This window comes from Flavobacterium sp., from assembly GCF_046296355.1.
Taxonomy (GTDB): domain Bacteria; phylum Bacteroidota; class Bacteroidia; order Flavobacteriales; family Flavobacteriaceae; genus Flavobacterium.
This window is the reverse complement of record NZ_JBKBLM010000009.1, coordinates 1-57,671: the sequence shown is the minus strand read 5'-3', so window position 1 is coordinate 57,671 and position 57,671 is coordinate 1. Positions and strand designations below refer to the sequence as shown.

Genomic DNA, 57,671 nt, shown 5'->3' with positions numbered 1-57,671 from the left:
TTACCAAATCCGGATTGCTTCTTTTTTGTATTTTGATATCGACAATCTCTTTGAAAAGTGCTTCTTGGTAATCCCAAGTTGCCTTGTAATCTTTATTGCCTAAATCTTGGAGCTGTATATTTTTATTCATTACTCGAACTCAATTTCAATATCTAATGACTTTGGCTTTTTCATGTAATCTTCAAAAAGATAATCAATTGTTACTGTTTTCTTGTCTTCACTCAACACTGCGTTCGGGATGGAAACCTTTTTTACAGGTTTGGCAAAATTATACACTACCCGATAACTCGATTTCCCCAACAGCTCTTTCATGGCCTCTGCTACCTGATCCAATTCTTGGTTTTCATCTCCCTCAGTCGAAAGCGTTGTATCTTCTTCCTTAACTTGTTCTAAAGTCTCTTTTAATTCCAGCTCAGAAACTGTTTTTCTAAATATTTTTCCATCGTAAAAATAAGACGTTGACGAACTTTCTTGCGCCTCTGCTTTGACCGCATCTGTCATTCCTTTATTAGGAGCAATTCCGGATTCCTTTAGTGTTTTTACCGGAGAAGTCATGTCTTTTAATTCCTCAATGGTTTTGAAATTTGAGAAGAGTGAATACGACATTTGTTTGGCTTTTTCATTCATTAAAATTCTTATGCCAAAGTTTTCCATTTTTCTGAACTTTTCTTGCTCTTCAGGAGAGAGTTTTGCTATACTGTCTTGCTTATCAGCAAACACATCCTTAAAGGTAAAAGTACTGTCAATCATTTTCTTTTCTCGGACTTCAGCGCCTTTTCTTTTTTTCTTTTTTGACTTATTGTCATCAGAAGCACCGAAATCACCTGCGCCCATTTCCATTAACGGAGACGCATCCATTTCATAATTGAATTTTCCCGAACCATCTTCATTGAACAATAAAGTCTCGGTTATTTTACAGCTTTGAAAACAAAAAACTGCCACGCCAACAAGTAAAAGTTTGAAATACTTCATAAAATTAATTTTGCCAAATATACAAATGATTTGCCAATTAGCCCCGATTGTAGCGGAAATCAACTTTGTCAAAGTTTTGAACTTTGACAAAGTTATTGTAGCGGAAAGCGGGAAAATGGATTACAAACAAAGCCCGAAACATTCGCTCCAAAAATAAAACACTTTGCTACTTTGAGACTTTGAAACTTTGCCACTTATCCCTATCTTTGCACGCTTAAATACAATACGATATGCAACTTTCGGAACAAGAAATCATCAGAAGAGAAAAACTAAACGCTTTGCGCGAATTAGGTATTAACCCTTATCCGGCGGATTTATTTCCCGTCGACCACACGTCAAAGCAGGTTAAGGAAAACTTTGAAGAAGGTAAGAAGGTTGTTTTGGCCGGCCGAATGATGAGTGACAGAGACATGGGAAAAGCTTCCTTTGTGGAGTTGCAAGACAGCGAAGGCAGAATTCAGTTGTATTTTAACCGTGACGTTCTTTGTCCGGGTGAAGACAAGACTTTATACACCCAAGTCTTCAGAAAATTAACTGATTTAGGTGATTTCATAGGCATTGAAGGCGAATTGTTTTTAACCAAAGTAGGCGAAAAATCGGTACGTGTAGACAAGTTTACTTTCTTAAGCAAAACTTTGCGTCCGTTACCGTTACCTAAAAAAGATGAAGAAGGAAACGTTCACGATGCTTTTAACGATGCAGAATTGCGATACAGAATGCGTTATGTGGATTTAGTCGTAAATCCGCAAGTGAAAGAAGTGTTTATCAAAAGAACCAAATTATTCACGGCGATGCGAAACTTTTTCAACACTGCCGGTTATATGGAAGTAGAAACTCCGGTATTGCAATCGATTGCCGGTGGTGCTGCGGCGCGTCCGTTTATTACGCATCACAATAGTTTGGACATTCCTTTATATATGAGGATTGCCAACGAATTGTATTTGAAAAGATTAATTGTAGGTGGATTTGACGGTGTTTATGAATTCTCGAAAAACTTCAGAAATGAAGGCATGGACAGAACGCACAATCCGGAATTTACTGCCATGGAAATCTATGTTTCGTATAAAGATTACAATTGGATGATGGAGTTTGCCGAAAACTTATTGGAGTATTGTGCCAATGAAGTCAACGGAACTACAGAAGCCATTTTTGGCGAACACAAAGTTAATTTCAAAGCGCCTTATGCTCGTGTAACGATGACTGATGCTATCAAGCAATTTACCGGTTTTGATATTTCGGGAAAAAGTGAAGCGGAAATTTTTGCGGCAGCCAGAGGAATGGGAATTGAAGTAGATGAAACGATGGGGAAAGGCAAATTAATCGATGAGATTTTTGGTGCCAAATGTGAAGGTAATTTTATCCAACCAACGTTTATTACGGATTATCCAAAAGAAATGTCGCCGCTTTGTAAAGAACACCGCGACAATCCTGAATTAACCGAACGTTTTGAGTTGATGGTTTGCGGAAAAGAAATCGCCAACGCCTATTCGGAATTAAACGATCCGATTGATCAACGCGGCCGTTTTGAAAATCAAATGGCTCTAGCAGAAAAAGGTGATGATGAAGCAAACGGAATTATTGACGAGGACTTTTTAAGAGCATTAGAATATGGAATGCCACCAACTTCAGGAATGGGAATTGGCATGGACCGATTGATCATGTTCTTGACAAATAATGCTTCGATTCAGGAAGTGCTTTTCTTCCCGCAGATGCGTCCGGAGAAAAAACAATTGGATTTAAGTGAAGATGAAAAATTAATTATTGGTTTACTGAAAACTGAAAACAACCAACCACTGGGACAATTAAAAGAGCAATCCCAATTGAGCGGTAAAAAATGGGATGCCGCGATGAAAGGTTTAGCCAAACACGGCATGACCAAAGTAGTCGTTGACGGAGATAACAAAACGGTAGTTTTGAATTAATACTAAAGGAGCTCGAATGAGTTCCTTTTTTTATAAAGTTTTGTTAAGCTTTAAACCTTTTAGATTTGAAGTCGTCCTATGGGTATAAATTTAAAAAATCAAAAAATGAAGAACGTATTTTTAGCCTTATTGTTGTTTGTAAGCATAACAGCTTTGGCACAAGAAAAAAGAGAAAGAAAACCGGAAAGAGAAAAATTGACTAAAGAACAAAAAGTAGATTTTCAAGTAAAAAGAATGACTAAGGATTTGGATTTGAATGAAAAGCAAGCCAAAGAAGTTCGCACCATTGTAACCAAAGAGGTTGAAAAAAGGGAAGCAAAAAAAGCCGAAATGGACAAGAAAAAGGAACAAGTGAAAGCAGAGAGATTGGCTGAAGCCAAAGAACAACAAGCTGCTTTAACTTCTGATATGAAAAAAATTCTGACGCCTGATCAATTTGCCAAATGGGAAAAAAGCCGCGAAGAAAAGAAAGCAAAGGTCAAAGAAAGAATGATCGAACGAAGAGGGAAAGGCAAATTGGAACCAATTAAAGAGGATAAATAAAAATAAATTTTGAGATTACGCCAAAATAAATTAGTTTTGGAGTCATTATCCTTCTAAAAATCTAAAAAATGAAAAAATTAATTGCTGCTTTAACATTAATGTTAGCATTTTCAATAAATGCAAATGCACAAGACCAAAAAGAATTGACTGCTTCTGAAAAAGGAAGAAAAGATGCTACTGAGTTAACCCAGTTTTTAGGATTAAGCGCAACTCAAAGCGAAGATTTTTACAGACTGTTTGAACTAAAATACAAAACACTTGAAGACAAAACTTTATCTACTGAAAGAAAAGCTGAGTTAAATAGAGTGATAGAAGCCAAAATCAGAGCTTCATTGGATGGTGTACAAATGGAAAAATTAGATAAAAATCCTGATTTACTTAAGAAGTTAATTAACTAAGGTTAGTCTCAAAAATAAAAAAGTCCTCTCTAAACGAAAGGACTTTTTTAATTTATAACGTTTGGGCTACTTTGTTGACCGCATTAATTGTAAAGTCTAAATCTTCATAAGAGAGTGCATCTGTTATGAACCAAGTTTCGTAGGCTGAAGGCGCAATATAAACTCCTTCGTTTAACAATCCGTGGAAAAATTTCTTAAACGTTTCGTTGTCACCATTTTTGGCGGTTTGAAAATCGACCACAGGGTTCGCATCAAAATGAACAGAAATCATTGAGCCTACTCTATTAATCGTAAAAACAATATCATTGTCCTTTAAAACTTTGTCTATTCCTTTGTGCAAATAGGCCGTTTTCTCTTCCAGTCTTTTAAAGATATCCGAATCGTTATTTAGTGCTTCCAACATCGCCAATCCGGCAGCCATCGCTAAAGGATTTCCCGATAAAGTTCCGGCTTGGTAAACCGGACCTAGTGGCGCCAAATAATTCATGATTTCGTTTCTTGCTGCAAAAGCGCCAACTGGTAATCCGCCACCAATTACTTTTCCGAAGCAGGCTATATCAGCGGTTACTCCGTATAATTCTTGTGCTCCGCCTTTGGCCAAACGAAATCCGGTCATTACTTCGTCAAAAATCAATAAGGTGCCATTGGCATCACAAACTTCCCGAAGCGATTGCAAGAAACCGTCTTTTGGTGGAACACAACCCATGTTTCCGGCAACAGGTTCTATGATAATGGCGGCAATTTCGTTTTTATTGGCTTCGAATAAAGCCTTTACATTTTCAATATCGTTATAATTGGCTAACAAAGTATCTTTCGCCGTTCCTTGGGTAACTCCGGGACTATTTGGCACGCCAAATGTACTCAAACCGCTTCCTGCTGCAATCAAAAAAGAATCCGAATGACCGTGATAACAACCCGAAAATTTGATGATTTTATCTCTTTTAGTATAACCTCTGGCGAGACGAATAGCGCTCATACAAGCTTCGGTTCCAGAATTCACAAAGCGAATTTTATCTATATTCGGCACCATAGAAATGGCTAGTTGTGCTATATTAGTTTCCAATTCGGTCGGCATTCCAAAGGAAGTTCCCTTTTGGGCTTTTTCAATTACGGCATCCACTACCGGCTGAAAAGCATGCCCTAAAATCATGGGTCCCCAAGAATTGATATAGTCAATCAATCGGTTGTCGTCTTCGTCATAAAGGTAAGCACCTTTGGCGCTTTTGGCAAAAATGGGTGTTCCTCCTACTCCTTTGAATGCTCTTACCGGAGAATTTACTCCACCGGGAATTACTTTTTCAGCTTCAGCAAACAACTGACTGCTTCTTTGATAAATCATGTTTTAAGGTAATTTTATTTTGAATCTACTTAACGATAATCATTTGCCCCAAAGACAAAGAATTATCTGTTAAATTATTTTTTCGTTTTAACTCTTCTATCGAAATATTGAACTTTTTTGACAGTGAATATAGCGTATCTCCTTTGACAACGGTATATTTTTCTGCACCTCCAGTATAGGCAATCTCTTTTTTGGCAATAACAACCGGAACATAGTTTTTCCCCAAAACTTCGGCATCATATTTAGCCAATTGGTAACGTTCAATCAATCCGATTAATTTTTCAGGGTATTTAGGATCGGTTGCATAACCGGCGGCTTTTAAACCGTATGCCCAACTTTTATAATCATCTTTCCCGAACTGAAATAGCTCGGCATATCTCGGACGACTCGTTAAAAAATAAGAATGGTCACGGAAAGAACCACTTGGGTCATCATATTTTCTAAAGCATTCGTTTTCCTCATCATCGGTATATTTAATGCTTGGTCCTGTCCATTCCTTGTGGCATTTGATTCCGAAATGATTATTGGCTTGCATACTAAGCGGACCTGTTCCTGCTCCGGATTCTAAAATGGCTTGCCCCAAAGTTACACTAGCCGGAATTCCGGTTTTGAGCATATTTTCTTTGGCCAGACTTTTATATTTTTCGATATAGGCCAAAACCATTTCAGTTGTAACCTTAACTCGGGTTGTGGCTTCTAAAATCTCACTTGATGAAGCGTTGTTTTGCGTTGAAGAAGTGGTAGTTGCTTGCACAACTGCTTCAGGCTTTTTGGGCTGATTGGGTCTTAAAATGGGCTTTTTGACTCTTTGTGTAACTGGAGTTGTTGTTTTTCTGGGATCGGGTTGAGATGTTCTGACTACTGATTGGTTAGAACCACAAGAAGCCACAAAAATCATAAGCAGCAATAAAAAAAGTTTCTTAATCATAGGTATTTATTTCGATTTGGTTTTTCTGTTTTAACAACTGATTCATTCCAGCAATTCCCTGCAATCCGCCGGTGTGAATGAGCAATATTTTTGACCCTTTGGGAAACCACTCTTTTTTAATCAAATCAAAAACACCATAAACCATTTTTCCGGTATAAATTGGGTCTAATGGAATTTGATATTTTTGATAAAAATCGTTTATAAAGCAAACTAATTCCGGCGTCACTTTAGCATAACCGCCAAAATGATATTCGGTCACCAATTCCCAGTTTTGATTCTGAACAAATTTACAAATATCTTCTTTTAAAAAGTCGCCTTTCAAAGCAGGAAATCCTAAAACTTGTTGACTATGTTTTGAACAATTAATAACGCCCGAAATCGTACCGCCGGTTCCTACAGCACAGCAGATATAATCAAAGCTTTCATCCGCTTTGGTTAAAATTTCTTCACAGCCTTTTATGGCTAAATCATTGGTTCCACCTTCGGGCAGGAGATAGAAATTTCCGTATTGGGCTTCTAACTTCTTTATAAAATGGGCACTGGTTTTATCTCGGTACACCTCTCTTGAAACAAACTCAAAAACCATTCCGAAATCCTGAGCTTTTTGTAAAGTGGGATTTTCTATAATCTTGTCATGCAACTCTTCTCCTCTTATGACACCAATAGTTCGGAAACCGTTTTCTTTTCCGGCGGCTGCTACAGCTAAAATATGATTTGAAAAAGCTCCGCCAAAAGTCAATAAAGTAGTTTTTTTTTCTTCCTTGGCTTTTGCTAAATTGTACTTCAATTTTCTGTACTTATTTCCTGAAATATAAGGATGCAACAAATCTTCGCGCTTGAGATATAGCGTGATATCAGAATTTTCAATTTCGATTTTTTGATTAATGCTTTTCAAAAAAAGGCTTTTGGCAAAGGTACGAAACGCTAAAGTCTTGGGATAAAAAAAAGCGATTTAAAAATCGCTCTTAACTTGTTTCCTAATGGTTAGAAACTATGATTTTCTGTGCCATTTTCCTATTGTCATTGGTTACAACCTCAACTAAATAAACTGCTTCTGCCATACCGCTAGTGGAAAATTCATAGGCGTTTTGCACTCCTAATCTTTGTTTGTCAAAAATTTGTTTTCCGGTGATATCAAAAAGCTTAACCGACTTTAAATCCAATGAATTGGGATTAGAAACAGTAAGCGTTTGCGAAGTATTATTTTGGAAAATAACCAAGTCAGATTTGATATCGGTCTGACTGTTTAAATTGGCATCTTTGAAGGTGATTTCAAATCGATTGTTATAAACTCCGGAGGACAAAGCCACTTCATAAGTACTGTTTTTAATGTCATGATAGCTATTGTCTTGGGCATCATACATAAAGATTGACTGCGATTCATCGAAATTTACAACCATAGAAGCGTCAAATTTAAAAGTGGCGTTATCTGTAGCTTTTATTCCAACCGGAATTCTCTTTTCAATGTCAAAACTCAATCCTTGGATAACATATTTGTCACTATCTAAAAAGAAATAAACATCATTGGGAATAGCATCATCAACCGGTGATTTGGCATCAATTCCCCAGTCAATTCCGTCAGTTGCCGTTGGCAATAAAACCAACGCAATTTGGCGGGTAAATTGGTTGTTCATTATGGTATTCAGACGAATTTGAGCTACTGGATTTGCTGTAGGATTTTGAGTAGACTCTGTTTGATTATTAGCATTTCTTTCAAATTCAGAATAAAGGTCGGATTCTTTGTAGAACGCTCTGTGACTGTTTTTCAAGGTAACTGCAACCGGACTTCCACTGGCTTTACCTTTCACCATAAAACCTTGACCGATAGGTGCATATTTTCTTTGAATAGACAATCCTGAAGAAGCACCAACAGTATTTATAGTACCGTCAATATTAAAAGAATCAAATGTAGCCGGCACATAAACACCGTATTCTGTTAGGCTAGTACTAATTGGTGCATAAGTTCCATAGCCGCCGCGATAAGCCAATAACAAATGAGAATCTACTGTTTTATCGTGTTCCCAATAGTAAGCAATTCCGGTGCAATCGGTATTACTAGGATCTAATAAAAAGGCATTGACATGTAACGCTGATGGGTATGGATTACCGGTTAGCGTTAAATTATCGGTAACAACATTTACGGTGATATTTCCATCATTGGGTTTCCCTCTAAAATCATATCGCTGAGCGCCACCAGGATTATTTACTGTGGTTTCTCCAATATTTGTTGTATCTGTTCCATTGGTTCCTTTCATGGTAAAACCTTGTCCGGCAGCGATATCCGTATTATCAGCTGACTGTATCCATTCAGAATAGTCGGCACCGGCTAAAAATTTCCAAATCCAATAGGTAGCTATTGACAGCGAACCATTGCTTGACAATCCGTCATAACTCGAAGAAAGCATAGTAGCAGGCGAGCTATTGATAACTGACGAAGGGAGTTGAATCATAGTGATACCGAAATTTTCATTTCCGGTTGCAGCTGAGGCATTTCCGACCGGAGAACACCAATAATTGTAATCATAATTATCAGAAGTTCCTTCTTGAAGAACTGACAAAACACCTTCACCTTTATTGGTTGACACTCCCGCTGTTCCTTGCAAAAGCTGACCTTCGTTTCTTAAAAAAAGATTACCGCTATTCTCAAGATTTATATCTTGAGTGACAAAGACATATTGCTCTTTAACAAAAACATAGCTATTCGGACTAACATAAAGTTGGGCCAAGGAGGTAAAACTAACCAATAAAATGGTCATACATATTAACTTCTTCATAATATCATTATCTTAAACACTTAACAAGCACTAAGATATAACTTTTTTTTAAAAAACACTGAACGTCAAGAATATATATGCCTCTTTTTGACAAATAGTGACCTGTGAACCACAAATTGCTAGTCAATTGGAAAGATATGGAGAACTAAATTATTCCACCGTCTCAATTGTTGTTTTTTTACACTTTACTTTAAATCACTCAGAATTATCACAATTAGTTTGTTAATTTATTAGATTTTAATGGCTTTTTAAAGACTATTTAGAAATAATTGTTATTTTGCACTATGTTAAAACCACTACACTTATTTTATTCTTTAACTGTAAATGACAAATAATTACCCAACCATAAATTTTAATTCTCGTCTTTGGAAAGCATTTTTTGCCTTTTCTTGTTGTGTCATTTTATTAATAACCAATGATTTACAAGCACAAGGAACTAGTTGTTCAAATGCAACTGCTTTAACAATTAATGGCAGTTGCGTAACAGGTGTGACAATTTCTGACCAAATACAAGACACCCCTAATATAGGAACTTGTCCCGGCACTTTTGCAAGAGAGGGATGGTTTACTTTTACAGTAGCCGGTGGACCTTTAAATATGACCATAACAGCTGATGCAAATAATAGAAATCTTTTTTTACAATTAATTTCTTCGACCTCTTCTTGTGCCGGTTTATCTCAAATTAATTGTGCAAATGCAACCAATTCAAACGGCGCACAAATTGAAACTATAACCCAAACTTTAAGCAATGGAATTTATTACATAAAAGTGGTAAATGTGGGTTCGAGTAATATGGTTCTTAACAGTATATGCGTTACAGCGACTTCACCTTGTGTCTCTCCAGCAGCTCAAGCTTCGGGATTTACTTTGGGCACAGTCACTTCAACAACGGTTCCGGCAACCTTTTCGGGTACTGCGAATGGCTTTTTGGTCATTCGTTCCTTAACTAATACACCGCCATCCCAACCTGTTGATGGCACTATTTATTCGGCTGCTAACATTGCTACATTAGGCTCTGGTTTGACATTTATCCAATCTGGCTCATCAACAACAATCACCGACACTGGACTTACAGGAAATACGCAATATTATTATTTTATTTACGCCTATAACAATACATCCTGTACTGGCGGACCGGTTTACAACGCTTCGGGCGCTTTGACCGGCAATGCTGTTACTTGTCCGGCCATACCAAACTCAGTAGCCACCGCCGGTATAACTTCGGGTGCATTTACTTTGAATTGGACAGCTCCAACTGGCGGTTCTGCAAGTGCAATTACTTATTCAGTACAAGTCACCACTGATGCCGGTTTCACAACTAATGTTTCAGGTTCACCTTTTTCAATTTCGGCACCAACAGCTACTTTAAGCCTAACCGGATTAAACGCTTCAACGATTTACTACTACCGAATTCTTGCCAGTAATGGATGCAATAGTGCTTATGTAACCGGGAATGTTACCACTAGCGCAGGCAATCCATGCTCCAATGCAACAACACTTAACTGCGGAACAACAAATCTTGCAGGAACTACCGTCGGCAGTACAAATTATGCCCATAACACCGGCTGTACCATGAGTAATTATGGCAAATGGTATACTTTTACAGGAGACGGAAACTTAAATACAATATCTGTAACAACTACTAGCTTCGATGCTGAATTGTCAATATCAAGTGGTTCTTGCGGTTCTTTAACCAACATTGCTTGTCAAGACAGTGCCATAAATGGAACAGAGACCTATAGTTTTACAGCAACACTAGGAGTTACTTACTATGTTTATATAGCCTATTGGTTATCAGGTGATACAACCACAGGAACATTTACAATTTCCAGAACTTGTACCACGCCTTTTAACCCTTGTGCTTCCATTCCTAATATTGCTGCTTGTGGTTCAACTACGAATACTACAATCGCAGCCGGAATTGGAGCCTATGGAACTTCATCTTGCGGTTGGACAACTTCAGGACAAGAACAAATTTACACATTCACTCCTACAACAACCGGAAATTATTCTATTGCTCAAACTAGTTCTTTTGCCTACATTGATTACCAATTCAAACCAGTGTCTTCAGGTTGTAATAGCTCGGGCTGGAACTGTATTGATGACATTTCAGGTGCCGCAAACAGTCCTTATTTCACTTTAACTGCCGGAGTACAATATTATCTTTTATTGGATCCTGAAAGTTCAGCAGGCGGAAATGTAAGTTTCATTTTGAACTGTCCGGTGACACCTCCTGCCAATGACAATTGTAGCGGAGCAGTTTCTTTAACTGTCAATCCTTCTACTACTTGCACTAGTAACACCGCTGGAACCACATTAGGCGCTACACAATCTCAAGCCGGTTGTGTAGGAACTGCTGACGATGATGTATGGTATAGCTTTGTTGCTACAACAAATTCTCATACCCTAACGGCAACACCTACGAGTTTATCTGACACGGTAATACAAGCCTTCAGCGGAAATTGTGGCTCTTTGGTAAGTTTAGATTGCGTTGACGACACCATCTCTTCAAACGAATCAACCGTTTTAACGGGATTAACCATTGGAAATACTTACTATGTAAGAGTATATAGTTATAGTAGTACTTCAGGTCAAGGCACTTTCAATATTTGTGTAACTTCAAATATTCCTTGTACCGGTGGTTCAGGAGCCGGAGGAGCAAGTGATAACTGTCCGGTTATAGTTGCAGGAGGTTTAGGAATGAGCGGTGCCGACCCTAATCCGATTAACGCCTGTATTTCTTCAACTTGCGTTGATTTAGAAGCGACCTATTTGCAATTAAATCAAACCACCAATTATACCGTTCAGCCAATTACTTACAATCCTCCCTACCAATTTAGTTGTTTGCAAAACTCTGTTAGTATCAATGTGGATGATGTTTGGTCTCCAACCGTTTCATTGCCTTTTAATTTCTGTTTTTACGGAACTAATTATAGTCAATGTTTAATAGGTTCAAACGGCACAATCACTTTTGACCTTACCAATAACACACCTGGTGGTTATAGCGGATGGTCATTTGCTAACAATCTTCCGAACAATACCTTATTCTTAAACACTATTTTTGGAGTATACCATGATATTGACCCAAGCAAAGGTGGTGAAGTTGGCTGGGAACTAATCACTTTAACTTCCGGCTGTAGAGCACTTGTCGCTTCATGGAATGATATTCCGATGTTCTCTTCCAGTTGTAATGCCCAATTGTATACCGGAATGATTGTACTGTATGAAAATACTAATATCATTGAAGTCTATATTGAAGAAAAAAATGTTTGTGCTACTTGGAATAGCGGAAATGCAATAGTTGGTATTCAAAACGCAACAGGAACACAAGCTGTAGTTGCCCCAAACAGAAACGGACTAGACACAAACTGGACAACTACCAATGAGGCGTGGAGATTTACGCCATCCGGAACATCAATTGCTTCCGTAAAATGGTACCAAGGTTCCGGAACGAGCGGAACGGTTGTTGGGACAAGTAATACTTTAAACATTTGCCCAACCACCACTACAACTTATACCGCGGAAGTAACCTACACACTTTGTGGCGGCTCTACTTTAAAAATAACCGATGAAACTACCGTCACTGTTGGCGCCAGTAAAGTTTGGAACGGTTCAGTAGACAATGATTGGAACAAATCAAACAATTGGACTCCCAACACTGCCATCCCCAATAGTGCTGATTGTGTAATCATTCCTATCACTTCTAATAATCCCGTAATCTCAGGAACAGATTATAATGCTTTAGCCGGAACATTATCTGTTCTAAATGGCGCTACATTAACTATAAATTCAAGCAACAGCCTTACCGTTACTGATTGGGTAAATGTAGCCACAACAGGAACTTTTACAATCAATAACAGCGGAAGTTTGGTCCAAATAAACAATGTTTCCAATACCGGAAACATAATTTACAAACGTGATGCCTTGATTAGAAGTTTAGATTACGTTTATTGGTCTTCACCCGTAGCCAATTATAGTTTAAGTAGTATTGCTACTCCGCTATCTTTTTGGGCGATGTACAAATGGAACACAACCGTTGCCAATACTAATGGCGGACAAGGGAATTGGGAAAACGCAGCAGGTGACACTATGAGTGCCGGAAAAGGATATATAGCCAGTGGACCAAGTACTTTCAGCTCAACAGTCGCTACACCTTTTAACGCTACTTTTAACGGCGTACCTAACAATGGAAATATCACTGTACCCATTGCCCGTGGAAGTGACACCAATACAGCGCTTCACTATGGAACTAATGGTGCAGAAATCACAAATTACAGCGACAATTGGAATTTATTAGGCAACCCGTATCCTTCAGCCATTAGAGCCAGCCAATTTTTATTTGACAACAACACCAAAATCATGGGGAATGTTAAATTGTGGACACACGGCACTTTACCGGCCATTATTGCTAGTCCGTTTTACAACACTTTTATTTACAACTACAGCCCTGGAGATTATTTAACCTATAATTTCACCGGCACCAGTTGCTGTCCAGCTGCGGGTTCTGATTTGTTTATCGGTTCAGGTCAAGGCTTTTTTGTGCAAATGGTTGATGGTACAGCTGCTACAGACAACATTACTTTCACCAACAGTTTAAGAAGCAACACCTACAGTAACAGTACTTTCTACCGATTGTCCAATTCCAATGTCTCCAACAGTATTGATGTTGAAAATATAGAGAGAAACAGAATATGGCTCGATATCATCGATAGCAACAATAATTCAGACAGAACATTGTTCGGTTACATTGAAGGTGCTACCATGAGCAATGACAGTTTCTTTGATTGCATAACGCAAAATACAGGAGGAACAGCAATTTATTCCTTATTGGATAATGCCAAATTCTCCATTCAAGGTAGAGCTTTGCCTTTTGATATCAATGACGAAGTGCCTATTGGAGTAAATATTCCAACCTCTGGAAATTATTCCATTGCCCTAGCCGCTATTGACGGATTACTTAACAATCAAAATATTTATCTAACAGATATTTTACTGAACATCACTCACGATTTGAAAACAAGTCCGTATCAATTTACATCAGAAAACGGCATCATAAACAATCGATTTAAAGTGGTTTATCGCAACAACGCCTTAGGCAATCCTGAGTTTTCAAGTGATAACCAAGTAAATGTTATTGTAAAAGATGAAGTAGCAGTAAGTTCCAATAGTTTTCAAATGGAATCCATCATAGTATACAATATACTCGGACAAAAATTAGACAGTTATCATAACATAAATACTAATTTCTTTACCCTCTCCAATTTGAGAAAAAACAACGCCGGTCTTTTATTGAAAATAAAATTACAAACCGGCGAAACCGTAATCAGAAAAGTGATTTATTAATTAAAGATATTTTAAAAAATCCCAAAAAGACCTTTGCTCTATGTAGTGAAGGTCTTTTTCATTTCCATAAGCTTCTTGCTCAAATGAAATCATTCGGTAGGCCATTTGCAAGTCCTTGTACTTTAAAAGTCTTAACAAAAACTCCAATCCATACCAAAGAAAAAAAGGCAAAATCAACAACTCCAATTGCTGTCGCAAATGAATTTTTTCGTGATTAATCAAAACCAAATCACTTTTACTATTCGCAGATTTTAAAAACACAAACGGAAAAACAGTCAATCCTCTGTAGCCTTTCGGAATTAAATATTTCGAAACGATTAGTATCATTACTTATAAAGTCTTTAAATTTGCGTCTATGAACGAGCAAAATAATGAAAATAAATTAATCGAAGGCGAAGATTATTACTTAACACCCGAAGGTTACCGATGTTTCACCGAAAAATACCACTTAAAACGCGGCTATTGCTGCCGAAGCGGTTGCCGTCATTGTCCGTACGGATTCGATAAAAAAACAGGCACTATTAAGCCAAAGAAATAAAAATTAGGGCGTTACCTTTCAGGTCGGGCTTTCCGCAGTACACGGTACTTGCTCCAATCCCTAACGCAACAACTTTGAACCACAAGATAAAAACTCAGAATCTTAGTCACTTAGAAACGCAGCAACTAAAAAATATGACCTTTCAACAACAAATACTACAAGGAATCCCAACGGTTTTACCACAACCAAAACCCTACGAACCCGAAATCAATCATGCACCCAAACGCAAAGAAATATTATCCGAAGACGAAAAGAAATTAGCATTGAAAAATGCCTTACGCTATTTCGAACCGCAACATCACGCCACTCTAATTCCCGAATTCAAAGCCGAATTGGAAACCTACGGTCGCATCTACATGTACCGCCTACGTCCGGATTATAAAATGTACGCCCGACCAATTTCGGACTATCCAGGAAAATGCGAGCAAGCAAAAGCTATCATGCTGATGATTCAAAACAATTTGGATTACGCTGTGGCGCAACACCCACATGAGTTAATCACTTATGGCGGGAATGGAGCGGTGTTCCAAAACTGGGCGCAGTACTTATTGACCATGAAATATTTGGCCGAAATGACCGAAGAGCAAACCTTAGTCATGTATTCCGGTCACCCAATGGGCTTGTTTCCCTCACATACTGAAGCACCAAGAGTTGTAGTTACTAACGGAATGGTAATCCCAAATTATTCCAAACCGGACGATTGGGAAAAAATGAATGCCTTAGGCGTTTCACAATACGGACAAATGACGGCCGGAAGTTATATGTACATCGGACCGCAAGGCATCGTACACGGAACTACGATTACTGTTTTAAACGGTTTCCGAAAAATTAAAAAATCACCAAAAGGCGGTTTATTCGTAACTTCAGGATTGGGAGGAATGTCCGGAGCACAACCCAAAGCCGGAAACATCGCAGGCTGCGTAACGGTTTGTGCCGAAGTCAACCCAAAAATTACCCACATTCGCCATTCACAAGGCTGGATTAACGAAGTGATTGAAAACATAGAAGATTTAGTGCCAAGAGTTAAAACTGCTTTAGAAAATAAAGAAGTCGTATCGATTGCTTATCTCGGAAATGTCGTTGACGTTTGGGAACGATTCGACCAAGAAAATTTGCATATCGATTTGGGTTCCGACCAAACTTCACTCCACAATCCATGGGCCGGAGGTTATTATCCAACCGGTTATACTTTTGAAGAATCCAATGATTTGATGGCGAATAATCCTGAGAAGTTTAAGGAAGAAGTCCAAAAAACATTGCGTCGTCATGCGGCAGCCATTAACAAACACACCGCTAAAGGAACTTATTTCTTTGATTATGGTAACGCTTTCTTACTGGAAGCTTCACGAGCCGGTGCAGATATTATGGCAGAAAACCACATCGATTTCAAATACCCAAGTTATGTGCAAGACATTATGGGACCGATGTGTTTTGATTACGGATTCGGACCATTCCGTTGGGTTTGCGCTTCTGGAAATCCTGAAGATTTAGCCAAAACCGACCAAATTGCCTGTGAGGTTTTGGAAGAAATGATGCAAAATTCGCCCGAAGAAATCCAGCAACAAATGGCCGACAACATTCAATGGATTAAAGGTGCACAAGAAAATAAATTGGTCGTAGGTTCACAAGCCAGAATCCTTTACGCTGATGCTGAAGGCCGAATCAAAATCGCGGAAGCTTTCAACCAAGCGATTGCCCGCGGCGAAATTGGGTATGTCATTTTAGGTCGAGATCACCACGACGTTTCCGGAACGGATTCGCCTTACAGAGAAACTTCCAACATCTACGACGGTTCCCGTTTTACTGCCGATATGGCGATTCACAACGTTATCGGAGACAGTTTCCGTGGCGCGACTTGGGTATCCATTCACAATGGCGGTGGCGTGGGTTGGGGCGAAGTAATTAACGGTGGTTTTGGTATGGTTCTTGATGGTTCAAAAGCAGCGTCAAGACGCTTAGAATCAATGCTTTTCTGGGATGTGAACAACGGAATTTCAAGAAGAAGTTGGGCCAGAAATGAAGGTGCCATTTTTGCCATAAAAAGAGCCATGCAGACGCAACCTTTATTGAAAGTGACCATCCCTAATATAGTTGATGATAAATTATTGTAACTAAAATATATAGCCATGAAAAAGTTTGCCTTTCTTTCGATTTTTATTTTGCTGCTTGCCTCTTGTAGTTCCGTCAGAGTCAATTCTGATTACGACAAACAAGTAGATTTTACAGCTTATAAAACCTATGCTTTTCACAAAACCGGAATTGATAAAGCCGAGATTTCTGATTTAGATAAAAAGCGAATTCTTCGTTCTATTGACGAAACCATGACCGCTAAAGGATTTTCCAAAAGTGAAACACCCGATTTATTAATTGCGTTTTTCACCAAAGAAAGAGAAGAAGTGAATGTGAACCAATTTAATGCCGGTTGGGGTTATGGCTGGGGTTGGGGTTGGAATCCTTACCTTTGGGGAGGAAATACTTCTGTTTCCAAACACACAGAAGGCACTTTGTACATCGATATTATTGATGCCAAGAAAAAAGAACTCATTTGGCAAGGTGAAGGCGAAGGCGTTTTAACCAAAGATACCCATAAAAAAGACGAAGTCATTAAAGAATTTGTGACTAAAATATTAGAGCTATATCCACCGCAGAAGAAGTAGTCAGTGTTCAATGTTCAGTTGGCAGATTAAGACATAAACCGTAACCGAGATGTTACGGTTTTTTTTACAGATAACCTAGCCCGGATTGCAGTGAAAATCCTTTTATGAATTGCCGTGGGTTTTAACCCGCGGTAGTTTATAAAAGATTGTAACGGAAAGCCGGAAACAGCTCCTGAAAATATATTCCAAAAATCATTTTATGATTTTTATCACACTAATTTGTCCTAAGATTTGTAAATTTACGAACACAACAAAATACTATTTATGGAAGCCCATTTTGAAAGCAACCCTTTGATTGACAGATTACCAAAGCACTTGAAGCAGTTTATCAAGCCGCAAGATTATGATGATTACACTCCGATTAATCAGGCTGTTTGGCGTTATGTGATGCGTAAAAATGTGGATTATCTTTCAAAAGTAGCGCATGAATCCTACCTCGAAGGTTTAAAAAAAACCGGCTTGGAAGTCGATAATATTCCGAACATGTATGGTATGAACCGTATTTTGAAAGAAATCGGTTGGGCTGCCGTTGCTGTGGATGGATTTATTCCACCGAATGCTTTTATGGAATTCCAAGCATACAATGTTTTGGTAATTGCTTCTGATATTCGTCAATTGGAACACATTGAATACACTCCGGCTCCGGACATTATACATGAAGGTGCAGGCCACGCTCCTATTATTGCCAATCCGGAATATGCGGAATATTTGCGTCGTTTTGGGGAAATTGGTTGTAAGGCCATTTCGTCTTCGCGCGATTGTGATATGTATGAAGCGATTCGTTTGCTATCTATTCTAAAAGAAGCAGAAGGAACACCTGCCGAAGAAATAAAAAGAGCCGAAGACCAAGTCGAGTTTCTGCAAAATAATATGGGAGAACTTTCTGAGATGTCTCGCATCAGAAACCTGCATTGGTGGACTGTGGAATATGGTTTAATTGGAACAGTTGACAACCCAAAAATATATGGCGCAGGATTGCTTTCCTCTATTGGTGAAAGCGCTTGGTGCATGACCGATAACGTGACTAAAATTCCTTATGAGATTTCGGCTGCGGATCAAAGTTTTGATATTACGAAACCACAACCTCAATTGTATGTCACACCTGATTTTGCCCATTTGAGTTTGGTTTTAGAAGAGTTTGCCAATACCATGGCTTTGCGCACCGGCGGATTATCGGGGATTCAAAAACTGATTAATTCTAAAGCTTTAGGGACTATAGAACTAAGTACCGGAATTCAGATTTCAGGTTTGTTTACCAACGTAATTGAACACGAAGGCAAACCGGTTTATGTCCAAACAACGGGTAAAACCGCATTGTCTTACCGCGAAAAAGAATTAGTAGGTCACGGAACACAATACCACGCCGAAGGATTCGGTTCACCGATAGGAAAACTCAAAGGCATCAACTTGGCTATTGAAGACATGAGTCCGCGTGATTTAAGAGCTTATGACATTTACGAAGCCGAAAAAGTGACTCTGGAATTCGAAGGCAACATTATCGTTACCGGAGAAATCATTACCGGTTCGAGAAATCTTCAAGGTGAAATTATTATTATCAGTTTTAAAAATTGCACTGTAACGCACAACGACACAGTTTTATTCCAACCGGAATGGGGCATTTATGATATGGCTGTGGGTAAGAAAGTCATTTCAGCATTTTCCGGTCAGGCTGACGTGAACAGTTTTGACATGATTAACCACGTTCCTTCAAGCCATACAATTAAGGCTAAGAAATCGCCAGAACGTGAAGAATTAGAAGGTTTGTACCTCAACATTAGAAACATTCGCGAAGGAAAACCGGCAGTAATTTCTATTGAAGACACTTTTGATTTGGTTCAAAGCAAACATCCTAAAGATTGGTTGCTTTCCCTGGAAATAGCGGAACTTTGTGACAAAAACGGCAATACCGAACTCTTACACAATGTCTTAATTCATTTGGAGAAACTCAAACAAAGTCGTCCTGAAATTGCCCATTTAATTTCGGGTGGATTGGGTTTGTTTTTGGAAAAGGTTAGTTTACAACACTAATGTAACCTTTGTTACTGCGAGCCAATCCATTACCCAATATCTTTGCTGAAAAAATTACAATTATGGGACTATTAAGTATGTTAGGTTTAGGCAGTAAATCCGAAAGTATTCAGGATTTTGTCAACAAAGGCGCTGTGATAATCGATGTTAGAACGGTTAGTGAATTCCGAGACGGACACATCAAAGGATCTAAAAATATTCCGTTAGATACAATTAACGCAAAATTAGCCGAAATCAAAAAATTAGACAAACCGGTTATCGTTTGTTGTCGCTCGGGAATGAGAAGTGCGCAAGCGGCTTCCGTTCTTAAGTCGGTTGGCATTGAAGTAATTAATGGCGGTGGTTGGCAGAGTTTAGAAGGAAAACTTTAAATCAAATTATTATTCTTTGCTTTTTGAATGGCTTCGAGTTTGTTGTGCACCTGCAATTTGGTATAAATATTCTCAATGTGTTTTCTGACGGTTGATGGGGAAAGGAATAAATTATCGGCTATGACGTTGTAGTTTAAGCCTTTGCTGAGTTGTTCCAGAACCTCAATCTCTCTTGAAGTCAATTTGATTTCTTCCTCGCATTTTTCTTCAAAATTCACCGGATTTCTCAGCAATTTAAGTGTCTTCAACGCTATGGAAGGATTCATTGCAGCGCCGCCATTTAAAGTTTCTATGATGCCTTGGTGGAGTTCTTTCGGGTTAACTTCTTTGAGCAAATAACCATCGGCACCAGCTTTAATGGCATTGAAAATATTCTCATCGTTATCAAAAACCGTCAGCATGATGATTTTGATTTGCGGATATTTAGACTTAATGATTTTAGTCGCCTCAATTCCGTTGCAAACGGGCATTTCGATGTCCATCAGGATTAAATCGATGCATTTATTGGCTTCTAATTTTTTCTGTAAATCATTCCCATCGATAGCGGTGAACTTTAAAACCATATCATCAAAAAAGGAGAGTTTTTCGGCTACGGCTTTTTGTAAAAAAACATTATCGTCAACTATGGCTATTCTGGTGGACATGGCTAAAAATTAAATACAAATTTGGCTATTTTTTTTGAGGTAACATACTGATTTACAAAAAAAGTCCTTTTCAAACTAGTGGTTTAGCTTGAATAAACCCCGGAATGAAAAGGACAACAATAAAAACAACCTAAGTGTTTTTTCTGTAAAAATCAATACCACTTGATTAGTCAAATTTGATTAATTATTTTGACAAAAAAAATACGTCATTTGACGTATTTTTATCAGAGTGGTATACTGAAAAAATTAGTGCTTTTTCAGTTGAATGCTGATTCTTGTTCCGGTTTCTTTGGTGGAAGTAATCTCGAATAACCCACCATTATCAGCTATCCGTTTTCGCATATTGTGGATGCCGTTGCCAAACTCTACTTGCTCCATATCAAATCCGGTTCCGTCATCAACAATAGTGATTGAAATGGCATTGTCATTTGGCGTTATACTGATGCTTATGTTTTTCGGATTGGCATATTTGATGCTGTTGTTGATGGCTTCTTGTATGGTGCGGTACAAATTCATGCCTTCCACAGAGGTGAATTTTATATTTTTCAGCGACGAATCAACTTCAAAATTGAAATGAATATCTTCTTTAGCCTCTTGTGCTTTCTCGATAAAATTATGGATTCTAGTCTGTAAGTCTTCAAATGTGATTTCGCTTTTATTCATGGCCCAAATCGTATCGCGAAGTTCAATAATCGTTGATTTGGCAAAATTACTAATGCCTGACAATTTTGAATCCAACTTAGCGTTTTGAATATCAAAAGCATATTTAATATTGTCAACAGAAGAAATTATGAATGTCAATTGGGAACCAATATTATCATGCAAATCTCTTGAAATATCGAGCCGTTGTTCTTGTAATTTATTTTGGGTTTCAATTTTGGCAATCGCCGATTTGAGTTCGTACTCTTGTTCTTGTTGTTTGTTTTTGAGTTTTTGCTGGCGGTAAACCAAATAAACAATCACGAGTAAGGCCAATGAAATCAATCCTAAAATTAAAAACTGGGTTTCTTTTTTCTTGATTTCCAATTCGCGAGTAGCGATTTCGGCTTTTGACATTTGAATGAGTCGTTCCTTTTTCTCGGTTTGGTATTTGGTTTCTAATTCGGCCGTTTGCTTTTCGGCTTTGCTAACCAATAACTGTTCGTCTAAAACCGCTAATTTATCCAAGTAAAAATCAACACTGTCGGGCTTGTTCAAATAAGAATAAACCGTGATTAAAGACTTGTAATTTTTCTGGAGTTTTTCGTTGTGATGGGTTTGCTCATAAAATGATTTGGTAGAAACCAATAGTTTTTTGGCATCAACGTATTTTTTATTGGTAATAAATTCTAGGGCCAGATTCAAATCAAAATTTGCCTTGTCTAATTCGGAGTTAAGTTCTTCTCTGACCTGCTTTGATTTTTCATACAGAGCCAAAGCGTCTTTCGATTTTTTCTGTTCCGATTTGATGGAAGCGATGTTGTTAAATCCGCTCGAAATACCTTTTTTATTCCCAACAGCAGTACAAGCTTTTACACTTTTGTCATAGTACTTCAGCGCATTAATGGTGTCTTGTTTATGCAAATACACATTTCCTAAATTGAGGCAGGAAACACACAATTCTTCCGTGAAATTATTTTTCTCCTGATAAAGCACCACATCGTTGATATACTTTTGGGCTTTGGAATAATTCTTAAGTTTGAGGTGAATTAAACCTATGTTTCCTTTGATGATGCTGGTATTTTTTTCGTCTTTTACTCCTTCAAAATATTCTAAAGCTTCGAGGAAAGAAGTCATCGCTTGTTTGTACTGGTGTGTCTTTTCGTAAATATTGGCCAAGTTATTGTTGATTTTAGCCAAGCCTTTCACATCCTTTCTAAGCTTTCTGATTTTGTAGGCCGATAAATAATTGGTTTTCGAATTGACAAAATCGCCTTTGATAAAATAAACCGCACCAATATCACTATAAACCTGAGCCATCAAAGTAGAATCGTTTAACTTTTTAGCCTCAACAGTTGCTTTTCCGCCGTAATGCAAGGCAGAATCTATACTGATTTTAGAATAATACCAAGTCAGGTCAGAATAAATACTTGCTGTTCTTTTGGCATCGGGATTGGCTTGTAAGTCTTTCTTTAATTTGTCTATAACATCCTGAGCATTTTGGGCGTTTACCGTTTGGGTCATCAGTGCCAAAACCATAAAAAGTAATGTATTTTTCATACGCAACATTTATAACGATATGGTGATATTGGTTCCGGATTCAGTGCTTTGCATAATAAATTCTCCTTTAATTTCCTCGATGCGCTTTTGCATATTGAGCAAGCCGTTTCCTTTTTCTGTGTTGGCCAAATCAAACCCTTTGCCATCATCTTTGATGACAATTTGAATCTTGTCTTTTATTTTTTCAACAAAAATATCGATGTTTTTTGCTACGGCATATTTGATACTGTTGTTGATAGCTTCTTGTATAGTTCGGTAGATATTCATTCCTTCGATGGAGGAAAACTGCAGATCTTTTAATTCGGCACCAACGGCAAAATTAAATTGAATTTCGCTTTTGGCTTCTTTGGCCTTATCTACAAAATTATGGATTCGGGTTTGCAAATCTTCGAAGGTAATTTGGCTTTTGTTCATGGCCCAAATGGTATCGCGAAGCTCAATAATAGTAGATTTGGCAAAATCACTGATACCGGAAAGTTTGTGGTCGAGTTTTGCATTTTGAATATCAAAGGCATACTTGATATTGTCTACCGACGAAATAATAAAAGTCAGTTGCGAACCGATATTGTCGTGTAAATCTCTTGAGATGGTTAATCTTTGTTCTTGTAACTTATTTTGGGTTTCGATTTTGGCAATAGCCGATTTGAGTTTAAACTCTTGCTCTTGTTGTTTGATTTTTAGCTTTTGTTGGCGATAAACCAAATAAATAATACACAGTAAAGCCAACGAAATCAAACCCAAAATAAGAAACTGTGTGTTTTTGTTTTCAATTTCGATCTCGCGTTCTCTAATTTCCGATTTCGATTGTAGTAATTGTTTTTCTTTTTTTTCGTTTTGGTATTTGGCTTCTAATTCAGAGAACGTTTCCGCACGTTCCACATCAAAAACCGAATCCCTGATTTTGATATAACTTTCTTGGTCTTGAACTGCTTTGGAGAGATTATTTCGCTTCTTATTGAACTTGGCTCTATGGTAATAAAAATCCCTTAATTTTTCGGCATTATCGCTTTTTTTGGCGTACAAATAGGCTTTTTCAAACAACTTTTCTGCTTCGTTAAAATCGTCTAATTCGTAGGCTATGGTGGCTAAATTGGTGTAATTCGTTGCACGTTCATAGTAGTAATCATTGTCTTTCACACCATTGTTTATCTCAAAATTCTTATCGTTGATTTTGAGTGCCGAACTGATCCATTTTTTGGCTTCTTTAAACTTTTTTTGCTTTAGCAATGTATTCCCGATATTGTTGTAAGTCTCGCCAGTATAAAGAGTGTCTTTGCCTTTATAATATTTGAATACTTTTTTGTGATAAAACAAAGCACTGTCGGGTTTGTTCCAATCGTCAAAATTGATGGCAATGGCGTTTAAAGCATTGCTAATCATGTCCGGATTTTTTTCTTTTTGGTTTACCCAAAATTTCAAAGCTTTCTTGCCATAAAAAACGCCTTTTTGATAACTCTCAAAATCATGATAAGTCAGCGAAAGCATGGCATTGAAAAAAGCTATCCAGTTCTCCTTCTTCTCTTTCTCAGCCAATCTGATTCCTTGTAGCGAATAATCAATGGCTTTATCATATTGACCTTGTTTTCGGTAAACCTTTGCCAAATTATTATAAACGGTCAAAAGGGAATTTATATCGTTGCTGTTTTGGAGTAATTTTAGCGCGCGTTGCCCATAAACAATGGAGCTGTCTAATTGGTTGTAATCACAACAACGGGCATTTTTGCAAAAATAGTATTGCGCTTCATCTTCAATGGTTTTGATGCTTTTTTTGGCAATTTTAAAGTAATAATAGGAAGAATCTTGAGAAGTAAAAGCCTTAATGAGCGTTTTTTTTATATCCTGAGAATTCGCCTCTACTGAAAAAAGCAATGTGATGGCTATGAAGTAGTAAAAGTTTTTCATGTAGAGATTGTATAGCATAAATGTATTAAAAATGTTAAAATTTTCAATGGCTAACTCTCTTTTTTTGGATACAAATCTTCCAATAACTGATAATTCAATTCAAAAACATTTTTACACAGCGCGATGTTGACCTCTTTCATTTTTGTTTTTAAATCTTCTGAAAGCTGGAGTTGTAAGGATTGCTTTTTATGTTCCTCATTGAGCTGATGAACAAACGCCTCTAATGGCTTTAATTTTGACTGAAATTGGTTTCTTTCCACAGTTATCTTATTCCTTAAAAAAAGAATAAAACCCAATTGAACAGCAAAAACAGTAATTAATAAAAAAGTCATTGTCGCTTATAATTAGTTTTCAAAATTCCATCAAAATAAAACAAAAAAAAATACGGCATACGCCGTATTTTATAATAAAGTCGGAATTGTATAATTTAGTTTGAAGTAAAATTTACATTGAAAGCGCCATTCGTAATTGCTTTTGTGTCAACACCATCTTGGTTTTTACCGGTAAAAGTAAAAGTCCCTTTAACATTGGCATCCGAAATTTCGCTGATAGTAATTGAACCAACCACACCTGAACCATCATATGGCGCTGCCCAAGTTTGAGAAGCCATTGGATTACTGATATTGGCCTCAATATAACTGGCAATAGCAGAGATATTAGCTGTATCGCTGATTTCGTAAGTTCCGGTACCGCCATCATAGTCGCTTACAATCAATTGAATTGCCTTTCCTGTGGCATCGCTTCCTTGCACAATAATAGTAGTAAAACCTCCTATCACTTGTTTTGTGGCAAAAGTCGCCAAATCCATAGAGACAAAATTAGAGCTCCCAACTCTGGCTTTAACTTGCCCTAACGACGCTGTTGTACCACCTCCGCCTCCATCATCGCTACTGCATGATGATAATAAAGTTGTTAGCGCAATGGCTAATACGATTCCGAATTGTTTCATAGTTTTCATGTTTAAAAAAGGTTAAAGTTATTACTGCAAATCTTACATTTTAGCCTTGGTTAATCAATACGGCATTTGTCGTATTTTAGCCATACTTCATTATTAATTTTGTTTTGTCAAATCGGATTTAGGCAATGGAATAAATTTTAAAACATTAGTTTCGTCTTGACTGGAAATATAATACAACACTTCATTTTTCTCATCATAAAAAGGCAACCCATCAAAGTCGGTTGTATTGACTTTACTTCCCAAATTTATGGGTTCTGACCAGTTTTTCCAAGTATCATCTAATCGATAAGAAACAAAAACATCATAACTGCCAAAAGCACTAAATCCGTCACTGCTGAACAACATTGTTTTGTTATCAGACAACAACTGGCACATGCCTTCATCGGCCGCTGAATTAATTACCTTACCCATATTTTGCAAAAACCCATAAGTTCCGTCTTCCTTCTGTTGGGCAAAATACAAATCACTTCCGCCTTGAGAAAAGTCGGTTTCAATACCCATAATCAAAACCTTTCTATCCGTGCTAAGAAATGCTTCGGCAGTATCGTCATAGTTATTAAAGGCTGCCACTTTTAGGTGACCTAAATTTTGATAATCGCCATTATTTACGGCAAATAATTCAAAGCCGGTTTCATTAGTTCCCGGATTGTGTAAGACTCCACCTTTCAACATAAAATCACTACCTATACATCTTACATGATTGTATCTGTCATTGGTATTAAGTGCCGGTTCATTTTTTTTATTGCTCCATTTTCCGGAAGCGTCTTTGGTAAAAGAGTATATTTCATTCTTGGTATCGTTTATCGCAGTAACAAAAAATTTATTGCCATCAACCGAAACAGAACAACTTGAAGGCTCAATCTCGGGTAAATTCAATGTTTGAGCCAAAGTAAGGTTTTCAAAAGTGGTAGTTGTATTAACTGAGGGTTGAATCGGAGTTTCCGAATCAGAAATTCCAATGGCATCGACTTCTTTTTGTCCGGGAAGCAAAGCAAAATTAAATTCTACCCTAACCGCCACAACGCCAGAAACCGCTTCTTCAAGTATAGCATATTCTACACCCGGATTGACCACATCCGGACTTTCCTGAATCTTTCTTCGTTTGCGTTTAAAATAATAATTTCTATCAGCCGGAATCGTGGCTTTGAAAGTAACCGTTTTATAATTGGCTTTTCGCGACCAAACACGTTTGTATTTTCCTGAACCATCGTCGACCGCTACACTGACTACACAACCGGCATTCAGGTTTTCAAAAATGGCGACTTGTTTTACGGTTTGTGGTTTTTCAAAACCCACTTCCAACCATTCATAACCATCTAAGGCCTTTTTGGGCGTCCAGGCATTCGGACTGCTGCCACCTTGCGGAAAAACATCGGGTTTACCTAATATTCTTTTTATTCCGTGCTGTTTTCCTCCTAAATCGGAAGAAAATTTAATGAGTTTATTGGCCCATTGGATTTGTTGTGCATTGGCAGAAAACAGGACAAAGAATGCGACACAGAGTAAGGATACATTTTTCATAATGATTGTGATTAAAAAAGGACTGCAATTGCTTGCAGTCCCAAAACTAACTTCCTAAAAAACTCAATTATTTACTTTTATCTTTTCTACTTTTTTGCCTTTAAAAGCAAAGATAAATTCACCGTCATCGGTAATATCAATTCCGGCGCCGTATTGCGGACTTCCGCCTTTACCTTTAGATTGCACCGAACCTTTGGTTTCCCCGTTGGTCATATCAATGCCGTAGATGATATTTTTGCTGTTTCTTTGGTCTCTTAAATAATAATTCCCTTCAATTTCATAGAAATAATCGACACCACGGATTTTTTCAGTAGCATAAACTCTGGAACCGTCTTTCTTGTTGTAGGAAGCCAATCCTTTTTCGGAAAGCACGACGACTTTTTCTCCAAAGTCAATTACATCCGTAGCTTTACCTACTTTGGCATCATTGTGCTTCACATTGAATAATTGATTGCCTGATGCAATATCGTAACCGTAAAATTCATCTCCGTCACCTACAAAAAGGGTTTTGTTGTTTTCTATGATAAAATCGGTGATGCGTTTGTCAAACTTCTCAGAACGCCAAGCAGTAGTCCCAGTTTTATCGTCTAAGCACAATACTGAATTCTTTTGGGCTTTATAATCCCAATAAATATAAGGAACCCATTGTTTAACAGAACCTCCGCCAAAACCGCCCAATGCCATTCCGGCAGACAAACCGCTTGAGGTTTCCTCTAATCTGAATTCCTGAACTTGGACTTTTCCACCAACTTGCACCAAAACTTTGTCCCCTGATTTATAGATATTCGGCATACAAAAAGCACCGGTAATTTTTTCAGAAGCCCAAAGTAATTTACCCGAAGCCAAATCATGTTTCTCTACATATTTGGTGCGGTCTCTTGTTCCCAAAATAACGATATAAACTGCATCATCCGTGAATAAAGGATCAGCAATAGTTCGGTAGATTTTAGAACGTTTTCCACCACTGAACAAACCACCTTTGGCACCGGCCATATCGTTTTCATAAGTCACTTCCCAAAGTTTTTGTCCGTTATTGATGTTGTAAACCTGTAATCCGTCTAAGTACATGTATAACTTATCGCCTTTGATCCACAAGTCTACAATCGCTCTTCTGGTAACCAATTCTTTTTCTATAGTACCTAAGAAAGTGGCATCCCAAAGAATCTCACCATTGGTAGCATTAATTTTCACTAATTGATTCTTGAATCCGGCAAACAAAGCGCCTAATGCGGTTGGCTTAAAGTTAATCATGATGATTTCGTTTCTGCCGGCATCATAAATGTATTTTCCAACACCGCCTTTAAAACGATTGGTTTCCCACACTTTTTCTCCTGTTGCTGCTTTTACTAAAATTACCGAAGCTTTTTGCGAAATCAGGAAAGCATCTAATTCATAAATGTATTTTACCGTTTCTAATTCACCTTCATCTCCGCCATCCTCAGCTTTGGTGCCTTTTTGAATTAAGTTTTGGTATTCCTCAGAATTCCACAATTCTTTTCCGGTCACGATATCGAGTACTGCTACTCTGTCGGTTCCTAATTTTCTTTCGTCAAAAAGAAACAAATAACCACCTTTGTCACCCGATTTTTGAATTACATATTGGTATTCACATTTGTTGGTTTTGTTAGTGGTGATTTTTTTATAGTCGCCACTCCAAATTGTTTTTCCATTTACATCTAAAACTGTTGCAGAATTGTCATCGGTAGCCAAAATATATTTGCCATTGTTTACAGAAACCGCTAAGCGTGAAGCTTTGTTGTCAAATTCTGATTCCCAAACGGTACCAAAACTGCCCGATTTTTTTCCGGCTCCTTTGCCTTTACCCAAAAGTTTTCCAAACTGGGCATTTGCGGGTAATGCGACTGCTAAACCGAGCATCAGCATTACTAAAGTAATTTTTTTCATGATTTATTGTTTTTATTGTTAGGGTTAAAAAGTAACAGTGTATCGAATTTTATATCGCTGTTGTCTTTGTAGTTTAAATTTGAATTTGTGATCAAGAATGTAGCTCGACATGAAATTGATAAAATCAATATTCTTGATATCGCTGTCTACTTTGAAGAAGGAAGAAACCTTCCCGTTTTGCACTACCCCGATGTCAATGACCATAGTGCCTTTGACCTCAGCGTATTTTTTGTTTTTCTTTTTGAGAAATTCCTCCGATTGGAAGACTTCATCAATCTCTTTGGTAACGGTTTCCGCCACTACTTCATCATCTGTCAGTACCGGTTTTTGAGCCAATACATTTTGAGTAGAAAGCAAAAGAAATGCGAATACCAATAGTGCCTTAATTGTTTTCATGGTTTTTAGGTTGTTAAATACATAACAAACCTATAGCGAAATACTAAGGCAGGAAATACGGCAAATGTCGTATTTTGTTAAAATTGAAAGTGCGGGAATTCAGCTTGAAGCTTGATAATCTTTTGGTTAAGTGTGGCCAAAAAATGTTGGTGACTTTCCGTATTTGGGTTAAACGGACGATGGGCTAATCCTTTTTGGATGTCGCAAACTTCTTGCATTGTGCCGAACCATTTTGAGTCAATATAATGCTCAAAAAAGCGAATCCAAATGTAATCGATGGCGGTTTGGCTTGGATGCAGCATGTCTTCGGCGTAGAAACGGTAATCACGGAGTTCGTCCATCATGATTTCGCATGATGGGAAATAATTTGTGTTCAGTGCGCAGTGTTCAGTGTTCAATAATTTGTGTAAAGCCGAGATAAGATGTGCTTTGCTTCTTTGGTTTTCTGCAAAACCGTCTTTGAGGTGACGCACCGGTGAAATGGTGAAGATGAAATGACAATTGGGATTGACTTTTCGGATTAAAGCAATGGTATTTTGGATGGATTGCTCAATGGTTTCAGGCGACAGGATTTCTTTGGTAAATTCTTTTTGGGGAACTTTATGGCAATTGGCTACGATTTCATTAGTCGAATTGTGACGGTAAACCCAAGATGTTCCGAAAGTAATAATGATATGACTTGTTTGGATTATTAGATTATTAGATTGTTGGATTGTTAGATTTAATCTTTCTAAGAACTCCTCTTTGTTGCAACAACTTAACTCAGAGTGCATTTCGTAACAATGCCACAAATCGTTGTGAAAGAAAATATCTGCTTCGGTAAACAAGCGTTGGTTCACAATCCTATTTACTAATTTCTCAATCGAAACCGGATTGAAAATAATCCCGAAAGGATTGGTAGTGATTTGAAATTTAAAATACTCGAATTTATCACCCATATTATCGGCAAAACAAGAACCAAGTGACAATAACTTAGAACTGTACTGAATAGGATGTTCATAAATAGGAACCGGAACTTTGGTGGTGAAATTCATCTTTGTATTTTGATTCGTTTATTTCGTCAGTTCGCTGACGCTCGGGTCAAAAGTACGAAATAGTACAAAAATAAAAACCCTTTCATTGACAGGTGAAAGGGTTTTCGGGAAATAGTGTTTGATTTGATTTATTTGAAATATGAAAATTGATATTGGTATATTCCATCCTCACTGTAAAGTGCTGTTGGATAATTATCTGTATTGTAATCAGCTTGCATCGTAACCTGAGTATCAGCATTTCCTGAAATCGCTGTGGTTTGTTGCGTCATATTGTGTTGCATCCCAAACAATCCGTTGGCAATAAAACTGTATAATTTAATCGCATTAATTCCGGTCACATTTTGCATTGGATGATGAGCGCTGTCATAAGCATAAGTAATACTATAAGACAAAGTCGTTGAACTGTACTCTTTTCGACTAACTTCTCCATTTTGGAAATAGAACTTTTCGGAGATACTCGACAAATTGGTTTGTGAATTGATGTCGCCGCTATAACCCGTTACCGAAACAGTACCATCATTGTTATAAGTAAATACGTTTTTGAAACCATAATTACTCGCCGGTTGTAATTTTACAACGGCAGTCAATTGATTATTGGTGTTGTAGGTGAATTGCGTTGTAGCCGTATTTTGGTTAGAGGCATCGTAACGTTTAATTTCAGTAATTAAATCTCCGTTGTATACATATTTGTCATAACCGATTCCGTCAGTTTGCGCCTCAATTTCGAAAGCTACTTTGGTCAATTTAGTTCCGCTGTACGAAAAAGTATGCGTGGCATTTTGACCCATGGTTACGGCTGTCAATTTCTTTAACAACACAGGATTGTCAGAGTCACTATCACTAGAGCACGATACAAACGATAAAACGAGTAGGGAAACTAAAATAAACTGAATAGCTTTTTTCATAGGTTAAGATTTTGTTGTAAAAAAATACGGGGCGGTATTCAATTACAAGTCAAATGTAGATAAGCTGTTCTTTGGGAAGAAAATTTTTCGACATACTGTCAATAAATCTGTTATTCGGCAGATTTTGAAGCAGATTGAACCGTTCATCGATAAAATAAAACCCTTTCAATCAATCGATTAAAAGGGTTTATTATGTTTAGGGTTGTCTTTTATTTTATAAAATCAACTGCTTTTTCTAAAGCTTCTTTGATTCCATCAACATTCTTTCCTCCGGCTGTGGCAAAGAACGGTTGTCCGCCACCGCCACCTTGAATGTATTTCCCTAATTCGCGAACAACTGTTCCGGCGTTTAGGTTTTTCTCGGCTACTAATTCTTTGGAAATGTAGCAAGTCAACATTGGTTTGTCTTCATCAGCAGTGGCTAAAACCAAGAATAAATTGGTTCCCAAAGTTCCTAATTCATAAGCCAAATCTTTTGCACCTTCCGGATTTAAATCGACTTGAGTCGCTAAGAATTTCACACCATTAACCTCTTGTAATTGAGAAGCCAATTCTCCTTTAAGGTTTTTGGCTTTTTCTTTCAGCAATTGCTCAATTTGTTTTTTCAGTTTGGCATTTTCGTCTTGCAAAGAAACCACAGCTTTGATTGTATCTTGAGGATTTTTTAAAGTTTCTTTAATTGTAGCCAAAGCGTTTTCCTGTTGTGTGAAAAAATCTTTCACCGCATCGCCTGTTATTGCTTCAATACGACGAATTCCGGCTGCTACAGCACCTTCAGATACAATTTTGAAATGCCAGATGTCAGCAGTGTTTTTCACGTGAATTCCACCACAAAGTTCTTTACTGTCGCCGAATTCAATCATACGAACACTATCTCCGTATTTTTCTCCGAACAAAGCCATCGCGCCTTTAGCCAAAGCTTCTTGAATCGGAATATTTCTGTATTCTGCCAATTGCAATTGGGCTTCAATTTGGGCATTTACACTTGCTTCTACTTGGCTTAATTCTTCATCGGTAACTTTACTAAAATGTGAAAAATCAAAACGCAAATAGTTTGGATTTACCAATGAACCTTTTTGCTCCACATGTGTTCCTAAAATGTTTCTCAAAGCCAAATGCATCAAATGCGTAGCCGAGTGATTTTTGGAAGTCGAGGTTCTCAAATCAGTATTAACTTTGGCTACGAAAGCTGCATTTACATTTTCGGGCAATTGTTTGGCGAAATGTAAAATCAGGTTGTTCTCTTTTTTGGTGTCAATGATGTCAATAGTTTCATTGGCTGAAACCAAAGTTCCTTTATCGCCCACTTGTCCTCCGCCTTCCGGATAGAATGGTGTGTTATCTATAACGATTTGGTATAAAACACCGTCTTTTTTACTGTCAACTTTACGGATACGGGTGATTTTCACTTCGTTTTCCGTTTGATCATAACCCACGAAAGTTTCCACGTTACCCGGAATTAAAACCGACCAATCTTCTGTCGACACTTCTGAAGCGGCACGTGAACGGTTTTTTTGTTCTTGCATAGACGCGTCGAATTCGCTTTCGTTGAACGACATGCCTTTTTCTTTCAGAATCAGAGCCGTTAAATCTTTCGGGAAACCGAACGTATCATATAATTCGAACGCTTTCGCGCCCGGAACTTCAGTTCCTTTGTTTTGTGCCACAACATTTTCCAACAACTGTAAACCTTGGTCTAACGTTCTTAAAAAAGAAGCTTCTTCTTCACGGATTACGTTGGTAACTAATTGTTGTTGCGATTTGATTTCCGGGAAAAATTCTCCCATTTGATTCGCCAAAACTTCTACCAGCTTATTTATAAAAGGTTCTTTGGTATTTAAAAACGTAAAGCCGTAGCGAATCGCACGACGCAAAATTCTGCGGATTACATAACCTGCACCGGTATTAGATGGCAATTGTCCATCAGCAATGGCGAAAGCAACGGCACGAACGTGGTCCACAATCACACGAATCGCTATGTTGGTTTTGTTTTGTTCTTCGCTTATATTTTTAACTTCGTTGGAAGTATATTTTAATCCTGTGATTTCTTCAATTTTGACAATCAGTGGAGTGAAAACATCGGTGTCGTAATTTGACGTTACGTTTTGCATCGCCATACACAAACGCTCAAATCCCATTCCGGTATCGACGTGTTGTGCAGGAAGTTTTTCTAACGAACCATCAGCTTTGCGGTTGAATTCCATGAATACGTTGTTCCAAATTTCCACTACTTGCGGATGATCAGCGTTTACTAGACTTCTTCCTGAAACTGCTGCTCTTTCGGCATCGGTTCTTAAATCGATATGGATTTCGGAACACGGACCACATGGACCTTGATCACCCATTTCCCAAAAGTTGTCTTTTTTGTTACCCAAAATTATTCTGTCTTCCGGAACGTATTGTTTCCAAATGTCCCAAGCTTCTTGGTCGAAAGCCACATTCTCGGCAGGATTGCCTTCGAACACGGAAACGTACAAACGGTCTTTGTCTAATTTTAATACTTCGGTTAGGAATTCCCACGCCCAATCCAACGCTTCTTTTTTGAAGTAATCGCCGAAAGACCAGTTGCCCAGCATTTCGAACATGGTGTGGTGGTAAGTATCGAAACCTACATCTTCCAAGTCGTTGTGTTTTCCTGACACACGAAGACATTTTTGGGTATCGGCTATACGTTTGCTTTTAGGCGTACCGTTTCCTAAAAAATATTCTTTGAATTGCGCCATTCCCGAGTTGTTGAACATCAGGGTTGGATCGTCTTTTAGAACGATTGGAGCCGAAGGAACGATTAAGTGTCCTTTGCTTTCAAAGAATTGTAAGTAGGCTTTTCGAATGTCTTGTGATTTCATTTTAGATTATTAGACTGTTAGATCTTTAGATTAATTACATTTAAAAAAATGGTTTACTGTTTAGCCCTGATGGTAGTGAAAATCCTCGAAGAGATTGTAACGGACAGCAGGAATAAGGTTTACTAAAATGCCCGAGCCATTCGCTCCTAAAATAAATTTAGGGATTGACTGAAACATTTGTTAAATTTGTTCGTATAACCATTGTTTTCTTAAAACAAGCACAAAAATAGTATAAAATAAAAGATGGCGAAAAAAGTAAAGTATTATTTCGATACCGAAAGTTTGGCTTACCGTAAAATCAAACCAAAACTCTCCAAAAAACTGGGTTATATTGGATTATTTTTACTCGCATCAGGATTATTTGGCTTTTTGTGTTTTGTGGTTTTGCTGAACAGTTCCTATTTAGAAACTCCGAAAGATAGATTACAGGCGCGTGAAATTGAAACGATGAAGTTGCGCTATTCCATTTTGAACAAAAAAATTGACCAAGTCGAAGAAGTGTTGGCGGATGTTGAGGAAAGAGACAATAATATTTACCGAGCTTATTTTAATACGTCACCTATTCCGGCGGAACAACGCAAAGCGGGTTTTGGCGGTGTGAATCGGTACAAAGAATTAGAAGGATTTGACAACTCGGAATTGGTGGTGAATACTTCCAAAAGAGTAGATATCATTTCGAAAGAATTGGCTATTCAGTCGAAATCGTTGGATGAAATTTTGAAGTTAGCCAAAGAGAAAAACAAATTGCTTTCAGCGATTCCGGCAATACAACCGGTGAAAAATGAGCAAATGAAGCGAGTGGCTTCGGGTTTTGGTTATCGAAGTGACCCATTTACCAAAGTGCGTAAGATGCACGAAGGCATGGATTTCACGGCGAAAACGGGAACTCCGATTTTTGCCACTGGTGATGGTGTTGTAAAAAATGCAGACAATTCAAAATCTGGTTTCGGAAACCATATAGAAATCAGTCATGGTTATGGTTATTTGACGTTATATGCACATTTGAGTAAATACAAAGTCAGAGCCGGACAAAGGGTAAAACGTGGTGATGTGATTGGTTATGTGGGAAGCACAGGCCGAAGTGAAGCACCGCATTTGCATTATGAAGTGCACAAAGACGGCAAAGTCGTGAATCCGCTGAATTTTTATTACGGAAATATTTCGGCAGCAGAATACACGGTTATTTCGAAATTGGCGAATCAGGAGAATCAGTCACTTGACTAAAGTTCAAGTTTTATAAACATAGAAAAACAAAACACTATGCATATAGAGTTAAAAGAAGGAAAAAGATATTACAGCATTGGCGAAGTAGCCAAGGCTTTTAATGTGAATGCCTCATTGATTCGTTTTTGGGACAAAGAATTTGACATCTTAAAACCTAAGAAAAACGCCAAAGGTAACCGAATGTTCACGCCGGAAGATGTGAAAAATATACAACTGATTTACCATTTGGTTAAAGAACGTGGCTTTACGCTTGACGGTGCAAGAACGCATTTAAAAGAAGGCCAAAAGAAAACTTTGGACAAATTTGAAATCATCAGTAAACTGGAAACAGTGAAAGCACAATTATTAAATATCAAGAACCAACTTTAGGTCTGGTTTTTGTAACAAACGAAAAAAATTAAAAACTAATAACAAACCTTAAATTAAAACAAACATGGATTTTAAAAAATTTTTACCTTGGATTATTGGAATTGGATTGATCTTAATCATTGCTTTTTGGGTAATGGGTGTGATGAACAAAGGCTTGCAAAAAGACCAAGCAGTAAATAAAGAGTGGGGAAATGTAAACACAGCTTATCAAAGAAGAAATGACTTAATTGGAAATTTAGTAAACACTGTAAAAGGTGCGGCTGAATTTGAAAAAGGAACTTTAACAGCAGTGATTGAGGCCAGAGCAAAAGCTACTGCAGTAACTATTGATCCTTCTAATGTAACCCCGGAACAATTAGCCGCTTTTAACTCAGCACAATCAGGAGTTTCTTCATCATTATCAAGACTTTTAGTTTCGGTAGAGCAATATCCGGACCTGAAAGCCAACCAAAATTTCTTGAAACTACAAGATGAATTGGCGAGTACTGAAAACCAAATTTTAACGTCAAGAACACGCTTTAATGAATCTGTTTTAGATTATAACGGTTATGTATTGGCGATGCCACAAAGTATATTTTTAGGAAAATATAAAGAAAAACCATATTTCAAAGCCGTTGAAGGTGCTGAAAAACCGGTAGAAGTAAAATTCTAATTGATCGCCATGTCTAAAGTAGAAGACTTTTTAACCTCAGAAGAAGAGCAAGAAATTGTTGAAGCTATTCGCGTGGCCGAAAAAAATACTTCCGGGGAAATTAGAGTACACATAGAAAAACATACTTCCATCGAACCGTTTGAGCGGGCGATGGAAGTTTTCCATTTGTTAAAAATGGATGAAACCGAATTGAAAAACGGGGTTTTAATTTACCTCGCGGTCAAAGACAAACACTTTGTGATTTGCGGCGACAAAGGCATCAACGATTTGGTTCCGAATGATTTTTGGGATTGTACCCGTGATGTCATGTCGAAAAACTTTAAAGAAAGTAAATACAAACAAGGTCTTGTGGAAGGCATACTTAGAGCCGGAGAACAACTCCAAAAATACTTCCCCTACCAAGACGGAGACACCGATGAATTATCAAACGAAATATCAAAAGGAGAATGAAATATAACATAACTATTCCCGTTTTCCTGAAGCTAATCATTTTTCTTTTTGTTTCACAAGTTGGTTTTGCTCAATATACCATCCCTAAAATACCAAAAGTTCAAACTTCCGTTTACGATTATGCCAATGTTTTGAGTCCGGAAGAGAAAATACAGCTCGAACAAAAACTCATTCGTTATTCTGACAGTACTTCAACTCAAATTGTGGTGATTACCATTGAAAGTTTACAAGGTGAAGACATAGGAATTTTGACTCCAAAATGGGGACAAACATGGGGCATTGGCGGCAGCAAAGAAAACGACAACGGTGTAATTATTCTTTTGGCAAAAGCCGAAAGAAAGATTTGGATTTCGGCAGGATACGGATTAGAAGACCGATTAACAGCCGGAATTGGCGGAGAAATTACGCGAAACATTATTATTCCCGAGTTCAAAGCCGGAAGTTATTATCGCGGCTTAGACAAAGGTGTTGACGCTTTATTTGATGTCTTTAAAGGCAAATACAAAGGCGAAAGAAAAAAAAGTAAAAAAAATGGCGACTTTCCCATTTTACCTATCATCATTATCATCATTGTCATCATATTTATAATCGCTAAGAACAAAGGCAATGGTGGCGGTGGAAACCATGGTAATCGCGGCGGTGGCTTTGACTTAGCGGATATCATTATCCTAAGCAGTTTGGGCCGTGGTGGTGGCGGTAGCTTTGGTGGTGGTTCTTCCGGAGGAGGTTTTGGCGGCGGCGGATTCGGTGGCGGATTTGGCGGTGGCGGATTCTCAGGCGGTGGTTCAGGTGGAAGTTGGTAGTAAGTAGAACAATTAAGTTACAAATCATAGATTTAAAATACATAAAAAAATCCTTCTCAAATAAATGAGAAGGATTTTTTATTAATAATTTGATTGAAAATTAATTATCTTTTCACCACTCGTATGGTTTTAATATCTGATCCATTAGTAATATTTACATTGTAAACTCCACTTGGATAATTATTTCCTATAGTTAATCCTTCTAAATCATCTGCTGTAGTATCAATTCGCTCAATTAAACGACCGACCATGTCGTATACTTTGATGCTGATCATCTCTTTTGATGAAGTATTAACGTCAATCGCAAAGGTAACAGCAAATGGATTAGGGTAAGCAATCGCTGAAAATAGTTCATTTGTTAAAACAGAACTATCAGCTGTTTTTGCATTAGCCAAGGCACATGGTGTAATATCCCAACCCATAAAAACTCTACAATTATCAAAAGCGTTATTTATTGATTCAACAGCTTTCTGAATTACTAAAAGGCTAACACCACTTTCTGAGCCAATAATATTGTCCGAATTACCCAACGCGCGATTTGCTAAATCTAGTAATCCTGCAACAGTTTTGTTTCCATTTTCATCAGCAATAATGGCATTAACTACTACACTATTAAGAGTAGTATATCTATATTCGTTTGTACTAGTGTCACAAACTCTTTCAGTTGGTAAATTAGAGCCACATCCACCTACAGGTTTAGCTGTTGCAAAAGTTCCTGTTTGTAATTTAAATCCCCCTAAAAACGATGGACTTGTTGTGTTTATATTTAAGGCTAATGTGATTGCTTGTGCCAATAATCCATTTTTAATTTTACCATTTGGTAAAGAACAAATAGAAGTATTTCCGACGTTTAATTCTTTAGGACTTCCGCCACCAGGTAATTTATTAATAATACACTGTGCTCCAGTTGGTGAAGTAATTACTACTGAACGACCCGGACTCCCTAAAGTAATTGTTCCTCCAGCGTTACTTAAACTTTGAGTAAGAAGTTGCAAAGTAGATAGGCTTCCTGTTGTGCCATTACAATAACTTCCCCCAATATTACCCCAAGCTCCTACACCATAAGTACACATAAAATCTGTTACTTTCACCGTAGTAGACGCCGAACCCGTACAGGAAGATGTAACAGTGTATGTATAAACTCCCGTGCCTGCTAATGCTGGGCTCCATGTTCCTCCTGATGTAGGATCTCCACCTAAGGCAACAAATAGTTGTGAATCTGTAACTGAAGTGCCATTAGCAATAACCAATGAGCCATTTATACCAGGATTAAGAGGCAACACATCATCAGTACGTGCAGGAACTCTTTGAATTCTACAATCCTGAACCAATGGGGTTTCTTCTATACCATAAGGTATTGTATCATATTGATTTTTCATAAATTCAGCAAACGCATCTTGTTCAGAACCCGGATTTGTAAATGATGCCATCCCCGGACCTTGTTGTGGCAATGTATTCAAATCAACTCTGTCTGTTCCTAATGTATTAAACGGGAAACCATCTCCACCACTTGCAAGGAAGTTCAAGGTAACCACTCTAAATGTACGTGATAAATTACCAGTCGTTGTACCATTTTGAACTAAAGTATCTGTAACGTTACCTGATGAATCAGTGATTACTGCATTTAGAATCCTTGAACCCACAGGATTGCTAAAGTTGTAACTGTATCTTACACCTGCAACTTGCGCAAACTGACCTGGGGTAGAAGTAGCGGTTGTTCCGGCTACTGCATGTTCGAGTATCGCCCTCAATCCGCTTGCAGTAAGTGTAACCAAAGAAAGTTGATTGTTAAATCGCAATGAGTTTTCTATATCTAATTGAGAAATATCACCAGATTGTTTACCCGCTGATGGATTGGCAATAGGCGGCACCAAAGTTACCTCATCACCAACGGCTATAACATTTCCAATTGCTGAACGGATACCACCACCATTTTTGATAGAAATTACAGTTGCTGGATCATAAAAATTAGCCATCCACAAATTTGCTTCTGCTGTTACATTTCCGAGATTAGTTTCTTCTGTTCGTACAAAATTTCTTCGTCCTTCGAGGAATACAGATGTTTTACCAAAAAGATTACCATCTTTTAAAGTAATTACATTTCCGATTGCATTACATAATAACTGTACTTGATAACCTCGTGTACCTACTGCAAAGGCATTTCCAACATTGGCGCCCCATACATCATTTAGTCCTTGTTCATCTGTTGCGTAAACACCCGAGATTAATGGGTCGATTGTTGATGGAATCAAGGTCCCATCAGAATCAAAACCTACTACTAATCTTCCAACATATTGATAATTTCCATCTGTATTAATTAATGCTATTGTTTTTCCATCTAAGTCTGTAGCAAGAAACGGATACGTTTCTACAGCAACATCACCTGAGCGTAAACGGTCATTAGCATCGGCCATTAATGTATTTGAACCACCTGCCATTATAATATCTACTCCCGTTAATTTTGTAGCCAATTCTTTTTCAAAAGCAATTTGCTGTAAATGAGAAAGTAGAATAATCTTATTACATCCATCATTAATCAATGAATTAACAACCGGCTGAATTATCCCGGACAAAATCGTCATATCATTAGCGCCACCTCCAATTACAGTTGTAGCTCCAGGTGAAGAAATACTTGCCAAAACCTGTGTAGTAGCACCCACAACACCAATTTTTTGACCACCTTTCATAATGATAGTTGATGGGGCAAGTTTTAATTTATTTGTTATTGCACTGCGAGATTCGGAAGGATTTGACTGGAAACTAGTATTCAATCTCAATCGATCTGTTGTTGCTATGCCGGATAAATTTGAATCACCACTGAAATTTAAATTAGAACTTAAGTATGGAAATTGAGCGCCAAACCATGTTGTTATTGTTGCGCCTGTATTATTTGCTCCACCAATTATTGTTCTTATTTCATTTGTACCTAAATCAAATTCATGATTACCTAGTGCTGAAGCTTCAATTCCGATAAAGTTCATAATGGAAATATCTGCTCTACCTATACTTGCTGCCAAATTAACAGGAGGACTAGTAAAGGTAGTGCTGTAGTAACTCTCATAAGCCGTTTTGAAAACAGCGGCAAGACTTGGATCGCCCCCAGTACTTAAGAATGGTCCTGGAATATAGTTATCACCAGAAGAAAGTTTAATTGTATTTGAATAGGTATCTTCAAGTTGGTCAATAATTGCTGCAAAACGTGGAGCATCTGTAACCGCTTCAACTGCTCCTTCAAAATCAGATGCATGTAATATCTGCATTGTAAACACGAAATCATTAATTGAGATGTTTTGAGATGAAATACTACCTAAAGCAATACCCGATGAAGGGTTGCTGATAGTTAAAACAGCTGTTTCAATAGATTCCACAGTATTGTCATTCAAAACCGTAAATGTAACTGAACCACTTGTTTCGCCTGAAAAAATTGTAATTGTTGTATTATTTAAATTATAATCGGATGAAGTAATATTTGTCCCTGATACATTTAGCGAAAGTGTTTTATTGCCATCAACTGGTACCGAAGAAGTAGCAGTTACAGTAACTACAGTACCCGCAGTTTCAGAAGCTATGTTAGTACTGACAGCTAAATCTACTGTTGGTGGTGCAAATTCGTATACAGAAATAGTTTTGCTTACCTCAGCACTTACAAATACTAATGCGTTACCTGTTGGACTATCAGATGAAGGAACAAAAATTATTCCTTCTACTCCTAAATCAGCAGCTGTGTTAATATATTGCTTGAAAATAGGTGCCGTAGGATTAGTTATGTCGTACATAAAAATATCCCCTGTTCTTTCGCTCCCAACAAAGGCATAAAGTACCCCATTTACCATTCCGGTTGTTACACCTTCAGGCTCAGGTCCTTTGTTATCACTACGACCGTCAAAAGAAGATGATGTACCATCTGAATTGAAAGCCAATGCGTTTTGAGTGGCTGTAATTTGCTCTAATTGATCTCCACTATCATAAACTTGGGTAAAAGTACTGTTCCAAATACTGAATGAACGAGAACCCAATGCATGTATCTCGTCAAAATCAGTATCTGCATCGGTGTTACCCGTTGCACTTGATAATTGAAGTCGACCTAAATTAGCATTCAATTTTAAAGTTGCAGCATTTGGAAAAATAGTAGCATCTAAAACATATCCTGCAGCACCTACTCTTATTTCTTCAGAAAATCCTAAATAATCACGTGAGTCACCTTCGTTTGCAGTAATAAAGAAAGTGTTACCTCCGCTTACGAAACTAGCTATGGCATCAGGCATATACATTCCTTTTACAGGCCAGTTTTGGATATTAATTGTTCCGGTAGTCGAGGTTAAGTCTCTATCACTTGCGTCAAATCCGTTTCCGGCTATACTGTGATCTTTCAATCCCAAAGGATAAATATTAGTTACTGTAGCGGATGCTATGTTTACTATTGCAACAGCATTGTTTTCTTGTAATGTTACAGCGGCAGTAGCATTATCAATAAAAGTAACATACTCTGGCTCTAAATCTTGTGCCACTGAAGCATTAGGCCCATAAATTCGTACACCTGAAGCCTTAAGAGCAGCCATTTGTGAATTGAAATTTATAAATGTAGCTTCTGTGACAGTAGCACTTGCTATTCCTGCAGAAATATCTATAATAGAAACAGAACCTTCGGGATCGAATGATGTAGCTTGATTGTAGCTATTTGGTTCACCTTCATTTGCTGTTAAAATTTTAGTACCGTCTGGGCTAAAGGCAATCATGTCCGGCAAGTATCCGACTGTAACATCAGAAATATAAGTAGCTGTCACAGGATTGTAAAATGCAACCTTACCCAATTGTTGTGCATTGTTAGCACCAACAATGGCAAAACTAAAAGCTAGAACACCGTTTTTTATTGCTACCGAATTGGGTAAAGCAGTAGTTCCTGGAGCCAATGTTAGCCCGTAAGGTATTGTCGTTGGACTTGACAGAACGCCTGTATTGCTCAAAGTATAATACTCTATAGCGTTTCCTGCCACCGTAAAAAGACGGTTTGTAGCAGGATCAAAAGCTGAAATTTCAGCGCCATTGGTACTAGCTACAGAAGACTTTACAGCCAACTGCGCACTGCTACTTTCTATAAAGAAAAAGCTGAATAAAGCCAAAAAACATAGTATAGAACTATGCTTTTCTAGAAGAAATTTTTTCATCATTGTTGTTGTTTTAAATTTTGACAGTCAAATTTAGATTATATTAAAAAGTTAAAAATCAATTCAACTTTATATAAAAGTTAAGCTATTAGCTCAATTAACTTCAAAATTATCAGCACTTTACAATAATTTTACATTATATTGCTTTTATTAGATAATTTATTACTGAGAAGATTCTAATAAAATATTATTACAGACAAAAGCCTTTTATTGCTATAAACTTTAAATAATTGTAAAGTTTCAATAAAGAAATCATTGCAAATGGTAGTGATTTTGAATTTGGTTTTCAAAGCTTCACTACTATGTCAATGCACTCCAAAAAGGAACAGACGCGCAGTTTGGTATTTGCACCAGAACATTCAAAGGCAATGAAAAAGTCTTTTGAAAAGACATGCGATTCTCAGTTCTTCCCATTCCCATAATTGAAAAAAATATCATCGATATTATGGTATAACTTAATAAAAAAAAGAAAACTTTAGCTTTTGCAGTGCGACAATAATCCTAATGTTTATTGTACTACTTAGAAGCCAGTAAAGGATTGGCAGTATATCTTTTGATAGTCTTGTTTACGGTATTTCTAGGTTGGTATTTTAGAGGAATTTTGCATATTGGTTATCAGATTAATAAAAAAACCTCGTTTAAAAAAACGAGGCTTTTTTATTTAATCCATTATCATAATTCCGCCTTCCCCTTTTTTCTTTCCGCCAAACTTTTCGAGTTTATAAGTTAGCGAGAACATTACGTAACGTTTTAACACGGTGTTTTCGGCATCAACAATTGCGGTTGGTGTAATGGTTCTGGTGCTGTTTTGGTTTTGGTCGAGTAAATCGTAGACTTTTACTTTGGCCAAGAATTGGTCTTTAAAGAAATTATAACCCAAACTCACATTCCACAAATAGAAATCTTTTTTAAAACCATCGGCTATATTGGAGTTGTAAGTATAACCAAAGTCACTTCCTATAACGACTTTTTTAGGGACATAAGAAGTGATTTCTAATTTACCGTTGTGAATGAAATTTTGGGCATTGGTCAGCAAATAATTTTTAAAATCTGTATTTTTAAAAGTATATCGATAAGATGGCGAAATGGTAATCAATTCGTCAATACTCCAACTGGCATTAATTCGCGGATTGACAGACAAAGCTTTTGATTCAAACTGAACAGCATTGGTAAATCCTTGATTGTAATCATGATTGAAGTCAATACTCGCGCCGTAACGGAACATTCTTTTTTCTTTTTTATTAGACTTACTCCAGCTAATTCCTAAATAAGAAGTATAAGTCAAATCAACATTTTTATAGGTTGTTTCCGATTTAAAATTATCATCAAACTCGGTAAAAGAAACTACGGCATTATTGCTTAAATTAAATCCCGAATACAGATAGTAACCCGAGCGCGCAGCATAGTCGTAGTCGTTAAAACTAAAATATAAACTATGGGTTTGGGTAGGTTTCAAATCGTCATTTCCTGTAATGGTGTTCAACGGATTAGAGAAATTTTGAAACTCTAAAACCTGATAGGCTTCGGGAAGTTGGACTCCAAAATCATAAAAAGAGTAAATCGATTTAGACTTGGTTATTTGATGACTTATGTAACCTTTTACTCTTGGCAGCACATAATTTTTGTTTCTCTTGGTCGTAGCACCCAAATAATCGGATTGGGCGTCAAAAGTGATAAATTCTGGGCCAAAATTAATTCTTCCATTCGTTTTCCCTTTGGCCAAAATCAAACCTGTGGAAGGGAAAAAAGTAGTCACTTTCGAACTCGTTTGATTGGATTGTTCGTCATTGAAATCACTGTAAGCATTAGTTCCTGAATCAAAATCAAAAGTATTAGCCGTATTTTTTATCTTTCTGAAGGTTACTTCCGAAGTGAAACTCAAGCGAAGTGAATCGGTTAAAGGTTCACCAAAACGAAACTCTGTTTTGACAAAATCGTTCTTTTCTTTGTCAAATTTATTTTGTTGCCGAATATCATCCGGTGTGGCATCGGCAAAAAGTGTGGCCGAATTGGTATCGAGAAAATTATCCCTTCTTTTGATTTCAGTTTCAAAATTAACCACCATGCCTCGGTTCTTTTTGTTGAATTTTTTACTAAAACTCGCATTTGTTCCAAAAGTAGAATAGCCATTTTCCGAATAATCATCATTTGAACTGCGGTTTAATTCTTCTTGCGCCTCGTTCGTGGTCAATTGTGACCTAACTGATTTATTCTTTGAAAACCCTTTTTGAAACGATGGGCTTATCACTATGGTGGCAGTAGAATCTAATTTTATCTCAAAATCAAGCGTAGCATTGTGTCCGTTGGTGTCACTTTCAGTTAGCAAGCTGGAGTTGGTCAATGTATTTCCTTCCGGTAAAAGATTAGTTCTACTGGTTCTATTGTTGTTTTTGGATTCAGAATTGGTAAAATAATAGCTACCGCTTTGGTCCAGTTTTTTAAATAATTGATCCTGATAATTGATACCAACCAAATTAGATTTGGTGATTCCTCGATTGTTTCCGCCAAACGACATACTGTTGATCCCAAAAGAGCCGTCATCACCGTTATAATAAACGGATCGGTTTCTTCCGCCGCCCATATTATCAAAGATTTCATCCATTGAAAATCCAATCGAATTGATGTTATTGGAAGAAGCCAAGACACTGATTTTTCTCTCTCCTTTGAAATAATTCAAAAGTAAACTCGACTCATATCGCTTGTCTGAACCTTGTCCGGCAACCACTTTCCCGAAAAGCCCTTTGTTTTTGTCTTCCTGTATGGTCAAATTGATGGTTTTCTCTTGAGAACTTGACGCTTCTCCAGATATTTCTTCGGATTTGGTTTTGGTATCTACGACCTGAACTTTGTCTATAATTTCGGCCGGAAGATTTTGCGTAGCTATTTTTCCGTCTTTACCAAAGAATGGTTTTCCGTTCACCAAAATATTATTCACTTCCTTGCCATTCACGGTGATTTTACCTTCAGGGGTTATTTCTACTCCGGGTAATTGCTTGAGAAGTGCTTCTACATTAGCATCGGCACCAACTTTAAACGAAGCAGCATTAAATTCTAAAGTATCTTTTTTAATTCTGATGGGCGGAATTTCAGATTTAACAACCACTTCATTAAGCGCATTAACTGCTTCCTTCAATGCTATTGTTCCAAAATCTTTATCGGTATTTAAATCGACTTTGTCCTCTTTAAAATCCTGATAACTTATATAAGAAATCTTAAGCAATACCGGTTTGTCTGATTTTTTTATTTTGAAGTTAAAATTACCCGTTTTATTGGTGATGGTATAATCAACCACTGAAGAATCTTTGACAGCTGTTAAATAAACCGTTGCCGATTCGATGGGTAATTTGGTCGTTTCGTCAATCACTTTTCCTTTAAGCGTGATTGTTGATTGTGCAAATGTGATGGAGGTAATAAAAAGTGCTAAGAATAAACAGAGAGATTTTGGCATAAAAAAAATTTAGCAGTTATTAAGTTAAAAACAATAATAACGGCTAAATTCTAATTTTAGTGTGTAATGTAAAAATTTCTTACGAAACATTTAACATTTACAGATAATGCTAATTTATTAGTATGGTCTGAAACTCCCTTTATTTACTTTTCTCTGATGTAAATATCAATCGGAACGCCTGAGAAATCCCAGTTTTCACGGATTTTATTTTCAAGAAAACGTTTGTACGGTTCTTTTACGTATTGAGGCAAATTGGCAAAAAACACAAACTGAGGTGTTGGCGTTGGCAATTGCATACAATATTTGATTTTCACATATTTTCCTTTCAAAGCCGGCGGTGGATAAGCTTCAATCAACTTCAACATAAAGTCGTTGAACTTTGAGGTTGGGATGCGTTGTTTTCTGTTTTCAAAAACTTTTACTGTTTCCTCCAATGCTTTTAACAAACGTTGTTTCGTTATAGCAGATGTAAAAATAATCGGCACGTCTGTAAACGGCTGCAATTCTTCACGAATTTTGGCTTCGTAATCACGGGTTGACATGGTGTCTTTTTCAACCAAATCCCATTTGTTCACCAAAATAATCACGCCTTTTCTGTTCTTTTCGGCCAACCAAAAAATACTTTGGTCCTGTCCTTCAAAACCACGAGTGGCATCGATTAAAAGAATACAAACATCAGAATGCTCAATGGCGCGCACCGAACGCATTACCGAATAAAATTCTAAATCTTCTTTTACTTTGGCTTTTCTTCTGATTCCGGCCGTATCCACTAAGTTAAATTCGAAACCGAAACGGTTGTACCTTGTATCGATAGAATCACGGGTTGTTCCGGCTATATCGGTTACAACGAATCTATCTTCACCAATTAACGCATTGATAAAAGAAGATTTTCCGGCATTAGGACGACCTACTACACAAAATCTTGGCAATTGTTCTTCGTCTTCAGAAACTTCAGGTAACTCAGGTAATACTTCGACTAATTTGTCTAACAATTCTCCGGTTCCGCTTCCGCTGATGCTGGCAATGGTAAAATATTCACCTAAGCCTAAATTATAAAACTCGATAGCGTCTTTTTCACGCATCGCATTGTCAACTTTGTTTACGGCCAATAAAATTGGTTTGGTTACTTTTCGCAACAATTTGGCTACCTCGGCATCCATAGGTGTAATACCTTCTTCAACATCGACAACGAAAATAATAGCATCGGCTTCGTCGATAGCCAATTCTACTTGACGGCGAATTTCTCCTTCAAAAATATCATCTGAACCTTTGATATAACCACCGGTGTCAATTACCGAAAACTCTTTTCCATTCCATTCGCTTTTGCCGTAATTTCTATCACGAGTTACTCCGCTAACCGAGTCAACGATGGCTTCTCTTCTTTTGATTAAACGGTTAAAAAAAGTCGATTTCCCTACATTTGGTCTTCCAACTATGGCTACAATATTGTTCATAATCATTTTAAATATGGTGCAAAGGTAGTATTAAAGAGCACAAATTCAATTATTTTATTACTTTTAGTATGGTATTAACATCCTAAAAACTGTTTTTATGGACACGGAACATGAGGTTAGACTTCGCCCTCGATTTTTTAAAGACCTCGAACAAAACATAACGGAAGTCAGAGAGAAGTTTGTTAATTACAGACAAAAAAACCAGTCGACTGATTTTGTAATGAAAGTGAGAAATAATCACATACAGTTCACTTTTTCGGCCGAAAAAAGACGCTATTGGTCACCGCATTTAAGCATTGAATTAGAAGAAAAAGAAGGCAACGAAAAAAACGCAACCCACATCAGAGGATTATTTGGACCTGATCAAACGTTGTGGACCATGTTTATGTTTCTGCATTTTGTAGTCGCCGGTATTTTTACCCTATTTGGGATGTTTGCTTACTCCAATTACACGCTCAATGAACCCATGCTTATGGATTTCATCGTGATGTTTATTATGGTGATTATTTGGTTTCTAATTTATGTTATTGCCCGACAAATTCGAGAAAAAGGTCATGCTCAGATGGATGAACTTGAAGCCGTTTTTATGGACATCATAAAAGAGTAATTATTTTTGGTTGTAACCAAAACGACGCAGTTGGTAAGCATTACTTCTCCAGTCTTTATTGACTTTTACATACAATTCGATGTGGATTTGTTTGCCGAAAAACTTTTCTAAATCTTCACGAGATTGCATGCCGACTTTTTTCAAAGCTGCGCCTTTGTGACCAATGATGATTCCTTTTTGCGTATCGCGCTCGACCATAATTACAGAACGAATTCGGATGATTTTTTCGTCTTCGATGAACTCTTCTGTTTCGATTTCTACGGCGTATGGAATTTCTTTGTCGTAGTTCAATAAGATTTTTTCACGAATAGTTTCGTTAACAAAAAAACGTTCCGGCTTGTCTGTCAAAGCATCTTTAGGATAATAAGGGGGCGAAACAGGAAGTAAATCTAAAATACGGGCGAATACTTCTTTCACATTGAAATTCTCTAACGCTGATATTGGGAAAATCTCGGCATTTGGCACTTTGGCTTTCCACAACTCAATTTGTTCTTCTAATTCGTCTTGATTGGATTTGTCGATTTTATTCAACAGCAACAACACCGGAATTTTAGAATGGATGATTTTATTAAAAAAGTCTTCGTCTTTAAGTTCTTTCTCTCCTATTTCAACCATATAAATCAAAACATCAGCATCTTCAAAAGCCGATTTTACAAAGTCCATCATGGATTTTTGCATTTCATAAGCCGGTTTAATGATACCGGGAGTATCTGATAGTACAACCTGAAAATCTTCACCATTCACGATGCCTAAAATTCTATGACGTGTAGTTTGTGCTTTAGAAGTTATAATGGATAACCTTTCCCCAACGAAAGCATTCATTAAGGTTGATTTCCCAACGTTTGGGTTTCCGATGATGTTGACGAAGCCTGCTTTGTGTTTTTGTTCCATGCTAAAAAATGTGAAACAGTATTAAAGAAAAAAAGCCACCCAAATAATGGATGGCTTTGAGTTAGTAGCGGGAACAGGACTCGAACCTGTGACCTTCGGGTTATGAGCCCGACGAGCTGCCTACTGCTCTATCCCGCGCTGTTTCGAGTGCAAATATACAACGAAAATCGACACACACAAGCTATTTAAACTAAAAAAATATATAATTTTCAATTGACTGGTTAAATATCAAAAGTAAAGAACTACTTTTGCAAAAAATTTAAAAACCCTAAAAGGTTACCTTTCAGCTATATGAATATGAAAAAAATTGTCGAGTACAGAGCGTTACTCGGCGTTACGAAGACAGCAACTCTCAAAGAGTTAAAGACTATTTACAGAAACAGTATGAAAGATTCTCATCCTGATGCGATATCTGATGATGCAGAACGCTTGGCCGCTGAAGAAAAAAGCAAAGAGATTATTGCTGCTTATCATTTCTTAGTAAGTATTGCACCGGAAACTTTGGAAAAAGATAAAGCAGAATATACTCGAATCACGACAAGCACTAATATTGCTGACTTTTACTATGAGAATAGTGTTTTATACATCACTTTCTTAGACGGGAATTCTTTTGAATACTTTGGGGTTTTAAGACCTATTTACATCAAAATGGTCAATGCAGAATCGCCAAGTCGTTTTGCAAGAAGACACATTTACAACGAATACATTTACCGAAGCACTTCCAAATTAGTCGCGGCGGAATAAAAAAAAGGTCTCAATTCAATTATTGAGACCTTTTTTAATTAAACAACCAATACAAAACATATTATTCATCAGCTGCAAATGCTGAGTTTTTATCTATACTTACTTTTAAAGTAGTGGCGACACCTTGTTCATTGACCATAGTCATATTCAAAGTATCTAACTTGGCCAAATTTCTTGAAACAAAACCATTGAACATATTATAAGAAATATTCATTTCTTTTAAGTTTTGCAATTTCTCTAAATCGAACGGCACTTGCCCTTCAATTCTGTTTTCAAATAAACTTAAGGTTTCTAAAGAAGAAAGATTTGACACTTCTTTTTCCAATTTACCGGTTAATCTATTGCTGTTTAACAATAATACTTTTAGCGATTTTAACTGATAATAAGACGTTGGAATTGATCCTTCTATTTCATTGTTGAATAAAGAAAGGGTTTCAAGACTTGTTAAAGTTCCTATGCTAACCGGTAAAACACCGGTTAATCTGTTCATGTGCATTTCAATTGATTTCAATTGGGTTGCACTTCCTAGGGTTTCAGGTAAAGCACCTGATATTTTGTTAAATGCCACATTCAATTTGGTAAGACTTTTTAAGTTCCCAATTGAAGCAGGCAAAACACCTGAAATATCATTTCTAAATAAATTCAAAACTTCCAAAGAAGCTAAGTCACCTATTTCAGTTGGCAATTCACCTACAAGGTTATTGTTCATCAATTTGATTCCGATTACTTTATCGTTTTTGATTTCAACACCATACCAAGTTGTGGTAGGCGATTTTAAATCCCATTTGGTGGTCCATTGTGAACCTTTGGTAGCTTTGTACAATCTGATCAAAGCATTTTTCTCTGTTGAAGATATTTCTGCAAAAACTGAGGTCGAAACCAAAAGCATTGCTACATAAGTAAAGATAGATTTCATATCATTTAGATTTGAGGTTAATGACGATGTAAAACTATAAGAAAGGTCGTTTAAAAACAAATATAATCGATGAAATGCACATAAAGTTATTGTTTTTATATATTTATCTTACAATAATTAAATAATTTTAACAATCCACGCGATTTTTTATGGTTTAAAAGATTTAAAAAATATTTTATACATTTGATACACTAACCAATTAAAAATAAACATTATGCCATTTAATTTTTACGCAGTTTTAGTGTCAGCACTAGTGACTCTTGTAGTTGGATTTGTCTGGTACAGTCCAAAAGTTTTCGGAACCATCTGGATGAATGAAACCGGAATGACCGAAGAAAAAGCGAAACAATCCAACATGTTAAAAGTTTTCGGTTTGACGATTTTTTATTCTTTGATGTTATCTTTTATGACTTCTGGTTTGGTAATACATCAATTTGGAGCCTTAGGAATGATTGGCGGCCCTGATTTTATCGAAACCGCAAAGCCTTCTTATGCGGCATTCATGGCGGACTATGGTAATGAATTCAGAACGTTTAAACATGGTGCTTTACACGGCTTTATGTCAGGACTGTTTTTAGCTTTACCCATTACGGCGATAAACGGTTTATTCGAACAAAAATCTTGGAAATACATCATGGTGAATGCCGGTTACTGGATAGTATCCATGACCATTATGGGCGCAATCCTATGCGGCTGGAAATAGTTTAACATTTATTTATAACGCAATCGCTCTACATTTGTGGAGCGATTTTTTTTACTTTGGATACACATTCGTATAAAATTTACTCTTCTACAGCTCAACTTCCCGATACTTGGGACAAAGTTGCGCAAGAGAATGTTTTTCTGCAAACCCATTATTTAAAAGTGCTCGAAAATTCGGCACCCACGAATATGCAGTGCTTTTATATAGGCATATTCGAAAAAGCGGAACTTATTGGGGTTGCCTTGGCGCAATATCTCAATCTGAATAAATTGGAATCCTTTGGAGAAAGAGACCGATGTTTGAAAACGTATGTTCGGAATTTTGTCTTCAAAAATTTTGCTTCACATGTTTTATTCCTTGGTAACAATATGATTACCGGACAAAATGGTTACGAATTCATTAAAACAATTGACTATAATGACATCAGTAATTTACTTTTAGAATGTGCCAATGCCATCACTGACTATTTTAAAGAGCAAAAAATCAAAATCCATATTGTTTCATTCAAAGATTTTTATCAAGAATGTGCCGCTGAACTTAAAAAGCATCAGTTTTCATATATATATGAGTTCAATACACAACCCAATATGATTTTTGAATTGCAAAAACAATGGCAAACCAATGAAGACTATATTGCTGCTTTCTCCAAAAAATACCGTGATCAATATAAACGTTCGCATAAAAAAGCGGAAGGAATTGTAGCTAATGAATTGTCATTTGAACAAATAGTTGAGCAAGAAGAACGCATTTACGAACTATATCATCATGTGGCTAAAAACGCTCCGTTCAACACTTTCTTTTTAGCCAAAAATCATTTCTCTACTTTTAAGCAACAATGTGGTGACCGATTTAAATTGGTTGGGTATTTTTTAGACGAAAAACTAGTTGGTTTTCACACGCTGCTCTTGAATGGCAATGTTTTGGAAACCTATTTCTTAGGCTATGATGACCAAATTCAAAAAGAAAAAATGTTGTATTTGAATATGCTTTACAACATGACCAAATTTGGTATAGATAACCAATTCGAGAAAATTATCTTCGGAAGAACGGCTTTGGAAATCAAGAGTTCTATTGGCGCCGAACCAATATTGATGTCCGGATTCATTTACCACACCAATAAATGGGTAAACAAATTCATGCCAAAAATATTCCCGCAATTAGAACCCACTTTAGTTTGGCAACAGCGACATCCTTTCAAATAAAACTAAACTTTGTTATCTTTAACCAAATTTGATTTATGCTTTTTCAGTTTGGCTTTTACTCTTCGCTACTCCTAATTACCTTTTCACAAGGAATACTCTACAGCGTTTTACTTTTAGCAAAAGCCATCAAAACAGAAAACAAACCGAATTACTGGTTAAGTCTGTTTATCTTTTTATGCTGCCTTTATATTGCGCCTTGGATGTTGGGATTTGCCGGTTGGTATGACAATCAACCCTATCGAGATATTCTTTTTTATACGCCTTTTCAGCATTTATTATTGATTGGTCCCGTTATTTATTTTTATACCCAAAGTTTACTCAATCCTTCGTTTCAATTAACCCAAAAAAACTTTATCCATTTCATTCCCGGCATTGGTTATCTGTTCTATATTTTAGGATTATGGATTTATGACCAATTTATTTTTAAAGACTATTTTTTCTACAAAGACGGATTAGATAAGGATTTTGAAAGTTGGTACCAAAACATAGGCTTGATTTCAATGATGATTTATTTTATCGCATCAATTCGCTACTACAACTTGTACCGAAAATTGATGTTTCAGGTCGTGAGTTATGCCGATGCTGTTCTTTTTAAATGGATCCAAACTTATCTTTATGCTTTTTTGGTAATGCTATCGCTACCTATCGTATTAAACATTGTTAGCCTTTTTTATCCTGAAATAGATTCCTATACTGGTACTTGGTGGTTCTTTTTGTTCTTCTCTATTATCATGTACTACATCGCTATTACCGGATATTCAAATCCAATTGTTGCCAAAATTCCATTTGAAATATCCCTTTTTACCAATCAGCCGGCATTACTTTTACAACCCAACAAGAGTGAAGAAGTGATTATCGATATTGAACACGAAACATTTCACGAACAAGAATCACTGGAAACCTCCATTTGGAAAAATAAAATAGAAACCCTAATTACCAAGGAAAAACTTTATGAAAATCCGGAACTAACCTTAACCGATTTGGCCAAAAAATTAGAAACTAATGCTTCGGTAATTTCAAGAGTAGTCAATCAAGGTTTTGGTTTAAACTTTAATGACTTTATCAACCAATACCGAATAGATGCTGTAAAAAAAGCATTTAATGCTGGTAACCATAAAAAATCAACCTTACTAGGAATTGCTTTTGACTGTGGTTTTAATTCAAAAGCAACTTTTAATAGAGCTTTCAAAAAAAGCACCGGACTTTCTCCCAAAGATTTCATAGAAAATCTATAAATCCTTTATTCACAACACTTCCCACTTGTTTTTTAATTGGTCTCAAATCATAATTTGAAGCGATTGACGGTGATTTATAGCGCAATTTTGCCTCATTATAAATCATTAAACTTCTATTATGAAAACAATTATTACCCTGGCTTTTTTTGCACTAGCTGTCACATCATGCAACGTTTTTGGCTCATTAACCTCCAACACTATTATTAAACCTAATGATAGTTTTATCCTAGGCAATAACGAGCACGGAACTTTTAAAGTAAAACTAAAAAATGTTTCCAATAATGATTTAAGAATTTTTATGGCACCTATCACAGGTGGTAGCCATTCGCCAATGGTTGTTAGTCCAAATAAAACTATTATAGTGAAGGCAGAAAAAAACACCGCACTTGTTATTGAGAACAAATCAAATGAACAAGCAAGTGTAGATTTACATGTTACCGGAGATACCGGTTTATCAATGGGATACAAGAATTAAAATAGTTTCAATCAATAAATCAAAAAAAACAATGAAAACAATTATCACTACAATCGCCTTTTCACTGGCTTCTTTATTGGCAAATGCCCAATTAAACGGCTCCGGAAAAACGATCACTAAAACCTATGACTTCAAAAACTTTGACAAAATTTATTTCGAAAATTTAGATGGAAAATTAGAGGTAGAAATCGGAAAACCTTTTTGTATTTCAGTCACTATTGATGACAATCTGATTGATATTTTCTCGATTACAGAAAAAAGTACTGAGCATGAACTCACTCTAAGTTTCAAAGACAATTGGAACAATAAAAAATACATTGAAAACACCAATTGTAAAATCAAAATCACCATGCCGGAAGCTTCTATGATTAAAAACATTGGCAACAGTAATCTAGTAATAACTAATGTAATCGGTCGCTACTTCAGAATAGAAAATACCGGAAACGGCGATACAAAAATTAGTGGTTCAACGGATAGTTTCGATGTTGTAAAAAGTGGTAACGGGAATGTCACTGCTGAAAAACTCATCGCTAAAAAAGCAGACATCAAAAACACCGGCAATGGTGATGTGACAGTAAATGTTTCAGAAGAACTCACTGCTCAACTCAACGGAAATGGTGATGTTAAAAATATCGGCAAAGCCAAATTCGACAATAATTCTAAAAAAACCGGCAACGGTGATTTCATCAATAACTAATATTCCAAAAAAATGAAACTATTCTCTCCACTCACAAAACCATTTCTCTTACCCCATTGGTCACAAGATATCTTATTAGCCGTTCCAAGAATTGTTTGTGGCTTTCTTTTAACTTCGAGTTTTGGTGCTGATAAATTTGGTTTACCATGGTCACCGGCAGACAAACACTTAGGACTATTCGAAGTGGCGTTTTGGTTCCCAAAAGACGTTGCCGAATATGGCGGGCTATTTGCCTTAGCCCCAACTTTCTTTGCCTGGATGGGCGCTTTTAGCGAAGCCGTTGGAGGTATCTTTTTATTACTCGGTTTTCAAACCCGCATCGCTTCTTTTTTAATTATTTGTACGATGTTGGTCGCCATTTTTGCCCAACAAATTCATAACGGCCTATGGAATTGCTTAGCCGCAATGGGATTTCTTTGGGTCGGAATTTTTTATATGATTTTAGGCTCAGGCCGATTTGGAATTGACTATCTAATTACCCAAAAACTAAAAGAGCGTCCCTAGTTGGAACGCTCTTTTTTATAAATTATCAATCTCGCCTTGCACCACTTCCCAATCTTCGAGGAGTTTATCTAATTCAGCTTTCTTTTTGTTGTAAGCCGTAAAGAAATTAGCATTTTCAATGTGTTTATCATAATTGGAAGCCAATTCTCTGTCATCGTTTTGAATATCGATTTCCAATTGTTTGATTTGGCTTTCTATTTTGCTCAAGCGGTTTTGCAAAGATTTGCTTTTCTTTTGGTCGTCGTAAGACAAACTTTTATTTTCTTTATTCGAATTGGTGTTTACCACCACATCTTTCTTCTCAATTTCACGCATATTCGCAGCGTTGCGTTGTTCTAAGAAATAGTTGATATCGCCTAAATATTCTTTAATTTTTTGGTCTTTGAATTCGTAAACCAAATTCGACATGCCTTGCAAAAAATCCCTGTCGTGGGAAACTAACAGCAATGTTCCCTCATATTTCTGCAATGCGGCTTTCAACACATTCTTCGATTTAATGTCCAAGTGATTGGTTGGCTCATCCATCAGCAACACATTAATCGGTTGCAACAATAGTTTACACAACGCCAAACGGTTTCTTTCGCCTCCTGAAAGCACTTTGACTTTCTTCTCTACATCATCGCCACGAAAAAGGAATGAACCCAACATATCGCGCACTTTTGAACGATTGGTATCCGTTGCTGCATTGGTCATCGTTTCCAATAGCGTAATTTCTCCGTCTAAATATTCGGCTTGGTTTTGGGCAAAATAACCCACTTGCACGTTATGACCCATTTTAATCGAGCCTTGGTACTTGAATTCGTTAACGATCGCTTTGATGAAAGTCGATTTTCCTTGACCATTTTGCCCAACGAAAGCAATCTTGCTGCCTCTTTCCACCAAAAGCGAAATGTCTTTTAAAATCACTTTATCGCCGTAAGCTTTCGTTACATGTTCGGCTTCAATCACAACTCTTCCCGGTGTCATCGAAACCGGAAACGAAATATTCATCACCGAATTGTCATCTTCATCCACTTCAATTCGCTCTACTTTATCCAATTTTTTAATCAACGATTGCGCCATCGAAGCTTTAGACGCTTTGGCACGGAACTTTTCGATTAACTTTTCGGTTTCTTCTATTTTCTTGGCTTGGTTCTTTTGCGTAGCCAATTGCTTTTCGCGAATCTCTTCACGCAACACTAAATATTGAGAATACGGTTTGTTGAAATCATAGGCTTTTCCTAGAGAAATCTCAATCGTTCTATTGGTTACATTGTCCAAGAACATTTTATCGTGTGAAACGATTACCACTACGCCCGGAAAATTTCTTAGGAAACCTTCTAACCAAATGATACTTTCGATATCCAAGTGATTCGTCGGCTCATCGAGTAACAGGATGTCATTGGATTGCAATAATAATTTTGCCAACTCAATACGCATACGCCATCCACCCGAAAAAGTATCCGTTTGGTTTTCAAAATCTTCTCTTTTAAATCCTAAGCCTAAAAGAATTTTCTCAGTATCGCCCACATAATTATAACCGCCAAGCAATTCAAAACGATGCGTGTAATCGGATAAATCTTCAATGATTTGGGCATATTCCGCACTTTCATAATCGGTTCTGGTTACTAAAAGATGGTTGATTTTTTCTAGCTTTTTCTCCACTACTTTAATATTAACAAAAGCTTCATAAGCTTCTTCCAGCACCGTTCTTCCTTGTTCAAAATCGATATCTTGACGAAGAAAACCCATTTTCACTTCTTTCTCCGTGGCAATTTGTCCGCTATCGGGTTTGAAATCACCGGCTAAAATTTTGAGCATGGTCGATTTTCCGGCACCGTTTTTTCCCACTAATCCTACTCTGTCACCCGAACCTAATCGAAAAGTTACTTCTTCAAAAAGATACGTGCCACCAAACGAAACCGATAAATTGTGTATGTTTAACATAATGATTTGTTACAAAAGTTACAGGTAAAAAGATTGCTATAAAGTACCTTTGTAAACCCGAAGCCCGAGAGCCGTAACTTATA

General features: G+C 37.1%; 47 protein-coding genes and 1 tRNA gene (1 of these 48 running past the window's edge). 23 read left to right on the top strand and 25 right to left on the bottom strand.

Annotation, left to right across the window (positions count from 1 at the left end; all coding sequences use genetic code 11):
* Positions 1-130, bottom strand: the 5' portion of a protein-coding gene (gene lipB, locus ACK4HO_RS05975) for a lipoyl(octanoyl) transferase LipB (RefSeq protein ID WP_409663952.1). 596 nt of this gene lie to the left of the window's left edge; the window shows 130 of its 726 coding nt (coding positions 1-130); its start codon is at positions 128-130; its stop codon lies off the left edge, out of view.
* Positions 130-972, bottom strand: a complete 843-nt coding sequence (locus tag ACK4HO_RS05970; protein ID WP_409663949.1) for a hypothetical protein — start codon at positions 970-972, stop codon at positions 130-132. The genes lipB and ACK4HO_RS05970 overlap by 1 nt, the downstream gene beginning before the upstream one ends.
* Positions 973-997: 25 nt before the next feature.
* Here ACK4HO_RS05970 and ACK4HO_RS05965 point away from each other — a divergent pair, with 25 nt between their 5' ends.
* The 4 genes from ACK4HO_RS05965 (at position 998) to ACK4HO_RS05950 (ending at position 3,835) form a co-directional block, all read left to right on the top strand.
* Complete coding sequence (locus ACK4HO_RS05965; protein ID WP_409663946.1) at positions 998-1,129, top strand: hypothetical protein; 132 nt, start codon at positions 998-1,000, stop codon at positions 1,127-1,129.
* Positions 1,130-1,202: 73 nt separating this feature from the next.
* The gene (lysS, locus tag ACK4HO_RS05960) at positions 1,203-2,894 is read left to right on the top strand and encodes a lysine--tRNA ligase (protein WP_409663944.1); all 1,692 of its coding nucleotides are present in this window, start codon (positions 1,203-1,205) and stop codon (positions 2,892-2,894) included.
* Positions 2,895-2,999: 105 nt separating this feature from the next.
* Positions 3,000-3,437: a hypothetical protein gene (locus tag ACK4HO_RS05955; protein ID WP_409663941.1), complete on the top strand. Its 438-nt coding sequence runs from the start codon at positions 3,000-3,002 to the stop codon at positions 3,435-3,437.
* Positions 3,438-3,505: 68 nt separating this feature from the next.
* Positions 3,506-3,835 (top strand): hypothetical protein, encoded by a 330-nt coding sequence (locus tag ACK4HO_RS05950; RefSeq protein ID WP_409663939.1) that lies wholly within the window; start codon positions 3,506-3,508, stop codon positions 3,833-3,835.
* A gap of 52 nt (positions 3,836-3,887) precedes the next feature.
* Here ACK4HO_RS05950 and hemL read toward each other — a convergent pair whose 3' ends face one another.
* From hemL to ACK4HO_RS05930, 4 genes are all read right to left on the bottom strand, one after another.
* Positions 3,888-5,174 (bottom strand): glutamate-1-semialdehyde 2,1-aminomutase, encoded by a 1,287-nt coding sequence (hemL, locus tag ACK4HO_RS05945; RefSeq protein ID WP_409663936.1) that lies wholly within the window; start codon positions 5,172-5,174, stop codon positions 3,888-3,890.
* Between the two features lie 25 nt (positions 5,175-5,199).
* Positions 5,200-6,102, bottom strand: a complete 903-nt coding sequence (locus tag ACK4HO_RS05940; protein WP_409663933.1) for a glucosaminidase domain-containing protein — start codon at positions 6,100-6,102, stop codon at positions 5,200-5,202.
* Positions 6,095-6,988 carry a 1-aminocyclopropane-1-carboxylate deaminase/D-cysteine desulfhydrase gene (locus tag ACK4HO_RS05935; RefSeq protein ID WP_409663988.1) on the bottom strand — a complete coding sequence of 298 codons (894 nt, stop codon included), beginning with the start codon at positions 6,986-6,988 and terminating at the stop codon, positions 6,095-6,097. Before ACK4HO_RS05935 ends, ACK4HO_RS05940 begins: the two co-directional genes overlap by 8 nt.
* A gap of 91 nt (positions 6,989-7,079) precedes the next feature.
* Positions 7,080-8,876, bottom strand: a complete 1,797-nt coding sequence (locus ACK4HO_RS05930) for a T9SS type A sorting domain-containing protein (protein WP_409663930.1) — start codon at positions 8,874-8,876, stop codon at positions 7,080-7,082.
* A gap of 324 nt (positions 8,877-9,200) precedes the next feature.
* On the opposite strand from ACK4HO_RS05930, the gene ACK4HO_RS05925 reads away from it, so the two are divergent.
* Positions 9,201-14,219 carry a fibronectin type III domain-containing protein gene (locus tag ACK4HO_RS05925; RefSeq protein ID WP_409663927.1) on the top strand — a complete coding sequence of 1,673 codons (5,019 nt, stop codon included), beginning with the start codon at positions 9,201-9,203 and terminating at the stop codon, positions 14,217-14,219.
* Here the strand turns inward: ACK4HO_RS05925 and ACK4HO_RS05920 are convergent, their stop codons facing one another.
* Positions 14,220-14,546, bottom strand: a complete 327-nt coding sequence (locus ACK4HO_RS05920) for a hypothetical protein (RefSeq protein ID WP_409663924.1) — start codon at positions 14,544-14,546, stop codon at positions 14,220-14,222. It lies immediately after the preceding gene.
* A gap of 28 nt (positions 14,547-14,574) precedes the next feature.
* Between ACK4HO_RS05920 and ACK4HO_RS05915 the strand changes: the two genes are divergently transcribed.
* From ACK4HO_RS05915 to ACK4HO_RS05895, 5 genes are all read left to right on the top strand, one after another.
* On the top strand, positions 14,575-14,757 hold the full coding sequence (locus ACK4HO_RS05915; RefSeq protein WP_171222182.1) for a DUF5522 domain-containing protein: 183 nt from the start codon (positions 14,575-14,577) through the stop codon (positions 14,755-14,757).
* Between the two features lie 134 nt (positions 14,758-14,891).
* Positions 14,892-16,868 (top strand): urocanate hydratase, encoded by a 1,977-nt coding sequence (locus ACK4HO_RS05910; RefSeq protein WP_409663920.1) that lies wholly within the window; start codon positions 14,892-14,894, stop codon positions 16,866-16,868.
* Between the two features lie 15 nt (positions 16,869-16,883).
* A complete protein-coding gene (locus ACK4HO_RS05905; RefSeq protein ID WP_409663917.1) occupies positions 16,884-17,414 on the top strand; it encodes a DUF4136 domain-containing protein in 531 nt (176 codons plus the stop codon).
* Positions 17,415-17,678: 264 nt separating this feature from the next.
* Positions 17,679-19,442 carry an aromatic amino acid hydroxylase gene (locus tag ACK4HO_RS05900; RefSeq protein WP_409663914.1) on the top strand — a complete coding sequence of 588 codons (1,764 nt, stop codon included), beginning with the start codon at positions 17,679-17,681 and terminating at the stop codon, positions 19,440-19,442.
* Between the two features lie 62 nt (positions 19,443-19,504).
* A complete protein-coding gene (locus ACK4HO_RS05895; RefSeq protein ID WP_409663911.1) occupies positions 19,505-19,813 on the top strand; it encodes a rhodanese-like domain-containing protein in 309 nt (102 codons plus the stop codon).
* Here ACK4HO_RS05895 and ACK4HO_RS05890 read toward each other — a convergent pair.
* The 11 genes from ACK4HO_RS05890 to alaS all read right to left on the bottom strand — a co-directional run bounded on the left by ACK4HO_RS05890 (position 19,810) and on the right by alaS (position 34,123).
* On the bottom strand, positions 19,810-20,457 hold the full coding sequence (locus ACK4HO_RS05890; protein WP_409663908.1) for a response regulator: 648 nt from the start codon (positions 20,455-20,457) through the stop codon (positions 19,810-19,812). The two genes, ACK4HO_RS05895 and ACK4HO_RS05890, sit on opposite strands and share 4 nt — an antisense overlap.
* Positions 20,458-20,703: 246 nt before the next feature.
* The gene (locus ACK4HO_RS05885; protein ID WP_409663905.1) at positions 20,704-22,656 is read right to left on the bottom strand and encodes a tetratricopeptide repeat protein; all 1,953 of its coding nucleotides are present in this window, start codon (positions 22,654-22,656) and stop codon (positions 20,704-20,706) included.
* Positions 22,657-22,665: 9 nt separating this feature from the next.
* Positions 22,666-24,558, bottom strand: coding sequence for a tetratricopeptide repeat protein (locus ACK4HO_RS05880; RefSeq protein ID WP_409663902.1), 1,893 nt, complete (start codon positions 24,556-24,558; stop codon positions 22,666-22,668).
* Between the two features lie 50 nt (positions 24,559-24,608).
* Entirely contained in the window at positions 24,609-24,890 is a 282-nt protein-coding gene (locus tag ACK4HO_RS05875; RefSeq protein ID WP_409663899.1) for a hypothetical protein, read from the bottom strand.
* A gap of 95 nt (positions 24,891-24,985) precedes the next feature.
* Complete coding sequence (locus ACK4HO_RS05870) at positions 24,986-25,516, bottom strand: DUF6252 family protein (protein ID WP_409663897.1); 531 nt, start codon at positions 25,514-25,516, stop codon at positions 24,986-24,988.
* Between the two features lie 93 nt (positions 25,517-25,609).
* Positions 25,610-27,037 carry a hypothetical protein gene (locus ACK4HO_RS05865; RefSeq protein WP_409663894.1) on the bottom strand — a complete coding sequence of 476 codons (1,428 nt, stop codon included), beginning with the start codon at positions 27,035-27,037 and terminating at the stop codon, positions 25,610-25,612.
* A gap of 63 nt (positions 27,038-27,100) precedes the next feature.
* Positions 27,101-28,942 carry a PQQ-binding-like beta-propeller repeat protein gene (locus tag ACK4HO_RS05860; RefSeq protein ID WP_409663891.1) on the bottom strand — a complete coding sequence of 614 codons (1,842 nt, stop codon included), beginning with the start codon at positions 28,940-28,942 and terminating at the stop codon, positions 27,101-27,103.
* A 24-nt stretch (positions 28,943-28,966) separates the two neighbouring features.
* On the bottom strand, positions 28,967-29,338 hold the full coding sequence (locus tag ACK4HO_RS05855) for a hypothetical protein (protein WP_409663889.1): 372 nt from the start codon (positions 29,336-29,338) through the stop codon (positions 28,967-28,969).
* Positions 29,339-29,415: 77 nt separating this feature from the next.
* Entirely contained in the window at positions 29,416-30,372 is a 957-nt protein-coding gene (locus ACK4HO_RS05850; RefSeq protein ID WP_409663886.1) for a GSCFA domain-containing protein, read from the bottom strand.
* A 128-nt stretch (positions 30,373-30,500) separates the two neighbouring features.
* On the bottom strand, positions 30,501-31,277 hold the full coding sequence (locus tag ACK4HO_RS05845) for a hypothetical protein (RefSeq protein ID WP_409663883.1): 777 nt from the start codon (positions 31,275-31,277) through the stop codon (positions 30,501-30,503).
* Positions 31,278-31,486: 209 nt separating this feature from the next.
* Complete coding sequence (gene alaS / locus ACK4HO_RS05840; RefSeq protein ID WP_409663880.1) at positions 31,487-34,123, bottom strand: alanine--tRNA ligase; 2,637 nt, start codon at positions 34,121-34,123, stop codon at positions 31,487-31,489.
* A gap of 243 nt (positions 34,124-34,366) precedes the next feature.
* On the opposite strand from alaS, the gene ACK4HO_RS05835 reads away from it, so the two are divergent.
* The 5 genes from ACK4HO_RS05835 to ACK4HO_RS05815 all read left to right on the top strand — a co-directional run bounded on the left by ACK4HO_RS05835 (position 34,367) and on the right by ACK4HO_RS05815 (position 37,621).
* Positions 34,367-35,347 carry a M23 family metallopeptidase gene (locus ACK4HO_RS05835; RefSeq protein ID WP_409663878.1) on the top strand — a complete coding sequence of 327 codons (981 nt, stop codon included), beginning with the start codon at positions 34,367-34,369 and terminating at the stop codon, positions 35,345-35,347.
* A gap of 36 nt (positions 35,348-35,383) precedes the next feature.
* Positions 35,384-35,716 (top strand): MerR family transcriptional regulator, encoded by a 333-nt coding sequence (locus ACK4HO_RS05830; RefSeq protein WP_396194720.1) that lies wholly within the window; start codon positions 35,384-35,386, stop codon positions 35,714-35,716.
* A gap of 64 nt (positions 35,717-35,780) precedes the next feature.
* Positions 35,781-36,368, top strand: a complete 588-nt coding sequence (locus tag ACK4HO_RS05825; RefSeq protein ID WP_409663873.1) for a LemA family protein — start codon at positions 35,781-35,783, stop codon at positions 36,366-36,368.
* 9 nt (positions 36,369-36,377) lie between these two features.
* On the top strand, positions 36,378-36,818 hold the full coding sequence (locus ACK4HO_RS05820; RefSeq protein WP_409663870.1) for a TPM domain-containing protein: 441 nt from the start codon (positions 36,378-36,380) through the stop codon (positions 36,816-36,818).
* Complete coding sequence (locus ACK4HO_RS05815; RefSeq protein ID WP_409663867.1) at positions 36,815-37,621, top strand: TPM domain-containing protein; 807 nt, start codon at positions 36,815-36,817, stop codon at positions 37,619-37,621. Before ACK4HO_RS05820 ends, ACK4HO_RS05815 begins: the two co-directional genes overlap by 4 nt.
* A gap of 104 nt (positions 37,622-37,725) precedes the next feature.
* Here ACK4HO_RS05815 and ACK4HO_RS05810 read toward each other — a convergent pair whose 3' ends face one another.
* The 3 genes from ACK4HO_RS05810 to der form a co-directional block, all read right to left on the bottom strand.
* The gene (locus ACK4HO_RS05810; RefSeq protein ID WP_409663864.1) at positions 37,726-42,789 is read right to left on the bottom strand and encodes a choice-of-anchor I family protein; all 5,064 of its coding nucleotides are present in this window, start codon (positions 42,787-42,789) and stop codon (positions 37,726-37,728) included.
* 658 nt (positions 42,790-43,447) lie between these two features.
* Entirely contained in the window at positions 43,448-46,234 is a 2,787-nt protein-coding gene (locus tag ACK4HO_RS05805; RefSeq protein ID WP_409663861.1) for an outer membrane beta-barrel protein, read from the bottom strand.
* A 143-nt stretch (positions 46,235-46,377) separates the two neighbouring features.
* Entirely contained in the window at positions 46,378-47,688 is a 1,311-nt protein-coding gene (der, locus tag ACK4HO_RS05800; protein ID WP_409663859.1) for a ribosome biogenesis GTPase Der, read from the bottom strand.
* 97 nt (positions 47,689-47,785) lie between these two features.
* Between der and ACK4HO_RS05795 the strand changes: the two genes are divergently transcribed.
* Positions 47,786-48,295: a hypothetical protein gene (locus ACK4HO_RS05795; protein WP_409663856.1), complete on the top strand. Its 510-nt coding sequence runs from the start codon at positions 47,786-47,788 to the stop codon at positions 48,293-48,295.
* On the opposite strand, the gene era is transcribed toward ACK4HO_RS05795, so the two are convergent.
* Both era and ACK4HO_RS05785 read right to left on the bottom strand, forming a co-directional pair.
* On the bottom strand, positions 48,296-49,186 hold the full coding sequence (era, locus tag ACK4HO_RS05790; protein ID WP_409663853.1) for a GTPase Era: 891 nt from the start codon (positions 49,184-49,186) through the stop codon (positions 48,296-48,298).
* Positions 49,187-49,251: 65 nt separating this feature from the next.
* Positions 49,252-49,324: transfer RNA gene (locus tag ACK4HO_RS05785), tRNA-Met, on the bottom strand.
* 159 nt (positions 49,325-49,483) lie between these two features.
* On the opposite strand from ACK4HO_RS05785, the gene ACK4HO_RS05780 reads away from it, so the two are divergent.
* Entirely contained in the window at positions 49,484-49,930 is a 447-nt protein-coding gene (locus ACK4HO_RS05780; protein WP_409663850.1) for a KTSC domain-containing protein, read from the top strand.
* 61 nt (positions 49,931-49,991) lie between these two features.
* Here the strand turns inward: ACK4HO_RS05780 and ACK4HO_RS05775 are convergent, their stop codons facing one another.
* Complete coding sequence (locus ACK4HO_RS05775; protein WP_409663847.1) at positions 49,992-50,846, bottom strand: Two component regulator three Y domain protein; 855 nt, start codon at positions 50,844-50,846, stop codon at positions 49,992-49,994.
* A gap of 214 nt (positions 50,847-51,060) precedes the next feature.
* Here ACK4HO_RS05775 and ACK4HO_RS05770 point away from each other — a divergent pair, with 214 nt between their 5' ends.
* The 6 genes from ACK4HO_RS05770 (at position 51,061) to ACK4HO_RS05745 (ending at position 55,662) form a co-directional block, all read left to right on the top strand.
* Positions 51,061-51,549, top strand: coding sequence for a DUF1761 domain-containing protein (locus tag ACK4HO_RS05770; protein ID WP_409663844.1), 489 nt, complete (start codon positions 51,061-51,063; stop codon positions 51,547-51,549).
* Positions 51,550-51,605: 56 nt separating this feature from the next.
* Positions 51,606-52,751 (top strand): 8-amino-7-oxononanoate synthase, encoded by a 1,146-nt coding sequence (locus tag ACK4HO_RS05765; protein ID WP_409663842.1) that lies wholly within the window; start codon positions 51,606-51,608, stop codon positions 52,749-52,751.
* A 35-nt stretch (positions 52,752-52,786) separates the two neighbouring features.
* Complete coding sequence (locus tag ACK4HO_RS05760) at positions 52,787-53,986, top strand: helix-turn-helix domain-containing protein (protein WP_409663839.1); 1,200 nt, start codon at positions 52,787-52,789, stop codon at positions 53,984-53,986.
* A gap of 118 nt (positions 53,987-54,104) precedes the next feature.
* Positions 54,105-54,461, top strand: a complete 357-nt coding sequence (locus ACK4HO_RS05755; RefSeq protein ID WP_409663836.1) for a hypothetical protein — start codon at positions 54,105-54,107, stop codon at positions 54,459-54,461.
* A gap of 31 nt (positions 54,462-54,492) precedes the next feature.
* The gene (locus ACK4HO_RS05750; RefSeq protein WP_409663833.1) at positions 54,493-55,158 is read left to right on the top strand and encodes a GIN domain-containing protein; all 666 of its coding nucleotides are present in this window, start codon (positions 54,493-54,495) and stop codon (positions 55,156-55,158) included.
* Positions 55,159-55,170: 12 nt separating this feature from the next.
* Positions 55,171-55,662, top strand: coding sequence for a DoxX family protein (locus ACK4HO_RS05745; protein ID WP_409663831.1), 492 nt, complete (start codon positions 55,171-55,173; stop codon positions 55,660-55,662).
* 15 nt (positions 55,663-55,677) lie between these two features.
* Here ACK4HO_RS05745 and ACK4HO_RS05740 read toward each other — a convergent pair whose 3' ends face one another.
* On the bottom strand, positions 55,678-57,588 hold the full coding sequence (locus ACK4HO_RS05740; RefSeq protein ID WP_409663829.1) for an ABC-F family ATP-binding cassette domain-containing protein: 1,911 nt from the start codon (positions 57,586-57,588) through the stop codon (positions 55,678-55,680).
* Positions 57,589-57,671 lie beyond the last annotated feature (83 nt).

What these genes read in the sequence shown, in the direction of transcription:
- lysS (WP_409663944.1), top strand. Translation starts at nt 1,203, where the DNA reads ATGCAACTTTCGGAACAAGAAATCATCAGAAGAGAAAAACTAAACGCT.
- der (WP_409663859.1), bottom strand. Translation starts at nt 47,688, where the DNA reads ATGAACAATATTGTAGCCATAGTTGGAAGACCAAATGTAGGGAAATCG.
- ACK4HO_RS05970 (WP_409663949.1), bottom strand. Translation starts at nt 972, where the DNA reads ATGAAGTATTTCAAACTTTTACTTGTTGGCGTGGCAGTTTTTTGTTTT.
- ACK4HO_RS05815 (WP_409663867.1), top strand. Translation starts at nt 36,815, where the DNA reads ATGAAATATAACATAACTATTCCCGTTTTCCTGAAGCTAATCATTTTT.
- ACK4HO_RS05810 (WP_409663864.1), bottom strand. Translation starts at nt 42,789, where the DNA reads ATGATGAAAAAATTTCTTCTAGAAAAGCATAGTTCTATACTATGTTTT.
- ACK4HO_RS05780 (WP_409663850.1), top strand. Translation starts at nt 49,484, where the DNA reads ATGAAAAAAATTGTCGAGTACAGAGCGTTACTCGGCGTTACGAAGACA.
- ACK4HO_RS05905 (WP_409663917.1), top strand. Translation starts at nt 16,884, where the DNA reads ATGAAAAAGTTTGCCTTTCTTTCGATTTTTATTTTGCTGCTTGCCTCT.
- ACK4HO_RS05940 (WP_409663933.1), bottom strand. Translation starts at nt 6,102, where the DNA reads ATGATTAAGAAACTTTTTTTATTGCTGCTTATGATTTTTGTGGCTTCT.
- ACK4HO_RS05870 (WP_409663897.1), bottom strand. Translation starts at nt 25,516, where the DNA reads ATGAAAACTATGAAACAATTCGGAATCGTATTAGCCATTGCGCTAACA.
- ACK4HO_RS05820 (WP_409663870.1), top strand. Translation starts at nt 36,378, where the DNA reads ATGTCTAAAGTAGAAGACTTTTTAACCTCAGAAGAAGAGCAAGAAATT.
- ACK4HO_RS05755 (WP_409663836.1), top strand. Translation starts at nt 54,105, where the DNA reads ATGAAAACAATTATTACCCTGGCTTTTTTTGCACTAGCTGTCACATCA.
- ACK4HO_RS05830 (WP_396194720.1), top strand. Translation starts at nt 35,384, where the DNA reads ATGCATATAGAGTTAAAAGAAGGAAAAAGATATTACAGCATTGGCGAA.
- ACK4HO_RS05760 (WP_409663839.1), top strand. Translation starts at nt 52,787, where the DNA reads ATGCTTTTTCAGTTTGGCTTTTACTCTTCGCTACTCCTAATTACCTTT.
- ACK4HO_RS05920 (WP_409663924.1), bottom strand. Translation starts at nt 14,546, where the DNA reads ATGATACTAATCGTTTCGAAATATTTAATTCCGAAAGGCTACAGAGGA.
- ACK4HO_RS05740 (WP_409663829.1), bottom strand. Translation starts at nt 57,588, where the DNA reads ATGTTAAACATACACAATTTATCGGTTTCGTTTGGTGGCACGTATCTT.
- ACK4HO_RS05880 (WP_409663902.1), bottom strand. Translation starts at nt 24,558, where the DNA reads ATGAAAAACTTTTACTACTTCATAGCCATCACATTGCTTTTTTCAGTA.
- ACK4HO_RS05850 (WP_409663886.1), bottom strand. Translation starts at nt 30,372, where the DNA reads ATGAATTTCACCACCAAAGTTCCGGTTCCTATTTATGAACATCCTATT.
- ACK4HO_RS05775 (WP_409663847.1), bottom strand. Translation starts at nt 50,846, where the DNA reads ATGAAATCTATCTTTACTTATGTAGCAATGCTTTTGGTTTCGACCTCA.
- alaS (WP_409663880.1), bottom strand. Translation starts at nt 34,123, where the DNA reads ATGAAATCACAAGACATTCGAAAAGCCTACTTACAATTCTTTGAAAGC.
- hemL (WP_409663936.1), bottom strand. Translation starts at nt 5,174, where the DNA reads ATGATTTATCAAAGAAGCAGTCAGTTGTTTGCTGAAGCTGAAAAAGTA.
- ACK4HO_RS05875 (WP_409663899.1), bottom strand. Translation starts at nt 24,890, where the DNA reads ATGACTTTTTTATTAATTACTGTTTTTGCTGTTCAATTGGGTTTTATT.
- era (WP_409663853.1), bottom strand. Translation starts at nt 49,186, where the DNA reads ATGGAACAAAAACACAAAGCAGGCTTCGTCAACATCATCGGAAACCCA.
- ACK4HO_RS05860 (WP_409663891.1), bottom strand. Translation starts at nt 28,942, where the DNA reads ATGAAAAAAATTACTTTAGTAATGCTGATGCTCGGTTTAGCAGTCGCA.
- ACK4HO_RS05950 (WP_409663939.1), top strand. Translation starts at nt 3,506, where the DNA reads ATGAAAAAATTAATTGCTGCTTTAACATTAATGTTAGCATTTTCAATA.
- ACK4HO_RS05885 (WP_409663905.1), bottom strand. Translation starts at nt 22,656, where the DNA reads ATGAAAAATACATTACTTTTTATGGTTTTGGCACTGATGACCCAAACG.
- ACK4HO_RS05895 (WP_409663911.1), top strand. Translation starts at nt 19,505, where the DNA reads ATGGGACTATTAAGTATGTTAGGTTTAGGCAGTAAATCCGAAAGTATT.
- ACK4HO_RS05750 (WP_409663833.1), top strand. Translation starts at nt 54,493, where the DNA reads ATGAAAACAATTATCACTACAATCGCCTTTTCACTGGCTTCTTTATTG.
- ACK4HO_RS05930 (WP_409663930.1), bottom strand. Translation starts at nt 8,876, where the DNA reads ATGAAGAAGTTAATATGTATGACCATTTTATTGGTTAGTTTTACCTCC.
- ACK4HO_RS05900 (WP_409663914.1), top strand. Translation starts at nt 17,679, where the DNA reads ATGGAAGCCCATTTTGAAAGCAACCCTTTGATTGACAGATTACCAAAG.
- ACK4HO_RS05795 (WP_409663856.1), top strand. Translation starts at nt 47,786, where the DNA reads ATGGACACGGAACATGAGGTTAGACTTCGCCCTCGATTTTTTAAAGAC.
- ACK4HO_RS05965 (WP_409663946.1), top strand. Translation starts at nt 998, where the DNA reads ATGATTTGCCAATTAGCCCCGATTGTAGCGGAAATCAACTTTGTCAAA.
- ACK4HO_RS05845 (WP_409663883.1), bottom strand. Translation starts at nt 31,277, where the DNA reads ATGAAAAAAGCTATTCAGTTTATTTTAGTTTCCCTACTCGTTTTATCG.
- ACK4HO_RS05835 (WP_409663878.1), top strand. Translation starts at nt 34,367, where the DNA reads ATGGCGAAAAAAGTAAAGTATTATTTCGATACCGAAAGTTTGGCTTAC.
- ACK4HO_RS05805 (WP_409663861.1), bottom strand. Translation starts at nt 46,234, where the DNA reads ATGCCAAAATCTCTCTGTTTATTCTTAGCACTTTTTATTACCTCCATC.
- ACK4HO_RS05855 (WP_409663889.1), bottom strand. Translation starts at nt 29,338, where the DNA reads ATGAAAACAATTAAGGCACTATTGGTATTCGCATTTCTTTTGCTTTCT.
- ACK4HO_RS05910 (WP_409663920.1), top strand. Translation starts at nt 14,892, where the DNA reads ATGACCTTTCAACAACAAATACTACAAGGAATCCCAACGGTTTTACCA.
- ACK4HO_RS05915 (WP_171222182.1), top strand. Translation starts at nt 14,575, where the DNA reads ATGAACGAGCAAAATAATGAAAATAAATTAATCGAAGGCGAAGATTAT.
- ACK4HO_RS05825 (WP_409663873.1), top strand. Translation starts at nt 35,781, where the DNA reads ATGGATTTTAAAAAATTTTTACCTTGGATTATTGGAATTGGATTGATC.
- ACK4HO_RS05890 (WP_409663908.1), bottom strand. Translation starts at nt 20,457, where the DNA reads ATGTCCACCAGAATAGCCATAGTTGACGATAATGTTTTTTTACAAAAA.
- ACK4HO_RS05925 (WP_409663927.1), top strand. Translation starts at nt 9,201, where the DNA reads ATGACAAATAATTACCCAACCATAAATTTTAATTCTCGTCTTTGGAAA.
- ACK4HO_RS05770 (WP_409663844.1), top strand. Translation starts at nt 51,061, where the DNA reads ATGCCATTTAATTTTTACGCAGTTTTAGTGTCAGCACTAGTGACTCTT.
- ACK4HO_RS05955 (WP_409663941.1), top strand. Translation starts at nt 3,000, where the DNA reads ATGAAGAACGTATTTTTAGCCTTATTGTTGTTTGTAAGCATAACAGCT.
- ACK4HO_RS05745 (WP_409663831.1), top strand. Translation starts at nt 55,171, where the DNA reads ATGAAACTATTCTCTCCACTCACAAAACCATTTCTCTTACCCCATTGG.
- ACK4HO_RS05865 (WP_409663894.1), bottom strand. Translation starts at nt 27,037, where the DNA reads ATGAAAAATGTATCCTTACTCTGTGTCGCATTCTTTGTCCTGTTTTCT.